This window comes from Paenarthrobacter sp. FR1, assembly GCF_051106045.1.
Classification (GTDB): Bacteria; Actinomycetota; Actinomycetes; order Actinomycetales; family Micrococcaceae; genus Arthrobacter; species Arthrobacter nitroguajacolicus_A.
This window is the reverse complement of the sequence record NZ_JBPFSF010000008.1, coordinates 54,946-111,014: the sequence shown is the minus strand read 5'-3', so window position 1 is coordinate 111,014 and position 56,069 is coordinate 54,946. Positions and strand designations below refer to the sequence as shown.

Annotated in this window: 55 protein-coding genes (2 of these 55 only partly in view); 17 read left to right on the top strand and 38 right to left on the bottom strand. The window is 63.7% G+C overall.

The annotated features are described in order from the left end of the window. Both pabB and ACR30Z_RS15985 read right to left on the bottom strand, forming a co-directional pair. Nucleotides 1–1,576, bottom strand: partial view of an aminodeoxychorismate synthase component I gene (pabB, locus tag ACR30Z_RS15990; protein WP_434373529.1) — the 5' portion only. It extends 503 nt beyond the left edge of the window; the window shows 1,576 of its 2,079 coding nt (coding positions 1–1,576); its start codon is at nt 1,574–1,576; its stop codon lies off the left edge, out of view. Further along, nucleotides 1,573–2,133 carry a low molecular weight protein-tyrosine-phosphatase gene (locus ACR30Z_RS15985; protein WP_144649217.1) on the bottom strand — a complete coding sequence of 187 codons (561 nt, stop codon included), beginning with the start codon at nt 2,131–2,133 and terminating at the stop codon, nt 1,573–1,575. Before ACR30Z_RS15985 ends, pabB begins: the two co-directional genes overlap by 4 nt. 241 nt (nt 2,134–2,374) lie before the next feature. Between ACR30Z_RS15985 and ACR30Z_RS15980 the strand changes: the two genes are divergently transcribed. Next, nucleotides 2,375–3,871 (top strand): M60 family metallopeptidase, encoded by a 1,497-nt coding sequence (locus ACR30Z_RS15980; RefSeq protein ID WP_144649218.1) that lies wholly within the window; start codon nt 2,375–2,377, stop codon nt 3,869–3,871. Between the two features lie 3 nt (nt 3,872–3,874). Here the strand turns inward: ACR30Z_RS15980 and ACR30Z_RS15975 are convergent, their stop codons facing one another. Further along, nucleotides 3,875–4,495 carry a TetR/AcrR family transcriptional regulator gene (locus ACR30Z_RS15975; protein WP_144649219.1) on the bottom strand — a complete coding sequence of 207 codons (621 nt, stop codon included), beginning with the start codon at nt 4,493–4,495 and terminating at the stop codon, nt 3,875–3,877. Nucleotides 4,496–4,594: 99 nt separating this feature from the next. Between ACR30Z_RS15975 and ACR30Z_RS15970 the strand changes: the two genes are divergently transcribed. Next, nucleotides 4,595–4,909, top strand: a complete 315-nt coding sequence (locus ACR30Z_RS15970; protein WP_434373526.1) for a hypothetical protein — start codon at nt 4,595–4,597, stop codon at nt 4,907–4,909. A gap of 78 nt (nt 4,910–4,987) precedes the next feature. On the opposite strand, the gene ACR30Z_RS15965 is transcribed toward ACR30Z_RS15970, so the two are convergent. Genes ACR30Z_RS15965 through ACR30Z_RS15955 form a run of 3 tightly spaced genes read right to left on the bottom strand, consistent with a single transcriptional unit; the run spans nt 4,988 to nt 8,393 of the window. Next, a complete protein-coding gene (locus ACR30Z_RS15965; RefSeq protein WP_434373524.1) occupies nt 4,988–5,944 on the bottom strand; it encodes a ribokinase in 957 nt (318 codons plus the stop codon). Further along, entirely contained in the window at nt 5,941–7,386 is a 1,446-nt protein-coding gene (locus ACR30Z_RS15960; RefSeq protein ID WP_434373522.1) for an MFS transporter, read from the bottom strand. Before ACR30Z_RS15960 ends, ACR30Z_RS15965 begins: the two co-directional genes overlap by 4 nt. Next, entirely contained in the window at nt 7,386–8,393 is a 1,008-nt protein-coding gene (locus ACR30Z_RS15955; protein WP_144649490.1) for a nucleoside hydrolase, read from the bottom strand. Before ACR30Z_RS15955 ends, ACR30Z_RS15960 begins: the two co-directional genes overlap by 1 nt. Before the next feature lie 189 nt (nt 8,394–8,582). Here ACR30Z_RS15955 and ACR30Z_RS15950 point away from each other — a divergent pair, with 189 nt between their 5' ends. Beyond that, the gene (locus tag ACR30Z_RS15950) at nt 8,583–9,617 is read left to right on the top strand and encodes a LacI family DNA-binding transcriptional regulator (protein ID WP_434373520.1); all 1,035 of its coding nucleotides are present in this window, start codon (nt 8,583–8,585) and stop codon (nt 9,615–9,617) included. Here ACR30Z_RS15950 and ACR30Z_RS15945 read toward each other — a convergent pair. Continuing rightward, the gene (locus ACR30Z_RS15945) at nt 9,614–9,967 is read right to left on the bottom strand and encodes a hypothetical protein (protein ID WP_434373518.1); all 354 of its coding nucleotides are present in this window, start codon (nt 9,965–9,967) and stop codon (nt 9,614–9,616) included. The two genes, ACR30Z_RS15950 and ACR30Z_RS15945, sit on opposite strands and share 4 nt — an antisense overlap. Nucleotides 9,968–9,989: 22 nt before the next feature. Further along, entirely contained in the window at nt 9,990–10,613 is a 624-nt protein-coding gene (locus ACR30Z_RS15940; protein ID WP_208759966.1) for a LysE family transporter, read from the bottom strand. Between the two features lie 188 nt (nt 10,614–10,801). On the opposite strand from ACR30Z_RS15940, the gene ACR30Z_RS15935 reads away from it, so the two are divergent. After that, nucleotides 10,802–11,857, top strand: coding sequence for a DNA polymerase IV (locus ACR30Z_RS15935; RefSeq protein ID WP_434373614.1), 1,056 nt, complete (start codon nt 10,802–10,804; stop codon nt 11,855–11,857). Nucleotides 11,858–11,886: 29 nt separating this feature from the next. On the opposite strand, the gene ACR30Z_RS15930 is transcribed toward ACR30Z_RS15935, so the two are convergent. From ACR30Z_RS15930 to ACR30Z_RS15910, 5 genes are all read right to left on the bottom strand, one after another. Beyond that, nucleotides 11,887–12,870 (bottom strand): aldo/keto reductase, encoded by a 984-nt coding sequence (locus ACR30Z_RS15930; RefSeq protein ID WP_434373515.1) that lies wholly within the window; start codon nt 12,868–12,870, stop codon nt 11,887–11,889. A gap of 18 nt (nt 12,871–12,888) precedes the next feature. Further along, on the bottom strand, nt 12,889–14,061 hold the full coding sequence (locus ACR30Z_RS15925; protein WP_434373513.1) for an RNA polymerase sigma factor: 1,173 nt from the start codon (nt 14,059–14,061) through the stop codon (nt 12,889–12,891). 45 nt (nt 14,062–14,106) lie between these two features. Further along, a complete protein-coding gene (locus ACR30Z_RS15920) occupies nt 14,107–14,466 on the bottom strand; it encodes a YciI family protein (protein ID WP_434373512.1) in 360 nt (119 codons plus the stop codon). 130 nt (nt 14,467–14,596) lie between these two features. After that, a complete protein-coding gene (locus ACR30Z_RS15915; RefSeq protein ID WP_434373511.1) occupies nt 14,597–15,412 on the bottom strand; it encodes a class I SAM-dependent methyltransferase in 816 nt (271 codons plus the stop codon). Nucleotides 15,413–15,441: 29 nt separating this feature from the next. Further along, a complete protein-coding gene (locus tag ACR30Z_RS15910) occupies nt 15,442–15,978 on the bottom strand; it encodes a MarR family winged helix-turn-helix transcriptional regulator (RefSeq protein ID WP_434373509.1) in 537 nt (178 codons plus the stop codon). Between the two features lie 165 nt (nt 15,979–16,143). Between ACR30Z_RS15910 and ACR30Z_RS15905 the strand changes: the two genes are divergently transcribed. Beyond that, the gene (locus ACR30Z_RS15905; protein WP_434373507.1) at nt 16,144–18,318 is read left to right on the top strand and encodes an MMPL family transporter; all 2,175 of its coding nucleotides are present in this window, start codon (nt 16,144–16,146) and stop codon (nt 18,316–18,318) included. A gap of 4 nt (nt 18,319–18,322) precedes the next feature. On the opposite strand, the gene ACR30Z_RS15900 is transcribed toward ACR30Z_RS15905, so the two are convergent. From ACR30Z_RS15900 to ACR30Z_RS15885, 4 genes are all read right to left on the bottom strand, one after another. Next, nucleotides 18,323–18,832, bottom strand: a complete 510-nt coding sequence (locus tag ACR30Z_RS15900; protein ID WP_434373505.1) for a GNAT family N-acetyltransferase — start codon at nt 18,830–18,832, stop codon at nt 18,323–18,325. Further along, the gene (locus ACR30Z_RS15895; protein WP_144649233.1) at nt 18,829–19,179 is read right to left on the bottom strand and encodes an ArsR/SmtB family transcription factor; all 351 of its coding nucleotides are present in this window, start codon (nt 19,177–19,179) and stop codon (nt 18,829–18,831) included. The genes ACR30Z_RS15900 and ACR30Z_RS15895 overlap by 4 nt, the downstream gene beginning before the upstream one ends. A gap of 285 nt (nt 19,180–19,464) precedes the next feature. After that, nucleotides 19,465–20,286 (bottom strand): hypothetical protein, encoded by an 822-nt coding sequence (locus ACR30Z_RS15890; protein ID WP_434373503.1) that lies wholly within the window; start codon nt 20,284–20,286, stop codon nt 19,465–19,467. A 30-nt stretch (nt 20,287–20,316) separates the two neighbouring features. After that, the gene (locus ACR30Z_RS15885) at nt 20,317–21,072 is read right to left on the bottom strand and encodes an aquaporin (protein WP_434373501.1); all 756 of its coding nucleotides are present in this window, start codon (nt 21,070–21,072) and stop codon (nt 20,317–20,319) included. 45 nt (nt 21,073–21,117) lie between these two features. On the opposite strand from ACR30Z_RS15885, the gene ACR30Z_RS15880 reads away from it, so the two are divergent. The 4 genes from ACR30Z_RS15880 to ACR30Z_RS15865 all read left to right on the top strand — a co-directional run bounded on the left by ACR30Z_RS15880 (nt 21,118) and on the right by ACR30Z_RS15865 (nt 24,758). Next, complete coding sequence (locus ACR30Z_RS15880; protein WP_434373499.1) at nt 21,118–21,792, top strand: helix-turn-helix domain-containing protein; 675 nt, start codon at nt 21,118–21,120, stop codon at nt 21,790–21,792. A 134-nt stretch (nt 21,793–21,926) separates the two neighbouring features. Beyond that, on the top strand, nt 21,927–22,349 hold the full coding sequence (locus tag ACR30Z_RS15875) for an arsenate reductase ArsC (RefSeq protein ID WP_144649242.1): 423 nt from the start codon (nt 21,927–21,929) through the stop codon (nt 22,347–22,349). 24 nt (nt 22,350–22,373) lie between these two features. Then, a complete protein-coding gene (gene trxB / locus ACR30Z_RS15870; protein WP_434373496.1) occupies nt 22,374–23,351 on the top strand; it encodes a thioredoxin-disulfide reductase in 978 nt (325 codons plus the stop codon). Between the two features lie 30 nt (nt 23,352–23,381). Then, nucleotides 23,382–24,758: an NAD(P)-binding domain-containing protein gene (locus ACR30Z_RS15865; RefSeq protein ID WP_434373494.1), complete on the top strand. Its 1,377-nt coding sequence runs from the start codon at nt 23,382–23,384 to the stop codon at nt 24,756–24,758. 21 nt (nt 24,759–24,779) lie between these two features. Here ACR30Z_RS15865 and ACR30Z_RS15860 read toward each other — a convergent pair whose 3' ends face one another. Together ACR30Z_RS15860 and ACR30Z_RS15855 are read right to left on the bottom strand one after the other, a co-directional pair. Beyond that, entirely contained in the window at nt 24,780–25,637 is an 858-nt protein-coding gene (locus ACR30Z_RS15860) for a prephenate dehydratase (RefSeq protein WP_434373492.1), read from the bottom strand. 144 nt (nt 25,638–25,781) lie between these two features. Next, the gene (locus tag ACR30Z_RS15855; protein ID WP_434373613.1) at nt 25,782–27,194 is read right to left on the bottom strand and encodes an aldehyde dehydrogenase family protein; all 1,413 of its coding nucleotides are present in this window, start codon (nt 27,192–27,194) and stop codon (nt 25,782–25,784) included. Between the two features lie 161 nt (nt 27,195–27,355). Here ACR30Z_RS15855 and ACR30Z_RS15850 point away from each other — a divergent pair, with 161 nt between their 5' ends. Then, a complete protein-coding gene (locus tag ACR30Z_RS15850; RefSeq protein ID WP_434373490.1) occupies nt 27,356–27,997 on the top strand; it encodes a LysE family translocator in 642 nt (213 codons plus the stop codon). A gap of 16 nt (nt 27,998–28,013) precedes the next feature. Here ACR30Z_RS15850 and ACR30Z_RS15845 read toward each other — a convergent pair whose 3' ends face one another. Further along, nucleotides 28,014–28,604, bottom strand: coding sequence for a TetR/AcrR family transcriptional regulator (locus ACR30Z_RS15845; protein WP_144649247.1), 591 nt, complete (start codon nt 28,602–28,604; stop codon nt 28,014–28,016). A gap of 123 nt (nt 28,605–28,727) precedes the next feature. Here ACR30Z_RS15845 and ACR30Z_RS15840 point away from each other — a divergent pair, with 123 nt between their 5' ends. Together ACR30Z_RS15840 and ACR30Z_RS15835 are read left to right on the top strand one after the other, a co-directional pair. Beyond that, nucleotides 28,728–30,671: a primary-amine oxidase gene (locus ACR30Z_RS15840; protein ID WP_434373488.1), complete on the top strand. Its 1,944-nt coding sequence runs from the start codon at nt 28,728–28,730 to the stop codon at nt 30,669–30,671. 8 nt (nt 30,672–30,679) lie between these two features. After that, nucleotides 30,680–31,117: a hypothetical protein gene (locus ACR30Z_RS15835; protein WP_434373486.1), complete on the top strand. Its 438-nt coding sequence runs from the start codon at nt 30,680–30,682 to the stop codon at nt 31,115–31,117. Nucleotides 31,118–31,347: 230 nt separating this feature from the next. On the opposite strand, the gene ACR30Z_RS15830 is transcribed toward ACR30Z_RS15835, so the two are convergent. Both ACR30Z_RS15830 and ACR30Z_RS15825 read right to left on the bottom strand, forming a co-directional pair. Continuing rightward, nucleotides 31,348–32,247: a sigma-70 family RNA polymerase sigma factor gene (locus ACR30Z_RS15830; protein WP_434373484.1), complete on the bottom strand. Its 900-nt coding sequence runs from the start codon at nt 32,245–32,247 to the stop codon at nt 31,348–31,350. A 17-nt stretch (nt 32,248–32,264) separates the two neighbouring features. Next, nucleotides 32,265–32,723 (bottom strand): carboxymuconolactone decarboxylase family protein, encoded by a 459-nt coding sequence (locus ACR30Z_RS15825; protein ID WP_434373482.1) that lies wholly within the window; start codon nt 32,721–32,723, stop codon nt 32,265–32,267. Between the two features lie 82 nt (nt 32,724–32,805). Between ACR30Z_RS15825 and ACR30Z_RS15820 the strand changes: the two genes are divergently transcribed. Then, on the top strand, nt 32,806–33,843 hold the full coding sequence (locus tag ACR30Z_RS15820; protein ID WP_434373480.1) for an alcohol dehydrogenase catalytic domain-containing protein: 1,038 nt from the start codon (nt 32,806–32,808) through the stop codon (nt 33,841–33,843). A gap of 6 nt (nt 33,844–33,849) precedes the next feature. Here ACR30Z_RS15820 and ACR30Z_RS15815 read toward each other — a convergent pair whose 3' ends face one another. The 3 genes from ACR30Z_RS15815 to ACR30Z_RS15805 all read right to left on the bottom strand — a co-directional run bounded on the left by ACR30Z_RS15815 (nt 33,850) and on the right by ACR30Z_RS15805 (nt 36,885). Continuing rightward, complete coding sequence (locus tag ACR30Z_RS15815) at nt 33,850–35,085, bottom strand: pyridoxal phosphate-dependent aminotransferase (RefSeq protein ID WP_144649253.1); 1,236 nt, start codon at nt 35,083–35,085, stop codon at nt 33,850–33,852. 48 nt (nt 35,086–35,133) lie between these two features. After that, nucleotides 35,134–35,796, bottom strand: coding sequence for a hypothetical protein (locus ACR30Z_RS15810; RefSeq protein ID WP_144649254.1), 663 nt, complete (start codon nt 35,794–35,796; stop codon nt 35,134–35,136). A 111-nt stretch (nt 35,797–35,907) separates the two neighbouring features. After that, on the bottom strand, nt 35,908–36,885 hold the full coding sequence (locus ACR30Z_RS15805) for a helix-turn-helix domain-containing protein (RefSeq protein WP_434373477.1): 978 nt from the start codon (nt 36,883–36,885) through the stop codon (nt 35,908–35,910). A gap of 200 nt (nt 36,886–37,085) precedes the next feature. Here ACR30Z_RS15805 and ACR30Z_RS15800 point away from each other — a divergent pair, with 200 nt between their 5' ends. Next, the gene (locus ACR30Z_RS15800; protein WP_434373475.1) at nt 37,086–38,612 is read left to right on the top strand and encodes a GMC family oxidoreductase; all 1,527 of its coding nucleotides are present in this window, start codon (nt 37,086–37,088) and stop codon (nt 38,610–38,612) included. A 25-nt stretch (nt 38,613–38,637) separates the two neighbouring features. On the opposite strand, the gene ACR30Z_RS15795 is transcribed toward ACR30Z_RS15800, so the two are convergent. After that, complete coding sequence (locus tag ACR30Z_RS15795; protein ID WP_434373473.1) at nt 38,638–40,230, bottom strand: alkaline phosphatase D family protein; 1,593 nt, start codon at nt 40,228–40,230, stop codon at nt 38,638–38,640. Nucleotides 40,231–40,363: 133 nt separating this feature from the next. On the opposite strand from ACR30Z_RS15795, the gene ACR30Z_RS15790 reads away from it, so the two are divergent. After that, nucleotides 40,364–40,774 (top strand): hypothetical protein, encoded by a 411-nt coding sequence (locus tag ACR30Z_RS15790; protein WP_244296600.1) that lies wholly within the window; start codon nt 40,364–40,366, stop codon nt 40,772–40,774. On the opposite strand, the gene ACR30Z_RS15785 is transcribed toward ACR30Z_RS15790, so the two are convergent. The 5 genes from ACR30Z_RS15785 to ACR30Z_RS15765 form a co-directional block, all read right to left on the bottom strand. After that, a complete protein-coding gene (locus ACR30Z_RS15785) occupies nt 40,756–43,185 on the bottom strand; it encodes an HAD-IC family P-type ATPase (RefSeq protein WP_144649257.1) in 2,430 nt (809 codons plus the stop codon). The two genes, ACR30Z_RS15790 and ACR30Z_RS15785, sit on opposite strands and share 19 nt — an antisense overlap. A gap of 79 nt (nt 43,186–43,264) precedes the next feature. Then, complete coding sequence (locus tag ACR30Z_RS15780; protein WP_434373471.1) at nt 43,265–44,278, bottom strand: hydroxyacid dehydrogenase; 1,014 nt, start codon at nt 44,276–44,278, stop codon at nt 43,265–43,267. Then, entirely contained in the window at nt 44,275–45,195 is a 921-nt protein-coding gene (locus ACR30Z_RS15775) for a carbohydrate ABC transporter permease (RefSeq protein WP_434373470.1), read from the bottom strand. The genes ACR30Z_RS15780 and ACR30Z_RS15775 overlap by 4 nt, the downstream gene beginning before the upstream one ends. After that, nucleotides 45,192–46,124: a carbohydrate ABC transporter permease gene (locus ACR30Z_RS15770; RefSeq protein ID WP_434373469.1), complete on the bottom strand. Its 933-nt coding sequence runs from the start codon at nt 46,122–46,124 to the stop codon at nt 45,192–45,194. Before ACR30Z_RS15770 ends, ACR30Z_RS15775 begins: the two co-directional genes overlap by 4 nt. A 69-nt stretch (nt 46,125–46,193) precedes the next feature. After that, complete coding sequence (locus ACR30Z_RS15765; RefSeq protein ID WP_434373468.1) at nt 46,194–47,510, bottom strand: ABC transporter substrate-binding protein; 1,317 nt, start codon at nt 47,508–47,510, stop codon at nt 46,194–46,196. Nucleotides 47,511–47,798: 288 nt separating this feature from the next. Between ACR30Z_RS15765 and ACR30Z_RS15760 the strand changes: the two genes are divergently transcribed. Both ACR30Z_RS15760 and ACR30Z_RS15755 read left to right on the top strand, forming a co-directional pair. Beyond that, nucleotides 47,799–49,820 (top strand): PQQ-binding-like beta-propeller repeat protein, encoded by a 2,022-nt coding sequence (locus ACR30Z_RS15760; protein WP_434373467.1) that lies wholly within the window; start codon nt 47,799–47,801, stop codon nt 49,818–49,820. Between the two features lie 129 nt (nt 49,821–49,949). After that, entirely contained in the window at nt 49,950–51,029 is a 1,080-nt protein-coding gene (locus ACR30Z_RS15755) for a substrate-binding domain-containing protein (protein ID WP_434373466.1), read from the top strand. 24 nt (nt 51,030–51,053) lie between these two features. Here ACR30Z_RS15755 and ACR30Z_RS15750 read toward each other — a convergent pair whose 3' ends face one another. The 7 genes from ACR30Z_RS15750 to ACR30Z_RS15720 all read right to left on the bottom strand — a co-directional run. Continuing rightward, on the bottom strand, nt 51,054–51,356 hold the full coding sequence (locus ACR30Z_RS15750; RefSeq protein ID WP_434373465.1) for a DUF4193 domain-containing protein: 303 nt from the start codon (nt 51,354–51,356) through the stop codon (nt 51,054–51,056). 139 nt (nt 51,357–51,495) lie between these two features. Next, nucleotides 51,496–51,756, bottom strand: coding sequence for a hypothetical protein (locus ACR30Z_RS15745; protein WP_434373464.1), 261 nt, complete (start codon nt 51,754–51,756; stop codon nt 51,496–51,498). A 58-nt stretch (nt 51,757–51,814) separates the two neighbouring features. Then, a complete protein-coding gene (locus ACR30Z_RS15740; RefSeq protein ID WP_434373463.1) occupies nt 51,815–52,663 on the bottom strand; it encodes a lysostaphin resistance A-like protein in 849 nt (282 codons plus the stop codon). 45 nt (nt 52,664–52,708) lie between these two features. Then, nucleotides 52,709–53,500: a glucosamine-6-phosphate deaminase gene (locus tag ACR30Z_RS15735; protein WP_434373462.1), complete on the bottom strand. Its 792-nt coding sequence runs from the start codon at nt 53,498–53,500 to the stop codon at nt 52,709–52,711. A gap of 33 nt (nt 53,501–53,533) precedes the next feature. Next, nucleotides 53,534–54,472, bottom strand: a complete 939-nt coding sequence (locus tag ACR30Z_RS15730; protein ID WP_434373461.1) for an ROK family protein — start codon at nt 54,470–54,472, stop codon at nt 53,534–53,536. Further along, nucleotides 54,469–55,392, bottom strand: coding sequence for a Gfo/Idh/MocA family protein (locus ACR30Z_RS15725; protein WP_434373460.1), 924 nt, complete (start codon nt 55,390–55,392; stop codon nt 54,469–54,471). The genes ACR30Z_RS15730 and ACR30Z_RS15725 overlap by 4 nt, the downstream gene beginning before the upstream one ends. After that, nucleotides 55,389–56,069, bottom strand: partial view of a carbohydrate ABC transporter permease gene (locus ACR30Z_RS15720; RefSeq protein WP_434373459.1) — the 3' portion only. 186 nt of this gene lie beyond the right edge of the window; only the last 681 of its 867 coding nucleotides appear in the window; its start codon lies off the right edge, out of view; its stop codon occupies nt 55,389–55,391. Before ACR30Z_RS15720 ends, ACR30Z_RS15725 begins: the two co-directional genes overlap by 4 nt.

Genomic DNA, 56,069 nt, shown 5'->3' with positions numbered 1-56,069 from the left:
ACGTCTCAAGGTCGTGCCTCAAGGCATCGTCCTCATGCGGATCAGCAGCCCGGCCCCGGGTTCCCTTGATCGGCTCGGCGCGCATACCGCCGTCGGACAGGATACGGAGGAAACGTTCGGGCGATGTGCTGGCCACCACAAGTTCGCCAAACCGGAGGTAACTGGCGAACGGAGCCGGGTTCCGGCGTCGAAGGGCCAGGTAGCTCTGCCATGGATCAAGGTCCCCGGCGGGCGCTTCGAGGGTAGTGGTCAGGCAGACCTCATAGGTGTTGCCTTCGCTGATCTGGTGCTGGGAGTCGGCGATCTTGCGCTTGTAGTCCGTTGCGGAATCCCTGCTGGCGAACTCGGGGGCAGCGGACGCCGGGACAGCGGACGCCGGGACAGCGGACGCTGGGACAGCGGCTGAAGCGGCACCGCCGCCTGCGTCAACGCCACCGGAAGCCCCGACGACGGCGGCGCGCGCCTCGCGGAGCCACGCATCGGCGTCGGGCGCGTCCAGAGCGAGCAGCCACACGGTGCGCTCACGGTGGTCCAGCACCACGGCCCGTCCAGCGAAGAGCAGGGCAGCGTCAGGGGTGTCGGACTGGACGTCGTTGCCGCCGGTTTCGCGCTTGAGTTCGTAGCCCAGGAAGCCGAGCCAGCCGAGCGTGAATTGACCGTCGTAGCCGCGAGGTGCGCGGACGGCCCGGCGGCCCCAGACGGAATCGAGCCAGCGGAAAAATGGCCCGGACGTGGTCACCGTGGCGGTGCCTGCGGTCACCTGGGTAGCCCCGGACCGGTGCAGAACCGACTGGCCGTACGCGCCGCCGTCGTCGGCCAGGATGCTGAAGCGGCTGCGGGCAGCGGCCTGGGACCTGCCGGCGACCACCGAGGCGTTGGAGGAATCGAGCCAGGCGGCGTTCGCCGAGCGGCCGTAGAGTGCCTCGAACAGCAGCGCCGCGTCAGGCGTTGCATCCAGACGCTCGGAGCGAAGCTGCAATCCGCGTCGTGCGCTGAGCTCGGGTGAGAGGATCGCCGCGAGCGGTGGCAGATACATGAGGGCCTGCAGGACATCGTCCGGCGCGCTTCCGTCGGCGAGGTTCCGGACGTGGACGTCTGCAGCGCTGACCACCGAATCAGCCTCAAGCCAGTCATCCTCTTGGGCGGCCCAGCTGTCCCAGTACGGTTCGTAGGTGCTCCCGTCGCGCGTCAAAGCACGACGACGGCGATCGTCGCCGGGGGACTCGACCCACACCACGGCGTCCAGCATGGATCGGGCTGCGTCCGCTGCCGCTCCCACGCCTTCAACGATGACGATCTCGGCGGGCAGCGTGACGTTGAGTCCGCCGTCGTAGTGCTTTTCCCAATCCCAGCTGGTCCATTCCGCGGCCAGGCCTTCGCTCAGCGGCTTGAGGACCGTGGCGACGTAGCGCTCAATGCCCGGCATGAGGCCATTCCAGCCAGGGTAGATGTCCTCCAGGTGGAAGAGCGAGACTTTGTGGTGCTGCCGTAACCGGGCCGCCAGTTCAACGGCCAGCGTGGTCTTGCCTGCGCCGGACCTGCCGTCAACAGCGATGATCACGGGTGCAGGGGTCATGACATAGAGGTTACCTGCTGGTGCTCCGGGGCTTTGGCGCTGTCCGCGGCCGCGATCGCTGCCTTGGCGTGCTGGACGATCCCTGGGATGGCGGCCTTGATCAGCGTCCAGGTGTTGTCGAAGTCTGTGTGGCCGCCGTACCAAGGGTCCTCGATGCCCAAATCAAGGGAGCTGCGGCCCGCCATGCGCGGGTCGAAACTACGGAACATCCGTACTTTCTCCAACGACGCGCGGTCTGGAGCGCCTTCCTGGAGCCAGCCGAAGTGGTCTACATCGAGCGCGAGGATAAGGTCCCTCTCGGCGAACCATTCACGCCTCCACTGTCGGGCGATGTGGTCCTCGGAAGCTATGTGCTGGGCCGTCAGGACGCGGGCGGCTCGGGGGTCAATGGGATGCCCCACCTCGTACCCTGTGGTGCCCGCAGAATCGACTGCTACCAGCTTGCCGAGCCCCTCCGCTTCAAAGGCTTCGGTGAGCATGAGTGCTGCCATGGGCGAGCGGCAGATGTTTCCAGTGCAGACCGTGATGATGCGGTATGGGCTCGACGTTGAGTACATGCTGCAAGCATGGGTGATAGCACCCCTCCTCGGCTAGGGGGCCACTACACATGAAAGTCATTTTTGGTGTCGAATCTGTCACATAGTCCGCTATTGCGGCAGTAAACGCTTTCTATTTTGCCGTTTTTAGCATCTCTCTTGGTCTTATTTGCGGGGAAGTCTTGCGTTAATCAATAGTAAGCGCTTTCATTTTAACCCGTGAGGCTGGTCACAGTGATTGGCCCGGACTAAAGGATGATCCATGAGTGAAAGCCATAGCACTGTCCCCAATTCACATAAAGTCCAAAGCGCGGCGCTGCTGTCCTTGGGGCAGGCCACCATCAGCAGGCGGGGCGCATTGGGCGCCCTGGCGGTTGTTGCTGGAGGCGTGATGGTGCCGTGGGCCGCCGCGCCCGCCACGGCCGACACCCGAACCAGTCAATCGCGCAGCCAGATCGTCACCGCGATGCCGGATGCGCACGGCGCTGAGGAGGACAGGCTCCAGATTTCCTTGTGCAACACCAACCTGCAATCCACGGGCTTTTACCTGCCCGCCGGAACGGCCCTCACCGTGACGGTCAAAGCCATGACAGCGCCGAACGCGGTGCTGGTGGTCGGAGCCCCCGACGCCGACGCCCGCCCGGAATTCAAGAAGCCGCGTGAGTATGCGCTGAAGAAGGGTAAGAACGTCATCACCGATGCCGGCGGAGGGGTGATCTATTACAAAGTGATGGGAACCAGCGGCTACGTGAATGCCACACTCGACGCCGTGGCGCAGCCCATGCCGTACTTCGTGTACGGACGAACCAGTGAACTCGAATTCCAGCGCCAGCTCGATGAACGGCCAACTCCGTTCGTGGAGCTGGTCAGTTCCCACGCCACGGTCACCGTGGAGCGCGCATCCGCCCTGCGGTACCGATCCGAGAATCACTCCGACTTGATGTTCACCTTCGAGGACCTGATCTCCATCGAGGACGTGACCAGTGGGTACGACGGTTCCAGCCCGCTCCATGCCCGCCAAGCCCACCCGTACCATTTGGTGGGGTACCCCTCGGCAATCGCCAACGTGGGAGCGTATGCCACCCACGGCCACACGTCCTATCCGCCGCCCATCCAGGATCGGCTCCTGACGGTGGAAGGGCTGCGCATGCGAGGATGGGGCGTCTATCACGAACTGGGTCACCAGCATCAACAGGTGACCTACAAGCCCACCTCCCTCACCGAGGTCACCGTGAACATCTACTCCCTCGCCGTGAATGCCAGTTTCGCCAAGAAATATGGTCAACAGCCCCGGCTGCACGTGCCGGATGGGACCACTGGCCTCACGCCGTGGGAGTCGGCAGTGCCGATGATCGGCAGTGAAGGCGTGGTGTACGGCACCACGTTCGACGGCATGGAGCGACTTGTGATGTTCGAACAGCTGCGCTTGGGCTTCAAGAACTTCTGGCCCACTATGCACAAGATCATCCGCGAAGAACGTCCTCCTAAGGGCGACTATTGGGATGAGGCCTACCGCCTGCGCAACTTCGTGGTCTGGGCGAGCAAAGCGGCCAAGGCGGACCTGAGCGACTTCTTCCTCAAGTGGGGCTTCGCGGTGGACGACGACGCCCGTGCCCAGATCGCAGCGGCAGGTCTCGTGCCGCCGTCGAGCGATCCCACGCTGATCCGTGATGAAGCGCAGCTCATGCTGGCCAAGCAGATCCAGGCGCAGAAGTCCCTCGCCGCGCGCTCGCAGTTCGACGAGGCCGGCGCCCAGTAGAAGCTAGGGGGTGGTCGCCGAAGCGTTGCTGACTTCTTGCGCTTCGGCGGCCAGCGCTGCGGCTGCCAGGTAAACGGTACGTACGACGGCGGCGCGTCGCCTTTCGGCCCGTCCCGGCTCGGCACCAGCCATCAATCCGTCGAGGGCGGGCAGTACCGGGGCGGCGTCGCAGAGGCTCACGATGGTGATGAGGAGATCGCCGGCATCTTCCCGTGAGATGCCGGGGAGAGCAGCAATGGTGCTGTTGACCTTCGATGCGCAGTTGGCCATTCGCTTCGGCAGGCCGACGACCTCCGTGCCCCGCTCCAGTCCTTCCCAGAACAGGAGGCGTGGTGCCGTGGCATCTTTCTGGTGATGGTCGAAGAGTCGGCCGGCATAGTCCGCCATGGCCTCGGGTCCGCTGCCTTCAATGGGAACCTCGTCCATGAGGGTGCTGAGGGCGGAGACGATGACGGCATCGAACAGCGCGTTCTTGTTGCCGAAGTATTGGTAGATCCGCTCCTTGTTGACGCCTGCTTCCGCCGCAATGCGGTCAATGCGGGCACCGGCCAGTCCACGCGTGCAGAACTCGGACGTGGCTGCCTGAAGCAGCAGTCCCTTGGTTCGCTCTGTGTCCCATGCCATAGGGTCATATTAGCAGTTTCCAACTAGCTGGTTGTAATTGTTCCCGGACGCGGTTATGGTGATTCCAAGCCAAAAGCAACCGTTTAGTTGGAGAATGCCATGACAGCCCAAGCAACGTCTGAAATCCCTGCTGAGTCCACCGCCGTGGCCCCGGCCCGCCCGAAGGTGCCGTCCGTTCACATGCGTGCCCTCATCACGTGGCTAGCGATCTTCCCCCTCGTTTCCCTGGGGATGCTGCTGCTCGGTCCCATCATGGAACCATGGCACCCCGTCCTGCGCGCACTCCTGCTGACGGCGCTGGTGGTCCCCGCGGCGGTCTACGTTGTGGTCCCTCGGCTCATGGCCGGCCACGGCGTCCTGAGTCGCAAGGTCGTGGAACGCGCTGCCCAACGCGCTGCCCGTAAGTCCGCTTAACCCAAGTAGGGGACAACACATGTTCAAATGAGGGCTCATGAGAACGTGTGCTTTCCCCTGCTTGGGTGCCGCGCTCGGTTAGGACGTCAGCGCAGCCTCGACTTCTTCGCGGCTCGCGTACGCGGCCTGCGTGCCCTTCTTCGTGGCAGCCAACGCTGCGGCCACCGAAGCAAACGCTGCGGCATCCGCAAGGGATTCACCTGCGGCCAGCCGCGCGGCCACGGCACCCGTAAAGGCGTCGCCGGCCCCGGTAGTATCCACGGCGTTGACGCGCGTCGGAGGGATGCGGGTGATTTGATCCTCGGCACCGCGGGCCAGTGAATCGAGCACCACGGAACCCTGGGAGCCGAGGGTCACCAGCACGCGCCGCAAACCCCGGTCGGCGAACTGGCTCCGGACCGGCTCCCAGGCTTCGGCCTCTGCGTCGGCGTCGGGAATGTCAGCCTCCGAGCCCAGGAACAGTGAAGCCTCGTGCGCGTTCACCAGCAGCACGTCGCTCAACCCGGCCAGAACCTCCGGCACCTCAGCGTAGGGCGAGAGGTTCAGCAAGACTGCAGCTCCGGCGTCGTGCCCTGCTTGCGCGGCGGCAATCACGGTATCGATCCCCACCTCCAGGCAGAGGCAGACCACAGCGGCGTCGGCGAAAGCAGCGACATCCACGTCGGAAGGCCTCAGCGTCCCGTTGGCCCCTGCCGAGATGATGATGCTGTTCTCGCCGCTCGCGTCCACGGAAATGACCGCTACGCCGGTGGAGGCATCGGAGCGCTGGACGCGGGAAACGTCCACCCCCGCGCTCGCCGTCGAGTCCAGGAGCATGGTGCCGTTGGGGTCGTTGCCCACGGCGCCGATCAGGCTGACCTGACCACCGAGCTTGCTGGCAGCCACCGCCTGGTTGGCGCTCTTGCCGCCGGGATTCACCGCGAAACCGTCGCCGTGGACCGTCTCACCGGGTTGCGGGAGGCGATCGCAGTAGATGGTGAGGTCGGCGTTGAGGGAGCCGACGACGACGATTCCCGCCTTGGGTGCGTTGGTCATGCGGTCACCTTCTCGTTGTCGGTCACTTCTGCGTCCACCGGCTTGGGGATTAGGAGCGAAGCGGCGAATGCTGCGAAGGTGATGGCGAGCCCCACCACCACAACGGTCAGGTAGGAGGCTTTGTCGTCATTCAGCGAGGCCGTGGCGACGAGGACCGCGGGAAGGACCAGGAAGCTGAGCCCGGCACCGAGGTTGAAGGCGCCGGCGTTCATGCCCGGCAGGAAGCCAGGGTTGCCCTGCGGCGAGAGGACCACGCCGAGTCCGTTCAGCATGATGTTGACGGTACCGGCGTACATGATGCCCAGCAAGGCCGTTCCCACAATCATCATGGGCAGGCTGTTGAGGCCGAAGAACGCGATGATGGCCAGTGCAACAAGGCTGCCCACCAAGCCGATACGCAGGACCTTGGTGTAGCCGAGGACCGGTGCAAGGCGGCCGCTGATCGGGCCGAAGAGCCAGCCCAGAAGCGCATACGGGGTGAGGATGATGAGGGACATCTCCGTGGGGCCAACGCCGAAGCCCGGATCCGCTGCTTGGACGTAGGCCGGAACGATGCCGTTGATGACCGCGAAGATACCGGTCATGGTGAGGGTGGTGGTCAGCAGCGGGGCCCACGTGGAGCGCTGGCGCAGGTGCATGGTTTCCACCATGGGCTGCTTGGCCCGCTTCTCAACAGTCCAGAAGGCAAAGAACGCGACGGCGGCAACCACCGTGAGTACGATCGCCAGGGTCAGGGTGCCGGCGTCGAAGGCCGTGGCCAGCTTGGAGCCTTCGTTCAGTGCCGTGAGCAGTGCGCCCACGGCGATCACGATGAAGAAGACACCCAGCCAGTCCATGGTGGTGCCGGCAGCGGGCCTGCTTTCGCCGGCCAGGATGGCGATGAGGACCGTGGCGACCAGCGCCAGGGCGACCATGAGCCAGAAGATGCTGCGGAAGCCGAAGTTTTCAGCGAAGTAACCGCCCACGAACGAGTCGACACCGGCCACGCCGCCGTTGACTGCGGTAATGAGGCCCATCAGGGTGCCGTATTTGCGCGGGTTGCTGACCGCGGAGCGAAGCATGATGAGACACAGGGGAACCGTGGGGCCGCTGACACCTTGGATGATGCGGCCCACGAAGAGCCACGTGACGTCTGGGGCCATGGCGGCGATGACGGAACCGACGGCCATGAGGAGCATCATGCCCACCAGGATCTTCTTGCGGCCAACGATGTCGCTCAGGCGCGGAAGGAAGAGCGAGAACAGGGCGGCAGCCGTGAAGAACCAGGTCTGGGAAAGGCCGATGGTGGCTTGATCCGTGTTGAGTTCGTTGCCCATGGTGACCAAGGCAGGGCTGAGCATGGAGGCGTTGAGCTGGAATGCCACGCAGGCTGCCAGCAGGGCAACCATCAGTGCGGTGACGTTGCCGCGGGAGGACTTGGTTTCAGATGCGAGCGACGACATTACTTGGCTTCTCCTGCCAGGATGGCCTCTGCGGTGGGGTTAGCGCCGGCGTCGAGCGTTGGTTCGCCAATCCTCACGATTGCGTCGGTGACCAGATCCCAGAACTTCTTGTGGTCCAGGTCAACAGCCACCGAGGTGTGGCAGTCCTCCGGCGCGGGCGCGCGGAAGTCGGCCACGGTCATGCCGAGGGTGAGCTTGCCCTGCAGTTCGATGTCTACGGGAACTTTGCGGGTGGTCATGACGGTGGGGTCGATCACGTAGGCCACGGCGCAGGGATCGTGGACCGGCGGGAAGTCGAAGCCCTGGGCGTCCTTGTAGGTCTTCTTGAAGAATTCCATCAGTTCCAGGACGAACTTGGCGGGCTTGGTGCCGATGGCCGCGATACGGTCCACTACCTCGTCGGTAGCCAGTGCTTGGTGCGTGAGGTCGAGGCCGACCATCACCACGGGCCACTTTTCATTGAAGACGATGTGTGCGGCTTCGGGGTCGATGATGATGTTGAACTCGGCCACGGCGCTCCAGTTGCCCACGTGGTAACCGCCACCCATGAGGACAACTTCCTTGACTCGCTCCACGATGCGGGGTTCCTTGCGGGCGGCCATGGCGATGTTGGTGAGGCCCGCCGTGGGAACCAAAGTGACGGTGCCCGGCTCGTGAGCCATGACAGTTTCAATGATGAGGTCGACGGCGTGGCGCGGGTCCAGTTCGATGGCGGACTCGGGCTGCTCCGGGCCGTCCATGCCGGAGTCGCCGTGGATGCTGGGGGCGGTTTCGATGGTGCGGACCAAGGGGCGGTCGCAGCCAGCGGCGAACGGAACGCCGGTGATGCCCGCAATCGTGGCGACGGAGAGGGCGTTCCGGGTGACCTTCTCGAGTGTCTGGTTGCCCACCACTGTGGTCACGGCGAGCAGGTCGATGTCCGGGTTGCCGTGCGCCAGCAGCAATGCCACTGCGTCGTCATGGCCAGGGTCGCAGTCAAGAATGATCTTCTTGCGTGCCGGTGTCATGGTGTTGGGATCCACGTTTCTCTCCACGTCATTGGGGCCTGCCTGGAACTTGCCCGGGGCAGGGCGCTAAGCATTCAGGGGAATTCTGGCACTGCTTGATGGGTTACGTCAAACGCTTAACGTAGATCGCGTCAAGCGCTTGATGTCATGTGGCGGGCCTGATCGGCGCAATCCCGCTACGATCGATGCATGGATACCCTGGATCGGCGCAACGCCCGCGCGCCCCGCGTCACCGCTGCGATGGTGGCCGCACGTGCCGGCGTTTCCACCGCGACGGTCTCCTTGGTGGCCAATGGCAAGACGCAGGGGCGGGTATCCGACGACAACGTCTCCCGTGTCCGCACCGCGATCGCCGAACTGGGCTACGTGGTGGACAGCATCGGCAGTTCACTGGCACGCGGCGTCAGCTCAATCGTCATCCTGGTCACCCCGGACGTGTCCAACCCGTTCTTCGCCAACGTGATCGCGGGTGTTAGGGAATCCTTGGGACCCGAGTACCAACTGTTGCTTTCAGTGACCGATGCCGGTGAGTCACCGCAGGCCGACGACGTCCGTAAATTGTTGGCGCTCCGTCCCGCCGGCCTGTTGGTGGGCGCTCCCAGCGGGCAATTTCTGGAAGATCTTTCCGCAGCCGGACCCTTGGTGTTGTTGGACGCGCCCGGGCTGGAGTCCTACGCGCCATCCGTGAACCTCGATGTGGCGCAAGGTGCCCGCGAGTTGGCCCGGCACCTGGCCGCGTCCGGGCACACGCATGCCGCTTACGTGGATGGCGTTACTGGGACCGCCACCTTCCAGTTGCGCCGGGAAGCCTTCCTGGAGGAGGCTTCCCGCTGCGGACTTTCGGTGGCTGACGGGCACGTCATCAGTACGTCCATCGACGTCGGTGCTGCTGCCGCCGCCTTCGCCGACGCTTGGCCGGACTGGCAGCGCGCAGGTGTGACCGCCGTCGTCTGCGGTACCGATACGCACGCCTATGGCGTGCTGCAGGAAGCGCGCGTGGCGGGTGTCCGCATCCCCGACGAGTTGGCTGTTGCTGGCTTCGACGACCTGCCATACTCCGCCACCAGCAACCCCAGCCTCACCACGGTGCACCTGCCGGCAACCCCGCTGGGACGCAAGGCGGGGGAGCAGCTGAAGGGTCTGATGGAGGGCCTTGCTTTGGACGAGCCCCACGTGACGCTGGAGAGCTCGTTGGTGGTTCGGGGATCTACGGCGCCGGTTTAGCGGGCCAGCGGGCGGAGTTGCTCTTCTGAGATGGGGTTCGTCACGGTGAAATAGACCTGAGGCGCCGTCATGTCTCCCCAGTCTTCCTTCTTCACCCGAACCGCGTCAGGCGTCACTTCGGCGATCCGAACACGCAGCCAAGCGCCGTCGTCGAGGAGTAATTCGTGGGGTTCGGCGAGGTAGCGCAGGCCGAGGTCATCGAGTGTTTCCTCGGCGGTGAACCAGTCCACGACATCTGTGCGTGGGCGTCCCAGCATGTCGATAGCGACAAATCCGTCGCTTACCGGCTTCATCCACCCCACGTGTTCGCCGTCGTCCGCACGTCGGTGCTCAATCCAGTCAGCTTCCATGACTTCGACGGTAGCACCGGGGTTAGTGGATGACCGCCAGCAGGATGCCGACCAGGACGAACAAGCAGCCGAAGACGCGGTTGAGGACCTTCTGGCCCTTTTGGTCATGGGTGAACCGTTGGAAGGACCGGGCTGCGAGGGCGAAGAAGAACCACATCACCATAATGTCGATGATGATGACCGTGGTGGTCAGCACCGCGTATTGCTGAAGCAGCGGCTGGTCCGGCCTGATGAACTGCGGCATGAAGGCCAGGAAGAAGACGATTGCCTTCGGGTTCAGCAGGTTCACCCAGATACCGCGCTGGAACATGGACAGGGCGGACTCGTTCTTCTTGTTCGCAACCTCTTCCTTGTCCAGATCAGGCTTGTGCAGGAACTGCCGGATGCCCAGGTACACCAAATAGGCCGCACCGGCGTAGCGGATGACGTTGAAGATCACCGGCGAGTTGGACACCAGCACGCCCACGCCCAAGGCGACGATCACGATGTGGATGACCAGGGCCACCTGTTGGCCGAGGATGCCCCAGATGGAGCGTCGGAAACCAGAATTGAGCGAGTTGCTCATGGTGAAAATTGCACCGGCGCCGGGAGTGAAACTGATCAGGGTGCCGGCGCCAACCAGGGCCAGCCAAAGTGAAAACTGCACCACCTCAGCTTATGCCGGTGAAGGGGGTGCCCCGGACGCGGGCCTTCACCACCCACTTTGACGGCGGGGGACAAGGAATGCACCCGGGATAGGTTGATTTCCCGGCCGGGGAAGTTCAAAGAAGGTGGTGAAGGTACAGCTCAGCGGGCCAGGTGAGGCACACTGGTGCCGTGAGCGGAATCCCGTGGGTGCTGCACGTCGATCTGGACCAGTTCATTGCCGCTGTCGAGATACTCCGGCGGCCCGAGCTTGCCGGAAAACCGGTCATAGTGGGCGGCAGGGGAGATCCCACCGAACGTGCTGTGGTGTCCACGGCGTCTTACGAAGCAAGGGCCTTCGGTGTTGGTTCAGGGATGCCGCTGCGCATCGCGGCGCGGAAAGTGCCGGACGCCATCATCCTGCCGGTCGACCAGGAAGCCTACCTTGCGGCTTCGGAAGTCGTGATGGCCACTCTCAGGGAGCAGCCCGGCGCCACTGTTCAGGTACTGGGGTGGGACGAAGCTTTTGTAGGCGTCGAGACAGAGGACGCAGAAGCCTATGCCAAGCAGATCCAGGCTGCCGTCCTCGAGCAGACGCAGTTGCACTGCAGCGTGGGCATCGGCGACACCTTGGTCCGGGCAAAGAACGCGACGGACTTCGGTAAACCAGCAGGCATCTTCCGGCTCACCAAAGAGAACTGGCTTGACGTCATGGGCCACAGGCCCACCAGGGAGTTGTGGGGCGTCGGGCCCAAAGTGTCCCAGCGGTTGGCGAAGCATGACATCACCACTGTTGCTGAGCTCGCGGCGGTGGATCCCCAGGAACTGGTCCCGGAATTCGGCCCCAAGATGGGCCCTTGGTATGCGCAATTAGGGCGCGGAGAAGGTTCCAGCGAAGTGGATGACACTCCCTGGGTGGCCCGCGCGCACGGCCGTGAGACAACGTTTCAGCAGGACCTGACCGAGGCCGGGCAAATCGAGAACGCTCTCAGGGAGCTGACCGCGCGCGTCCTGGAAGACGTCGCAGCGGAGGGGCGCCCGGTAATCGGGCTGACCCTCAAAGTCCGGTACGTGCCGTTCTTCACCAAGACGTATGCACGGAAGATCGCCGAGACCTTTGATCGCGAAGAGGTCTTGGCCCGGGTCCTTGACCTCACTGCCAAGATCGAGCCCGACCGCCCCATCCGGCTCCTGGGACTGCGCGCAGAAATGGCCATGCCGGAAGAGGCCCGGAAGGGTCACACGCCAACGCGAGGCGGTTGGTAGCAGGAGAACGCCCGACGCCGGCCTGCCGCCTACCAGCGCGGGTGAATCGCTGCGCGGAAGAAACGATCGTAGATGTCCCGGACTTCGTCGGCCAATCCAGCTCCGACGGCCTGCAGTTCCCCGGCTTCGGCGTTGGCACGTGCCTGGGACGCGGACCGGGCACCGGGGATCACCGCAGTGACCCCATCCTGGGCGATGACCCAGGCGAGGGCCGCTTGCACGGTGGTGACGCCGTCGGGCACCAAAGCGCTGAACTCCTGGGCGGCCTTGACGCCAGTGGCGAAGTCCACGCCGGAGAACGTCTCGCCGACGTCGAAGGAAGATCCATCGCGGTTGTAGTTCCGGTGGTCGTCGGCGGGAAACTCGGTGTCCTTCGTGTACTTTCCGGACAGCAAACCGGAGGCCAGGGGCACTCGCGCGATGATGCCTACGCCGGCTTCCTTCGCTGCCGGCAGCACCTCATCGAGGGGCTTGAGGCGGAAGGCGTTGAGGATGATCTGCACGGAGGCAGTGTTCCCGCGCTTGATGGCCTCGAGGGCCTCATCGGTCCGCTCGACGCTGACGCCGTAGTTGCGGATGGCTCCTTCGCTGACCAAGGTATCCAGTGCGTCGTAGACCTCCGAGTTGCTGTAGACGGCGGTGGGAGGGCAGTGCAGTTGGACGAGGTCCAGGGTGTCCTGCTGCAGGTTGCGGCGCGAGCGGTCGGTCCAGGCGCGGAAGTTGTCCAGCGTGTAGTTCTCCGGAACCTGGTCCACGCGGCGCCCCATTTTGGTGGCCACCGTGATGTCGAGGTCCGGATGGGCACGGAGGAAGCGACCGATGAATTCCTCGCTCCGCCCATCTCCGTAGACGTCGGCGGTGTCGAAGAAATTGACGCCGCCTTCTATTGAGGCATCCAGCACGGCAAAGGCGTCGTCTTCGGTGACGTCACCCCAGTCGGCGCCGAGTTGCCATGTGCCCAGGCCCACGGTGGAGACGGATCGGCCGGTCTTGCCAAGTATGCGCTGTTCCATGGGTTCGACTATAGGCGCTCATGTGGTGTCCAGCCCCGCCACTTTGCCCATCAAGTACCGCCGCTCCTGCAAACTGGCCGTCTTTTTCGCAGCGGCCAGGTACGCGGCGCGCGCCTCCACATACCGGCCCGCCATTTCCAGCAGGTGGCCCCGCACAACGTCCAAACGGTGTGACCGCGCGAGCGCGGAATCCAACCCGGCCAACAACTCCAGCCCGGCAGCAGGTCCGTGCACCATGGCGACAGCAACTGCCCGGTTCAGCGTCACCACAGGGCCGGGCGCGACGGCCTCAAGAACTGTGTACAGGGCCAGGATCTGCGGCCAATCGGTTTGGGCGTCAGACGCAGCTTCCGCATGCACGGCGGCAATCGCGGCCTGAAGTTGGTACGGCCCAGCCGCGCCACGTCCCAAGACGGAAGAGAGCAGCGCGATGCCCTCGTAGATCTGCCCTCGATTCCACAATCTTCGATCCTGCTCAGCCAGCGGCACCGGCATCCCGTCCGCCAGCGCCCGGGCGGCACGACGGGAATCCGTCAGCAGCATCAGCGCCAGCAGCCCGGCCGCCTCCAGCTCACGTGGCGCGGCAGCCACCACCATGCGCGTCAGTCGGATGGCCTCCGTGGTGAGGTCCTCTCGCTGCAAGGAGGGACCGGAGCTTGCTGCGTAGCCTTCGTTGAAGATCAGGTACAGGACGTGAAGTACGACGCCGAGCCTTGCCTTCTGCTCGGACGCTGGCGGCATGCTGAAGGTGGCTCCGGCCTTTTGGATTCCTTGCTTCGCGCGGCTGATGCGTTGGCCCATGGTCGCCTCGGGGACCAAGAAGGCAGAGGCGATTTCCGCCGTCGTGAGTCCTCCAACCGCGCGCAGCGTTAAAGCGAGTTGCGATGGTGCCGATAGTGCAGGGTGGCAGCAGAGGAACATGAGGGTAAGGGTGTCGTCTGTTTCCGGGACGGCGCTGTACTGAAACTCCATGGCCGCAACGCGTTCCTCCCGTGAGCGTCGGGCGCTTTCGCTTCGCCAGTAATCAACCAGCCGGCGGGACGCGACCGCCATCAGCCAGGCTTTCGGGTCGCGCGGTAACTCGGACGGCCACTGCAGGGCGGCTTCCAAAAGTGCTTCCTGGACGGCGTCCTCGCATGCATCAAATTGGCCGTGGGTGCGTGCCAGCACGCCGAGGACCTGCGGCGCCAAGGTGCGCAGCAGGTCCTCGATTCGTGTGCCCTCCGGGAATGCCAGTCAGACCTCCGGCGGAGCTTCCTGCACGGCGCGGAGCTCCACCACCTGCGCGTACTTCACGATGCTTGAACAGATCTCCACGGCGCGTTCCTCGCTGGCAACATCCACCACCCAGTACCCCACCAGCGACTCCTTGGACTCAGCGAAGGGACCATCAGTGGTGATGACGCCGTCCGGGGTCTGCTTCACCAGCTTTGCTGTGCTGCCATCGGCCAGGCCGGCATTGAAAACCATCTCGCCCGACTCTGTCAGGTCCTTGTCGATCTGGATCATGAACCCGATCATTTCCTGGATCCAGGCGGGGTCGGCGGTTTCCATCATGGCCTCGGCCGATCCGAACATCATGATCATGTATTTCATGTCAAACTCCTTGTGAGGGGGCTCCCTTTGTGGGCGCCTTCACCCATGGGTCGGAACTGCTGCGGCTTTTTCTACATGGTTCGGCAAACTTTTTTTGAGAAGCACGACGGCGGCCCGCCGCCTGGGCTGTTCAGGCGCGGGCAATGACCTCTCCGTTGGGAATGAGGAAGAAGCCGTCCTCGCTGGCTCCCCAGCGATGCCACCCCGCGGCGATCCGGGCGAGGTCGGCCTCGTTGGCGAAACCATACTCAAGGGCTTGCTCGGCGAAGGCTGAGTGCAGCACGCGTTCGCTCCATACCCGGGATTGCCAGGCGCGCTGCTGGGCGGTTGCGTAGAGCCAGTTGCTGCTGGTGGGCGCTACTTGCGTGAATCCTGCTTGCTGGGCCCAGGAAACCAGGCGGCGCCCGGCGTCGGGTTCTGCTCCGTTGCGGCGGGCGATCTTCTGGTACAGCTCCATCCAGTCGTCGAGCTCGGGAACCTCCGGGTACCAGCTCATGCCGTGGAAATCGGCGTCGCGCACAGCAACGATTGCGCCGGGCTTGGCGACGCGGCGCATCTCACGGAGTGCGGCCACGGGGTCGGTCAAATGCTGCAGGACCTGGTGGGCGTGGACGAGGTCGAAGGATTCATCCTCGAAGTCGAGATCGTAGATGTTGCCAGTCTGGAAGGTCACGTTGTCCACGCCACGCTCGGTGGCCAGTTCGGTTGCCTGAGCCACGATATCCGCGGACCGGTCCAGGCCGATCACCTGCGCCGGCGCCACCAGCCCCGCGAAATCGCAGGTGATGCTGCCAGGTCCGCACCCGACGTCGAGCACTGAGGTCCCGGCGGTGAGATGGGGAATCACAAACGCGGCCGAATTCTCGACCGTCCGTGAGGCGTGGGCCCGGACAACCGACTCGTGGTGCCCGTGGGTGTAGACATCTTCAGGCTGCTGCGCGTTCATAGGGAAACGCTACAACTTGGAAGGTGGAATTAGGTGGAACGCGTCCCGTCAGCTTGGGTCGCTTCCTCGCGTGCGGCGAGGGTGGCCTCCACCATGTCAGTCATGAACCGGGTGACGAGCTCCAGTTCCTCGGCACTGTAAGCGGCCATCGCCTTGCCCATGCGGATGGCGAGCGGCATGAACATGGCGCTGCCGTCCCGGTAGGCCTTGGGTGTCATGTGCAGTTGGACCTGGCGCCGGTCCGTACCGAGGCGCTCGCGGACCACGTGTCCGGAAGCGTGCAGCCGATCGACCAATGCCGTGGTGGCAGGGGAGCTAAGCCTGAGTTCGCTGCGGAGCACGCCTGGTGTCACCACCTTGCCCGCTGCGGAGTGGCGCATGATGACGGCGAGCGCGTTGAGATCCGTCCGGTGCATGTCATTCCGGCCGCCCGCGGCGTCCACGTAGTGGTTGGCTTCGAGGGTGAAGTTCTGGAGGAGCCGCACCAATTCCTGCGGAGCGGCGTTTTCGGGACGGCCTGTTTCAGGGTGGTTCGCCTTGGGGCGGGGGTTTGTTGGCTCCGACATGTCCGCCCTCCTGCCAGCGTTGTCTTGTGGTTACTGCCTTCCGGATATTACTCCCAGCGGTCCGGGAATCCGGCATCTGTACGGATCCGGCCTTGGATTAGTTCCATGATAGAGATAATCTATGGTGGAATAAAGCCCTCACACATCCACGGAGAAGAAGGACTCATGAACTCGGAGAAGGTACCGTTCTGGCTGCGCTGGCTGATACCCGTGGTGCTGGTCATCACCTGGCTGGGCATCGCGGGCGTCGGTGGCCCAACATTTGGGCGCCTGGAGGAAGTCTCCTCGAATGACCAGGCTTCCTTCCTCCCCGCTGGCGCCGAAGCCACTGAGGCGGGCGACTGGCAGGCCAAGTTCCGGGATTCCGACGAGATTCCGGCGGTGGTGGTCGTGGAGAACGACGCCGCCTTTACCCAGGCGCAGCTGGGCGAAGCAGCCCAGTTGAAAGCCGACATTGAGGCACTCAAGCTGGGGAGCGCCGTCGTCGGGCCCATCCCGTCCGAAGACGGCAAAGCCGTCCAGTTCATCGTTCCCATGGCGTCCTCCGATGAGCTGCGCGAGAAAGTCCAGGAGCTGCGGGACGTGGTCCAGCCCGGCGCCCCCGATGGCATGCAGGCGTTCGTGACGGGTCCCGCTGGCCTGACCGCCGACCTGGTCAATGCGTTCGGCGGCATCGACGGCATCCTGTTGCTGGTTGCCTTGGGTGCCGTGTTCGTGATCCTGCTGCTGGTTTACCGTTCGGTGGTGCTGCCTATCGCAGTGCTGTTCACCTCGGTGTTTGCTCTCTGCGCCGCCATTTTGCTGGTCTTTGGTATGGCCAAGATGGGCTGGATCCAGCTCAATGGCCAAAGCCAAGGCATCCTCTCCATCCTGGTCATTGGTGCGGCGACCGACTACGCGCTGCTGTACGTGGCGCGGTTCCGTGAGGCGCTGACCCACACCACCAACCGCACCCAGGCCGTTCTCACCGCCTGGAAGGCGTCGTTCGAACCGATCCTCGCCTCAGGTGCGACCGTGATCATCGCCCTGCTCTGCCTGCTTTTCTCCGACCTGAACTCCAACAAGGCGCTCGGTCCCGTCGCGGCTGCTGGCATCCTCTGCTCGCTGTTCGCCGCGCTCACGCTTCTGCCCGCGCTGATGGCGTTACTGGGCCGCGCCGCCTTCTGGCCGTTCCGCCCCAAGCTGCTGCCCGACGACGAACGCGAACCCGAGATTGTTACTGGACTTGAGGGGCAAAAGGGTCTGTGGCGCGCCACGGGTCGCCTGGTCTCCAAGCGGCCCCGGGTTGTGTGGGTCGCTTCCGTCCTGCTGCTGTTGGTGGCGTCCACCGGCATCCTGCAGTTGAAGGCCAACGGCGTCCCGCAAACGGATGTCATCTTGTCCCAATCGGACGCCGTTGACGGCCAGGACGCGCTGGCGCGCCACTTTGACGCCGGCAGCGGCAGCCCCGCCGTCGTGGTCGCCTCCCAAGGTGCCGCGCAGCAGGTCCTGGACAAGGTCAAAGCGGCCGACGGCGTGGGTGAGGCCCACCTGCTGGCTGAAGGGAATGTACCCATCACCGGCGCTCCGGGCACTCCTGCTGATCCGGCAGTCCGCGACGGCAGGGTCCTGATTAACGCGACGCTGAACTCGGCGGCTGACTCGATCGAGGCAGAGGAAGCAGTGAAGTCGCTGCGGGAGGCAGTACGTGACGTGGATTCCGCGGCGTTGGTGGGTGGAGTGACGGCCACTGCGCTGGACACGAACACCACTGCGCAGCGCGACTTGGTGGTCATCATCCCGATTGTGCTGGTGGTCATCCTGTTCATCCTGATGCTCCTGCTGCGATCGGTGGTGGCTCCGGTACTGCTGGTGTTGTCCGTGGTCCTGTCCTATGGGGCAGCGATGGGTGTCTCAGCGTGGGTGTTCAACGGGGTCTTCGGATTCTCCGGGGCTGACGCCACCGTGCCGCTGTTCGGATTCGTGTTCCTGGTGGCGCTCGGTGTTGATTACAACATCTTCCTCATGAGCCGTGTGCGGGAAGAATCCTTGAAGCACGGGACACGTCCGGGAATCCTCCGCGGGTTGGCTGTCACCGGCGGCGTCATCACCTCCGCAGGCGTGGTGCTTGCCGCCACGTTCGCTGCCTTGGGCGTCATCCCCATCATGTTCCTGGTGCAGCTGGCGTTCATTGTGGCGTTCGGCGTGCTGCTGGATACCGTCTTGGTGCGCTCCCTACTGGTCCCAGCGCTCGCCTACGACATCGGCAGCAAGATCTGGTGGCCGGGGAAGCTGGCGCGTGAGTCGTCCACCGGCTCGGTCGGGCCGCGCGAGGAGGAAGAGGCCTCAGTGGGGCGGTAGGCCGTCAATCAATGATGGGCGAGCGGCGCTCCAGCAGCAGGGTGTCGCGCCACTGTCCGGCGGCGGGTCCGATGCTCACGCGAGCAATACGGTCCCGCCGCCCGACGATTGCGAAGCCGTGGGCCCGGTGCAACCGGATGCTGGCCTCGTTTTCGGGGAAAATGCTGGACTGGATGGTCCAAATTCCCTTCTTCTCGGTAGAGGCAGCGAGGGCTTTCAGGAGCCGGGCGCCGATGCCTTGTCCTCGCGCTGCACCGGCAACGTAGATGGAATGCTCAACCACGCCCGCGTAGGCCGGACGCGACGAAACCGGGGAGACGGCAGTCCAGCCCAGGATACGGCCTGTTTCGTCGACCGCCACCAGACGATGGTCCGGCAGCCTGGAGTTGTTGAAGGCATCCCATTCCGGGGCTTTTGTCTCGAAGGTGGCGTAGCCGGTGTCGATGCCTTCCTGGAAGATCTCCCTCACGGCCGGCCAATCCCCAGGCCGCATGCCCCTGAGCGACACCGTCACAGCTTGGCCAGGATGGCGGCTACATCATCCAGGGCTCCGGGAACCAAGGAGTAGTAGGCCCACGTTCCGCGCTTCTCCCGGTGCAGCAGCCCTGCGTCAACAAGGATTTTCAGGTGGTGCGACACGGTGGGCTGGCCCAGTCCCAGAGGTTCCGTGAGGTCGCAGACACACGATTCGCCGGAGGGTTCCGCCTTGACGATGGAGAGGAGCCGTAGCCGGTTGGGATCAGCGAGGGCCTTGAAAACCAAAGCCTTCCGCTTTGCTGCTTCGGCACCCAAGGCCGGCCTGCCCGTCGGGGTGCAGCGGTCCGGGGGCGTGGCGGGCTCGAGGGTGGGCAGTGCGGTCATGTATTTATTATGCCCGAACATTGACATTCATCAATATATCTCAGCGTGCTACGCGGTGAGCGAGGGAACACCCAGCCCACTGCAGATATCGGCGGGGCCGGGATGACGGCTACTCGTCCGTCTACGACGCACGCGGTGAGGAAAGGAATGAAGTTCCCGAAGGTCCTGATATTGGGATCGTCGTAAAGTGGTTTCCCGTTCTGGTCCTTGCCTGATCCCGGGACGGAGGTGCGCTCGGACAGTTCGCCCGGGGGCTGGGAGACGAAACCGTCGGGCACAGCCGGGTCAACGGCGCTCCGTGGGTACCTCACCCTGCTTTTGCTTCTGATTCAGTTCGTCCTGCGAGCGCCGTACGGTTCTAACTTTTCGTTTCGGCAAAGCCTGCCCGTTGAACGGTGGTCTGGGTTCGCCAACCTTGGGGCCACTCCAGTGCCGCCCACCCAGCAAGATGCCGGCGAGGGTGCCGTACGCCCACGCAAACGGAAGGGCCTGCTGCCCGGTATTGCCGCCCACGAAAATCAGTAGCAAGAACTCCACGGGTATCACCAAAAGGAGCACGTTCCTGGTCCGAAGCGATGGTGGAAAGCGGAACAAAGCCCATCCAGCTATCAAGGCGCCCGCTAACACGGCGCCGACTGGCGCCGTCGGCGTTTGAGGGGAGAGGTGGGCGATGCCAATTCCCATCAGGACGACAGCGCAGGCAGCGTTGATCAACGCAAGGTGCCAGCCGCCTGTGAATCCCTCGCCGTTGCGTTCACGCTTCCGGCGAACTTCGGAGCCGGGGCGCTTCCCTGACCATGTGTACCCACCGGCGATTGCTCCTGCGATGAACCCCAGGAGCCATGCGGCGGCTACCGGGACTCCCAGCTGGTCCTGTATCGATAGCAAAGAGTAGAGGATCAGGAGTACAGCGAAGTGCATGACTGTGGACGCGCGAGCCGAGCGCGATACTACGCGGAAAAGAAGGAACGCGTAGACGACTGCCAGGGCAAAGAACAGCGATGCCGCAAGCAATACGCTGTGGGCCATCCACACAAAGACAGCCGTGATGACCGCGATCAATCCGCCGTAAAAGATTTGCGCGGACCACTGGTTCAACTTCCTCACTTACCCTTTACCCCCGGGTATAAGGGTAGGTCACGCATGCTTGTCCGTAGCGCGGGGCGCGACGACGTCGTCAGCGGCCCGTGAGCCCGCGGAGACCTGTGAGCCCATGGGGAAAAGTAGCAGCAGAAGGCCGAGCCCAAGGGCCGCGCCCATCAGTTGGGCCAGGAAAAAACCCGGAGTGGAGCTGGGGGCGATTCCAGCGAACGTGTCGCTGAAGATTCGTCCCACGGTCACGGCCGGGTTCGCGAAGGACGTCGAGGACGTGAACCAATACGCCGCACCGATGTAGGCGCCGACGGCAGGGGCAGCCAGAGCGCCCCGCCTGGTGGCAGCAAGGGAGAAGACCAGGAGAACCAGTCCGGCTGTTGCCACAACTTCACCCAACAGGTGGCCGGGGGTGGCGCGTTCCTTGCCGGAGATCGAGGTTCCAACCTCAAACATGGTATTCGCTAGCACACTGCCGCCGATTGCCCCAGCAGTCTGCGCCACAACATATGTGCAAAGTTCCGTCGGCGAGAGTCCACTGCCGTTCCGCCTCCCCAGGACCCAGTCAACCAGTGAGATGACCGGGTTGAAGTGGGCCCCGCTGACTGGTCCGAAGATCACTATGAGGACCGTCAAGCCCAGCACGGTGGCGGTGCTGTTCTGCAGCAATTGCAGGCCGACGTCATTCGGGGAGAGTTGCTGCGCTGCAATGCCGGAGCCGACAACGATGGCAACCAGCAGGCAGGTGCCCAAGGCTTCGGCGAGCGCGCGACGCCACAGGAGAGGCGGGTGTGAAGTCATGCCAATAGCTTGACCGATGAAACTACTTCAGTCAAAATTGAATCAATGACTATTGAGCAAAACTCCAGCCTTTTGGAGAGGGCTGCCAAATATGCGGCCCTCGCCGATCCCGCGCGTCTGCGCATCGTGGACCTGCTGACCCTGGGAGACCTGTCCCCCACGGAGTTGCAGTCAGAGTTGGGCATGCCTGCAAATCTGCTGTCTCACCACCTGCGGTCCATGGAGGATGCGGGGCTCGCGGTCCGGCATCGCTCGGAGGCTGACAAGCGGCGTAGCTACGTTCGACTGGCGCCCGGTGCGCTGGAAGGCCTTATTCCGGGGCACCAGCACGGCGCGCGTCGGGTCCTGTTTGTGTGCACACGCAACAGCGCTCGCTCGCAACTGGCAACTGCGTTGTGGCGAACAGCCAGTGACATCCCGTCGGCGTCGGCCGGAACCCATCCCGCAGAACGTGTAGCGCCGGGGGCTGTGGACGTTGCATTCCGCCATGGCCTGGACCTTGGGGGTTCCAAGCCCCAGCGGCTGGACCAGGTAGCGCGTGATGAAGATCTGGTGATTACCGTCTGCGATAACGCCCATGAGGAACTGCCGGGGTTGCGTGGCATCCACTGGTCCATTCCGGACCCGGTGCGCCTCGACAATGAGAAAGCATTCGAGGATGCCTTCGCCGACATCTCGCGCCGCGTCAACGACTTGGCCCCCAGGTTGCTTGCAGCGTAGTCCCTCAAAAATCGAATATTGACAATCATCAATTTATTGACCGATACTCAATGCATCGATAGATATCAATATCATCGCGGCATTGGTGCGGAACGACCCCAACCAGACCAACCCACTCGATACAGGAGAACCCCGTGAGCACCGAAACCGCCAAGAAACCGTCCGTTCTCTTTGTCTGCGTTCACAATGCGGGGCGCTCGCAGATGGCCGCGGCTTTCCTCACCACCCTTGCCCAAGGAGCCATCGAGGTCCGCTCCGCCGGTTCTCAGCCGGCCGACAAGGTTAACCCGGCTGCCGTCGAGGCGATGTCCGAACTCGGCATCGACATGTCCGCGGAAATCCCCAAGGTTCTCACCACTGAGGCGGTTAAGGAATCGGACGTGGTCATCACCATGGGCTGCGGTGACGAATGCCCGTACTTCCCCGGCAAGCGCTACGAGGACTGGGTTCTTGAGGACCCTGCCGGGCAGGGTGTGGACGCTGTCCGGCCGATCCGCGACGATATCAAGACCCGCATCGAGGCTCTGATCGCGTCACTGATCCCCGCCGCCAAGTAACCACGACTACCAGGAGCGACTCTCGTGAGCAACGAACAACTCATCATCATCGGGTCCGGTCCTGCCGGCTACACGGCGGCCATTTATGCCGCCCGCGCGGGCTTGAACCCCTTGGTTCTGGCCGGTTCCGTCACCGCTGGTGGCGCCCTGATGAACACCACGGATGTGGAAAATTTCCCCGGGTTCCCCGGTGGTATTCAAGGCCCCGAGCTCATGGACGGTCTCCAGGAACAGGCAGAAAAGTTCGGCGCCCGCATAGTCTTCGACGACGTCACTGAGGTTGATCTCAAGGGTCACCTGAAGCGTGTTGTCACCGGAGCCGGTGAGACCCACGAGGCAACTGCCGTTATTCTCGCCACTGGCTCGGCCTACAAAGAGCTGGGCCTGCCGGAAGAGAAGAAGCTGAGTGGTCACGGAGTGTCCTGGTGCGCCACGTGCGATGGTTTCTTCTTCCGCGAGCAGGACATCATTGTTGTCGGCGGCGGCGACTCAGCCATGGAAGAAGCCACCTTCCTCACGCGCTTTGGTAAGTCCGTCACGGTAGTGGTCCGGAAGGGAGAATTGCGGGCTTCCCGGATCATGGCCCAGCGCGCCAAGGACAATCCCAAGATCACGTTTGCCTGGAATTCCGCTATTACGGCCATCCACGGGGACACCAAGGTCACGGGCGTGACGCTCAAGGACACGCGAACCGGTGAGACCCGTGAGCAGGCTGCAACCGGAATCTTCGTAGCCATCGGTCACCTGCCGCGGACCGAACTGGTTGAAGGACAGGTGGACCTCGACGCCGAGGGCTACATCAAGGTGGATTCACCCACCACCTGCACCAATCTCTCCGGCGTTTTCGCGTGCGGCGACGCCGTGGATCACCGCTACCGACAAGCCATCACAGCGGCCGGCACTGGATGTTCGGCGGCACTGGACGCCGAGCGCTACCTTGCCGCCTTGGACGACGCTGACAGCATCGCCACGGCACTGGTCGAAGAGCCCACGCACTTCTGAGCAAATCCCCTACGGAGGTACGAGTAACCCATGGATGAGAACCTTCCTGTCGCCGTAATCGGCGCCGGCCCTATCGGTTTGGCTGCAGCGGCCCACCTGCTCGAGCGAGGCCTGGTGCCGATGATTTTTGAGGCCGGGCCCTCAGCGGGCGCCGCCATTGAGCAGTGGCGGCACATCCGCTTGTTCTCCCCGTGGCGGTTCAATCTCGACGCAGCGGCAGTACGGTTGCTGGAGCCCACGGGCTGGGAGTCGCCTCGGCTGACCGCCCTGCCATATGGCGGAGAACTCGTCGACAACTACCTGGCACCGTTGGCTGCGACCCCGGAGATCGCCGCCCGGCTCCAGACAGGATCCAAGGTCGTGGCGGTCACCCGTAAGGGCATGGACAAAACCCACGTGCGTGACCGCGATGCTACCCCCTTCACCGTGCGCGTTGAACACACTTCGGGGGAGGTGCGCGACTACACCGTGTCAGCAGTCATCGACGCCTCTGGCACGTGGTCCACGCGCAATCCGTTGGGAACTTCGGGGTTGCCGGCCATTGGTGAGGACCGTGCGGCGGTCCGGATCTCCTCGCCGCTGCCGGATGTTTCCGGCCGCGACCGAGGCTCCTTCGCCGGACGGCGCGTCCTGGTAGTCGGAGCGGGCCACTCTGCAGCCAACACCCTGATCAACCTCGCTGACCTGGCAAAGGAAGAGCCGGAGACAGGCATTCTTTGGGCGGTGCGGGGAGCCTCAGCAGAGAAGGTGTACGGCGGCGGCGATGCCGATGGATTACCGGCGCGTGGACAGCTTGGCGCTCGACTTCGCCGCTTGGTGGAGTCGGGCAGGATCGAGTTGCACACGAGCTTCGGTATCAGTTCGTTCACTGATTCGGAGCACGGCTTGACAGTAACGTCAGGCGATGGACGCGCCCTGGTGACGGACGTCGTCGTGCCTTGTACGGGGTTCCGCCCTGATCTGGACATGCTCCGGGAACTGCGCCTGAACCTGGACCCTGCTGTTGAAGCGCCCACGGAGCTGGGGCCGCTCATTGACCCCGAGTTCCATTCCTGCGGGACCGTCCCACCACACGGCGCCAAGGTACTCGCCCACCCGGAGAAAGACTTCTACATCGTTGGCATGAAGTCCTACGGACGCGCTCCAACGTTCTTGCTGGCCACCGGTTATGAGCAGGTTCGCTCTGTAGTTGCTGCACTGGCTGGAGATCAGGTGGCGGCTGACACGGTGCACCTGGAGCTACCGGAAACCGGTGTCTGCTCATCCGACGCTGGTACCAGTTGCGACGTTCCTGCCGCCTCATCTGCGACTGAAGAGATCAAGGAGGCCAGCGGCTGCTGCGGCACCCCTGAACCTGTATTGATCGGTATCCCCACCGGGCTGGCCCACGGCCGTTCCGGCGGATAACTGCCTCGACCAAGGGCTGAGTCAGGCGCTGACGGTATTTCGCTCGCGGTACCCGTCAGCGGCGTAAACACCGAGGACCCGGACCTCAGTGGTGAAGAACTCCAACTCTTCCAATGCCCGGCGGAGCCGGGCATCCTCCGGGTGCCCTTCGACGTCCGAGAGGAACATGGTGGCAGCGAACTCGTCGCCCACCATGTAGCTCTCCAAGCGGGTCATATTGAGGCCGTTGGTCGCGAAGCCGCCCAGTGCCTTGTAAAGGGCTGAAGGAACGTTGCGGACGCGGAACACGAAGCTGGTGATCGCGGGACCCGGTAGTTCTGCCTTCGTGGGGAGCTCGCGTTCACGGGCCAAAACAACAAAACGGGTGGTGTTGGTGGGGTCATCTTCGACGCCGGAGGCCAAGACGTCCAGCCCGTACAGTTGGGCGGCGAGCGGCGGAGCGAGAGACAGCTTTCGGGGATCGTTCCAATCCCTGACTTCACGGGCTGATCCCGCTGTGTCGCCAGCAATAACAGGCTTGAGCCCGGCTTCGCGGATGATCCTGCGGCACTGACCCAGCGCATGGATGTGGCTGTGGACCTCTGTTGCGCCTTCGATGGTGCTGCCCGGAATCCCCAGGAGGTCGAAGCGGATGGGCAGGAAGTACTCGCCCACGATCTGAAGCTTGGACTGGGGCAGAAGGACGTGGATGTCGGCCACTCGTCCGGCGATGGAGTTCTCAATCGGGATCATGGCCAGATCGACTTCGCCCGAGGCTACCAATTCAAAGGCGTCCTCAAAGCTCGCGCACGGAACGCTTTCGAGTTCGGGGAACATTTCCTTGCACGCGAGATCCGAATTGGCTCCCGGCTCACCTTGGTACGCAATCTTCTGGGGCATGGTGCTCATAGTTACACGCCGAACCCTCGGCAACCCAACCGCGTCCACCCTGTGGCTGGAAAGCCAACTGACTGGCATTAGTGGTTGGAATGAGGACTCATAGCAACCACTAATGCCAGTCAGTTGGGGGGGAAACAAAAAGTGCTAGCCGTTGATGATCTGCGGGACGCCGAGTGCCTTGAGGCCTTCGGCGCCGAATTCCAGGCCGTAGCCGGACTGCTTCGCGCCACCGAACGGGATGCGCGGGTCCACGGCGCCGTGCTTGTTGATCCACACGGTGCCGGCCTGGATCCGTGAGGCGACTTCCCGTGCGGCACCCACGTCGGAGGACCACACCGAGGCGCCCAGGCCGACGTCGAGCGCGTTCGCCTTGGCCACCGCCTCGTCAACGGTGCTGTACTTGATGATCGGCAGTGCGGGTCCGAACTGTTCTTCGGCCACCAGCGGGTTGTCGTTGTCGATGTCCGCCACCAGCGTGGTGGGGTAGAAGTTGCCGGGCTGCTCGGCGTCCGGGTTGCCGCCGATCAGCACGCGGGCACCCGAAGCCTTAGCGGCGTCCACGAGTCGGGCCACGATGTCGTACTGCTGCCTGTTCTGCAGCGGGCCCAGAACGTTGTTCTCATCCAGGCCGTTACCCATGGGCATTGCAGCAGCAACAGCAGTGAGCTCTGAACACACGGCGTCGTACTGCGACTCGTGGACGTACAGGCGCTTCAGGGCGGCGCAGGTCTGGCCGGTGTTGATGAACGCCCCCCAGAACAGGCCCTCGGCGATGGCCTTGGGGTCGGAGTCCGGCAGGACGATACCGGCGTCATTGCCACCGAGTTCCAATGTGAGCCGCTTGACGGTATCGGCCGACGAACGGATGATCGCCTTGCCCGTGGCGGTGGAGCCAGTGAACATGACCTTGCCAATGGCGTCGTGCGAGGCCAGCGCTTCGCCGACCTCGCGGCCGCCGGAGACCACGGACAGCAGACCTTCGGGCAGCTCTTCGTTGATGATCGAAGCCAGTGCCAGTACGGACAACGGAGTGTATTCGGACGGCTTGACCACCACGGCGTTGCCCATGCGCAGGGCCGGGGCGATCTGCCAGACCGTGATCATCATGGGCCAGTTCCACGGCCCAATGGCACCCACGACGCCGATGGGCCGGTAGTGCAGCTCGGCACGGGTTTCGCCGTCGTCCACCACAGTCTCGGGATCCAGAGGCGTGGCGGCGGTGGCGCGGAGCCAAGCGGCGCAGGCACCGACTTCGAAGCGCGCGTTCGGGCCGTTCAGCGGCTTGCCTTGCTCGCGGGAGAGCAGCTGGGCGAGTTCTTCAGCGGAACGTTCGACGGCGTCGGCGGCCTTCATGAGTGCAGCGGACCTGGCGTCGTGGCCCAAGGCAGCCCACGCAGGTTGCGCGGAAGCGGCGGCGGTGATGGCGGCTTCGAGGTCCTCGACGGTGTGAACTGGTGCTTCGCCAACAGCCTCGCCCGTCGCCGGGTCAAGGATGGTGCGGCTGTTCTGGCCGGGGGCTGGGGTGATCGAGGCCAGCAGGGCGTCGTAAGTCTCCATTGGTACTCCGCTCGGGTAGTAAGTCTTGGCGGCCAGTAAGGCGCGCGGCGATATTCCCAGTGTGGTCGGCGTCACGCGGCTGGGCCTTGTCTATGCACGAACAGCCCTTGACGGGAAGTGAACGCTTTCAGTTACGACGGTCCTGCTTGATAATCGACCTTGTGACTCTTGCTTCCCTCGCAGCCTTCGCTGGCCTCTGCCTGGTCCTGTCCGTAACGCCCGGACCGGACACGTTCCTTGTCCTGCGCATCGCGTTGAACCGTCCCAGTGCCGGTATTGCGGCTGCCGCGGGATCTGCCGTGGGCGCCATTGCTTGGGCTGGACTGGTGGGCGTTGGACTCGCCGCCATCTTGGAGCAGTCCGCGGAATTGTTCCGCTGGGTCAAGATTGCAGGCGGCCTGTACCTGCTGTATCTGGGGGTGTCGTCGTTCATCAAATCCCGCAAGGCGGCCAAGTCAGCTGCCGGCGGTGAGGGCGCCAATGAGCCACTTCCGTACAGCCGACTCTCGGCCTTGGGCGCCGGAGCCTTGTCCACCCTCCTCAATCCGAAGGTTGGCCTCTTTTACCTGGCCGTGGTCCCTCAGTTCATCCCGCACGGCGGCGACACCATGGGCACCTCGCTCATTCTGGGCGTGGTGGTGGCCGTCATCGCCTTCGCGTATCTCTCGATTATCGCCGTGGTGGCGTTCAAAGCGATGCGATGGCTCAAGCGGCCCAAGGTGGGCACCGTCGTCGAGCGTGTCAGCAGCGGCGTGATTGCCGGGCTGGGCGTCGGCGTGGTGGCATCGGGCGCCACGAGCTAATGGCGCCGCCTGCTGCCTACGGCGCCAGCAGTGCCAGGTAATTGTCCAACTGCCCCTCGAGGTCCAGCGAGAAGTGCTCGTTGGGGGACAGCGCGGCCACGATCTGTGCGCCCAGCATCATGTTGAGCAGGTGATCGGCGACGGCGGCGTCCCCGATGGGGGTGGCGATCTCACCGGCCGCCCGGGCTGCTGCGCAGTGGGCCGTGATGGTGGTGTGCCACTGGCTCATGGACTCGCTGTGGAGGGCGGCCATGTCGGCGTCGTTGAGTGCCTTCTGCCAGAACGGGATCACGATGCGGGCTTCGTTGACGCGTTCCTCATCCAGGGGCAGGACTTCGGCGCAGAATGCGCGGAGGGCCGCCACCCCTGAGAGTCCGTCGGTTATGGTGGCGATGCGTTGGTTGGTGCGGTTGAAGACGTGCCCGAAAGCCGACGTCAGCAGCAGGTCCTTGGTGGGGAAGTAGGGCTTGAGGGCGCCGTTGGCGAAGCCAGCTTCCTCGGCTATCTCCCGCATGGTGGCGCCTTCCATGCCGAGCCTTGCGATGATCCGCCACGTTGCATCCACCAGTTCGAGGCGTCGTTGATCGTGGTCCACAATCTTTGGCACTGGCTGGGCTCCCGGAAAAATAATTGGCGGAAAGGTCTTGTGACCCATCTTACGTTTTGGTTATTCTCTACACCTATAGAAAATAAACCCCGACCCATCATAGGTCCCGGACAAGAGGCAGCCATGACGCCCACAGCAACTGAGACAGCCACCCAGTACCGCCTGGCCACGGGCACCGAGATCTCCGAGGTCCAGGCAATCCTGCAGGCCGCCGGACACCTCGGTTCCGAAAAGCGGATCGCCTACCTGGGGTTGGTGGATCCTTCCCGTGGGCAGGCAGAGGCAGACCGCCGATTCCGGGTGTTCATCCACGACATCTCCGGCGGAGCACCCACGGACGTCCTGGTTTCGGTGACCCGCGGCGAAATCCTCACTGCCAAGGAACTGGACACCAAGGTCTCCGGCGAACTCCCCGTGCTGGAGGAAGAGTTTGAGGTAGTGGAAACGCTCCTCGCCACAGATGAACGCTGGCTGGCAGCCCTCGCCGCCCGGAACCTGGACGTGGAAAAGGTCCGCGTCGCTCCGTTGTCCGCCGGCGTCTTTGAATACGACGACGAACGCGGCCGTCGCATCCTCCGCGGCCTGGCCTTCGTACAGGACTTCCCCGAGGACAGCGCCTGGGCCCACCCGGTGGATGGTTTGGTGGCGTACGTGGACGTGGTCAACAAGGAAGTCACCCAGGTCATCGACCTCGGCGCCATGCCCATCCCTGCAGAACACGGAAACTACACGGATCCTGAACTGACCGGCCCGCTCCGGGAAACCCAGAAACCCATCAGCATCACCCAGCCCGAAGGTCCAAGCTTCACCGTCACGGGCGGCAACCATGTCGAGTGGGAAAAGTGGAGCGTGGACGTCGGCTTCGATGTCCGCGAAGGAGTTGTCCTCCACAACCTTGCCTTTCAGGACGGCGAGAAGAAGCGGCCCATCATCAACCGCGCCTCCATCGCCGAGATGGTGGTTCCCTACGGCGACCCTTCGCCTATCCGGTCGTGGCAGAACTACTTCGATACCGGCGAATACCTGGTGGGCCAGTACGCCAACTCGCTGGAACTCGGTTGCGACTGCCTGGGTGACATCACCTACCTCAGCCCGGTCATCAGTGACGCCTTCGGCAACCCCCGCGAGATCCGCAACGGCATCTGCATGCACGAGGAAGACTGGGGCATCCTGTCCAAGCACTCCGACCTCTGGACCGGCATCAACTACACCCGCCGCAACCGCCGCCTGGTGATCTCCTTCTTCACCACCATCGGCAACTACGACTACGGCTTCTACTGGTACCTCTACCTGGACGGCACCATCGAGTTCGAAGCCAAAGCCACCGGCGTCGTGTTCACCAGTGCCTTCCCGGAAGGCGGCTCGGACAACATTTCCCAGCTGGCCCCCGGCCTCGGCGCACCGTTCCATCAGCACCTCTTCAGCGCCCGCCTGGACATGGCCATCGACGGTTTCACCAACCGCGTGGAGGAAGAAGACGTGATCCGCCAGGCCATGGGCGAAGGCAACGAGCGCGGCAACGCGTTCTCCCGGAAGCGCACGCTCCTGACCAAAGAATCCCAGGCCGTCCGCGAAGCCGATGCCCGCAGTGGCCGTACCTGGATCATCTCCAACCCGGAGTCCAAGAACCGTCTCGGTGAACCGGTCGGCTACAAGCTCCACTCCGAGAACCAGCCCACGCTGCTGGCCGATCCCGGCTCCTCCATCGCCAAGCGCGCGGCCTTCGCCACCAAGGACGTATGGGTCACCCGCTACGCCGACGAGGAGCGCTACCCGACGGGCGACTTCGTGAACCAGCACTCAGGCGGCGCCGGCCTCCCGGCCTACGTTGCCCAGGACCGTGACATCGACGGCCAGGACATCGTCCTCTGGCACACCTTCGGCCTCACGCACTTCCCGCGCGTGGAGGACTGGCCCATCATGCCTGTGGACACCGTTGGCTTCAAGCTCCGACCGGAAGGCTTCTTCGACCGCAGCCCTGTCCTGGATGTGCCGGCCAACACCTCAGGCTCAAGCTGCCACAGCGCAGCCGGTGATTCCGGCGAACCCGCCGGGCACTGCCACTAACCGGGACCATGACAACCACTGCAGGGCGGGTCCGTTCACGCGGGCCCGTCCTCCATCCCCGCTTCTGTGCAGCGCTGACAGCGGTCTCCTGCGCCGTGCATCTCTGGCTCGCGGCTTCGGGACACCACGACGCCTGGCTGGGCATCCTCATGATCGGCCTGGCCGCTGTCTGCATTCCGTGCACAGTCCACATCTGGCGGCACAGCAGGGTGGGCGCGCTCCATCAAGTGACCATCTCCGCCGTCGCCATGGTGGGACTACACGCCGTCCTACTGCTGGGAGCGGGCGGTTCCGGACACGCGCACGGTGGGGGACCGGCGTCGAACGCTGTTGCTTCATACGGCGCCGCGCAACTGTTGCTGGTCATCGGGCTGGAAATCACGACGGCGTTGCTCGCCGCGACGCTGGTGGCGCGCCTCCGGCATCGAACGGCTGTAGCGTCCTGACCCTCTTTGCGGCCAGAAGCACGGAACCCCAACCCTAAAAAGCTGATTCTCCGCCGCCCTAGGGTAAAAGAAGGTCGGGAAGCAACAGACTCACGAAAATTCGGCAGGAGCATTGAGTTCCAGATCGGAGCAGCATCCGCGTGCTTCACCGCTGTCACCGCGTTCGGGCTGGCGGCTGGCGTTCGGCTGTTGCCGCGACGGACCGCAGCATGGTGAAATCGTGAGCCGGGCTACGTAAGCTGCGAAAGCCGCGTCAGCTTGTCCGGATTGGACAGTTGCCGGAGCCCGCGGATGCTCCCGTCGGGACCCGCATCCACTTCGAGAACGTCGGAACGGCCGTGGTGCCTGAGCACCAAAGCCGCTCCGCCGTTGATCCCAATGACCCATGCCCGGACAGGCTCCACGGGATCGAAAACAACCGCTTTGCCCAGGATGCCCGCAAAAAAGCGTGCGATCCTCGCCGACCCGAACAAGGGGTTCATGGCGCTCTTGACCTTGCCGCCGCCGTCGGCCCACAGCACCGCGTCCCGGTGGAGCATCGCCACAACCGTGCCGATCTCGCCCTGTTCGATGGCTTGCACGAGCTTCTCCAGGACGGCACGGTCCTTGGCCCGGGGTGCGGGCGCATTGGGGTCGATGTCCAGGCGGCGTTCGGCACGCGAAATCATCTGGCGCACGGCAGCGGGTGTCTTGTCCAGGATGGCCGCGATTTCCGGAGCGGGCATCCCGAAGGCTCGGTGCAGTACCAGCGCTGCCCGGGCCTCCGGTGCCAGCTGCTCCGCCAGGTGCAACAGGGTCAAGGACAACAATTCCCGGTTGGCCACGGTCTCCTCGGGCAATTGAGCGTTGTCCACAGGCTCGGGCAACCACGGCCCTGCATAGTCCTCCCGCGCCGCAGCGAGCTGGCGCACCCGGTCGATGGAGCGGCGCACGCACACCGTCGTCAGCCACGCCGGCCACGAGTCCACGCGGCCCGAGGCGGTGTTCCGTTCCTGGCGCACCGCCTCGATCGCCACCTCGGAGACCACGTCTTCGACGTGGCCGAAGTCGCCCAGCATCCGGTACGCAATCCCCAACAGGCGGTTCCGTTCGCTTTGCCACGCCGTAGTGGCGGAGACTGCAAGGGTCATGCTGCCCACGTTACCTTTCAGACCAGCGGATTCTTCTCATCCACCGGCGGCTCCATCTGTGTGCTGATGGCAATCCGGTTCCACACGTTGATGGTGGAGATCGCCAGGATCAGGCCACCCATCTGGCTGTCGTCGAAATGGGTGGCGGCGGCGTTCCAGATCTCGTCCGTCACCGTTTCCGGCCCCAGTTGGGTCAAGGCGTCGGTCAGGGCGAGCCCAGCCTGCTCACGGGCATCGAAGAACACCTTGGAGTGCTGCCAGGCTGCCACCGCGTGCAGTTTCCGGTCCGGGATACCGCGCTTCCTGCCGTCCGTTGCGTGCATGTCCACGCAGAATCCGCAGCCGTTGAGGATGGAGGCGCGGAGCTTGATCAGCTCGTACAGATCGGGATCGACCGACGTGCGGGCGTAACCTTCCAGGCCAATGACGGCAGCGTAGCCGAGTTTGTTGCTGCGGCCGATGTTGATGCGGGTCATGCTGACTTCCCTTCAGAGTTGGTGCTTACATGAGGAATGTCGGAAGGGGCGCCGGAAGTGTGACAGTTGTTAGAGTCAATCCGTGCGCGCAGTAGTTTTCGACGAAGTCCGGACCCAGCCCGATGTCAGGGAGGTCGCCAAGCCGGTAGCCCCCGTCGGTGGTGTGGTGGTGAAAGTCCTGGCCACAGGCATGTGCCGCAGCGACTGGCACGCCTGGGCCGGCCACGATGACATTGAGATGCCCCACGTTCCGGGCCACGAGCTCGCCGGCGTGATCGACTCTGTCGGGGAAGGCGTCCAGCGCTGGAAGGTCGGCGATCGCGTCACCGTCCCCTTCGTTTGCGGTTGCGGCGCCTGTGAATGGTGCCTGGCCGGCGACGCGCAGGTCTGCCCCGAGCAGCAGCAGCCCGGGTTCACCCACTGGGGATCATTCGCCGAATACGTCGCCTTGCACGCCGCCGACAGCAACCTGGTTGCCATCCCGGAGAGCATCGAATTTACGACGGCGGCAAGCCTCGGCTGCCGCTTCGCCACGGCATACCGTGCCCTGGCAGCCCGTGCCAAGGTGAAAGCCGGCGAATGGGTGACCGTGGTGGGCGCGGGCGGTGTTGGGCTGAGTGCTGTGATGATCGCCAAAGCCATGGGAGCCAAGGTCATTGCCGTGGATCGGAACCCGGACGCCCTGGCCGTGGCCGCACGCTTGGGCGCCGACCACACCGTCCTTGCCGACGGCTCGGACATCCCCGCCGCGGTCAACGTCCTCTCCGGCGGAGGCAGCCACGTGGCGGTTGACGCCGTCGGAAGTGAACAAACCTGTGCCGACGCAATCCTCAGCCTTCGCAGGCGGGGACGGCACGTCCAAATCGGCCTGTTGCCTTCCATTGACGGCAACCCGCAGGTGCCCATGGCCCGCGTGATCGGCTGGGAGCTGGATTTGCTGGGCAGCCATGGCATGGCCGCGGTGGACTACCCGGGAATGATGGCGCTCATTGAACAGGGTGCGCTTCAGCCGCAGCTGCTGATCGAACGCACTATCGGGCTGGGAGACGCTGCTGCACTGTTGCCCGGCTTCGACAAGTCCAACCCGGCAGGCATGACCATGGTGGACCCGGCGCTGTAAGTACCCCTAGTTGGGGGCATCAGTGGGGCGGTTCCGGTACGCGGCCAGGAAATGGTCGATCCGGCGGACGGCTTCCTCGATGTCCTCCACCGCCGGCAGGATCACGAACCGGAAGTGGTCCGGGGTGGGCCAGTTGAAGGCGGTGCCGTGCGAGACCAGGATCTTCTGTTCCTGGAGGAGTTGAAGGACGAACTTCTCGTCGCTCTCAATGGGGTAGATCTCGGGATCCAGCCGCGGGAACAGGTACATCGCACCGGCTGCAGGGACACAGGAAACACCGGGGATGGCCGTCAACAGCTTCCACGCCAGATCCCGTTGCTCCCGGAGGCGGCCGCCGGGGCGGATCAGTGCCTCGATGCTCTGGTAACCGCCAAGGCAGGTTTGAATGGCGTGCTGCGCAGGAACATTGGCGCACAGGCGGAGCGAGGCCAGCAGTTCCAATGACTCCCGGTAGGCTGCCGTCGCCGCCAAGGGCCCGGTCACAGCCACCCATCCCGCCCTGTACCCGGGCATCCGGTAAGCCTTGGACAACCCGCTGAAGGTCAAGACGCAGACGTCGTCGGCCACGCCGGCAGTGTGGATGTGCGGGGCATCGACGTAGCGGATTTTCTCGTAGATCTCATCCGAGAACAGGACGAGGTCATGCTTCCTGGCCAACGCCGCGAACTGCTCCAGGATGTGCCGGGGGTAAACGGCGCCTGTGGGGTTGTTCGGGTTGATGATCACGATGCCCTTGGTGCGCGGGGTGATCTTGGCTTCGACATCCGACATGTCCGGCCACCAGTTCTCTTCCTCGTTGCACAGATAGTGCACCGGGTTGCCGCCGGTGAGCGTCACGGCAGCTGTCCACAAGGGGTAGTCGGGTGCGGGGATGAGGATCTCGTCGCCGTTCTCCATGAACGCTTGCAGGGTCATGGAGATGAGTTCGCTGACGCCGTTGCCAATGAAGACATCTTCGACGCCGATGTTCATCAGTCCGCGGGTCTGGTAGTACTGCGAGATGGCGGTCCGGGCGGAAAAGATGCCCTTGGAATCGCTGTAGCCCTGCGCGCCACGAAGATGATGGATCATATCCACCACCACGGACTCCGGCGCCTCCAACCCGAACGGCGCTGTATCGCCGAGGTTCATCTTGAGGATGCGGTGCCCCTCGGCTTCCATGGCCTTGGCGGCTTGGAGGATGGGCCCACGGAGTTCGTAGCGGACGTTCTGGAGTTTGCTGGAGTGCTGCATCGGACGCATGGTTGATCTTTTCATGGCACTGGCCCGGGCAGGCAACCGGTCCAGATATCAGACCCAGCGAATGATGACTGGAAGGCTGCTGGTCCGCGTCGACATTTCCCGTTCGGTACCGTCCACCGCAACCGCGAAGTGCTGGAGGTCATCAGGGGAGGCCAGGACCTCGAAGTGCCCGGTGGCATCGCTGACCACGGCCGTGGCTGATGAATGGGCGTGGATGTAGGCATCGGGGATGCCCTTGTTGTGGGCGTCCACCAGCCGCCCACGGATTCGCCGGCCCGCTCCGGCCTTGCCGATCACGGGTTCCCGGGCGCGGGGTTCACTGGGTTCTTCGAACGGGAGCGCCACCGGAATGCGGACCAGGAATCCGAGCCCTTGCCGGATGGCGCCGGAGTACTCCTCGGGCCGGAACTCGCCGTTGGATACCACTGAATACTGACTGTGGATTTCAACGGCCAGCAGCAACTGCTCCATGTTGTCCAGTTGTTCCGGGCCGTGGCACTCCACAGCCACCCTCAGCTCGAGATCAAGGACAGGACCCTCCCGCCGCGACCTACCCACGCGATTGAGCGTGACTGCGCGGACGGTGACCGGAGCGTCCGGTGGGGGAACGCCGGCAGTGGGGGACCCGTCGTCGAACCTGACATGCTGGGGAGCGACGGCGTTGGAAAGTACCCCCAGAAGGTCGGACAGCGACGAATGCACATGGCCCACGGCAGAACCCCAGCCGGACAAAGATCCACAACTTCAACTGGAACTAGGCTACTCCCGCAAATCCCCGTAGTCACTGGGATGAGGGGGTAACTCCAATCGATCGGGCACCCTTCACGCCGGCCGGTAGGAGTATCGGTACTCCGACGGTGAGTAGCCGAAGGCACTCTTGAAGGCACGGGAGAAGCTGGAGGCGTCGGTGAAGCCCCAATGCATTCCGACGGCGGACACCGGCCGCATCTGCAGGCGGGGGTCCACGAGGTCGGTCCGGCACTTCTCCAACCGCTGCCGGCGCAGCCAGGCGCTCACGGTGTCGTTGCGCTCTTCGAACAGCTTCTGGAGGTATCGGACGGAGACGTTGTGGGCGGCGGCGATGTCACTGACGGTCAGTTCCGGGTCGCCCAGGCGCGCCACGACGAACGCTTCGATCCGTTCCATGAGCGCGAGTCGCTCCTGGGATAACGGCGACGACGGCGGCACCCGCTCGGCAAAGACAGCGGAGACCAGGTTCATCAAGGCATCCGAAACGGTAGCGGCCTCGGCAACGGACCCTTCGTGCAACTGCTTGGCAACTGCGCCGAGCAGCGCCGATGTCAGCGAGCCCAGTCCTTGGCGTCCGGACACCCTCGATGCCGTGAGCGTGGCGATGCTTTTGCGGTTCAGGTGGAGGGCTTCCGGTGGGAACATGACCACCATCATCCGGAAGGCGTCGTCGAAATAGAGATCGTAGGGGCGTGTGGTGTCGTAGATGGCGAAGTCCCCGGGGGTGAGCGCGGCTTCGCGTCCGTCCTGGGCCACCACCGAGTAACCCCGCAACTGTAGGCCAAGTTTGACCAGTCCGGGATCGTTGGCCTGAATCTCCTTCCGGCCCCGGCTGACATGGCTCGCCGTCCCCGAGACCGCGCTGAGGAACACCGGGCCGACTGTCTGGTTGATGAGTCCGCCGTCGAACTGTTCCGGCTCACGGGCCGCCACGGAGAGCGGCACGAACGCGCTGTTGACCGCTTGGTTCCAGGCATCAAAGCGATCGGTCCTGGCGAGGGCCGTGGTGCTGAATTCTTCTCGTGGTTGCTTGGCGATGGCACCGGTCACGTCGGCTCTCCTTTGAAATGACGCTGCGGAACTTGGTGGCGGCCTCCTTAGTGTCCCACGATTGCGGGCTGCGCCGTGATCCGGATCACAAGCGTGCGGATGGTGCGCAGTGCTGTGCGCGCCGGGTCAAGATTCTCGACGGCGGCCCGCGGCAGACTGCTGGAGAAGCTCACTTTCATGCCCGTTCAAGGAGGAACCCCATGGCTGAAAACCCAACCCACAGCGCTGACTATGTAGTAGTAGGTGCAGGCTCGGCAGGCAGCGTTGTTGTGCGGCGCTTGCTCGACGCCGGACACACGGTCCACGTTGTCGAGGCCGGATCCGTGGACACCGATCCCAACATCCACAGCCCGCAAGGGTGGCCGCTGCTGCTGACCGGAGCCAACGACTGGGCAGTGATGACTACGCCGCAGAAGCACGCCCATAACCGCAGCCTCTACTGGCCACGCGGCAGGGTCCTCGGCGGCAGCAGCTCCCTCAACGGCATGATCTACATCCGCGGCCACAAGAATGACTACGACTCTTGGGCAGCCAACGGGGCGGAGGGTTGGTCCTGGGACGAGGTCCTGCCGTTGTTCAAGAAGTCCGAAGACCACCAGGACGGTGCCAGTGAATTCCACGGCAAGGGCGGGCCGCTCCACGTTGAACGGATCGCCGAGCGGCACCCGGTTGCCCAAGCTTTCGTAGACGCTGCCAAGGCGCTGGGCCACACGGAAACGGAAGACTTCAACGGCATCCAGATGACCGGCGTCGGGTTCAACCACACCACCACCAAGGACGGCAAGCGTGCCAGCGCGTGGCAGAGCTTTGTGGCTCCTGTGCTGGAAGACCCCGGCCTCAAGGTCACCACTGACGCGTTGGTGACGCGGATAGTCGTCGACGGCGGACGGGCCACCGGCGTCGAATATCAACTCGACGGTGAGGTGCTTCGTGCCGAAGCGGGCGCTGAGGTGATCATCAGCGCAGGCGCCATTGGCTCCCCGAAGATCCTGCTGCTCTCCGGCATCGGTCCGTCAGTGCAGCTACGGGCGCTGGGGATTGATTCGGTGGTGGACCTGGCCGGGGTGGGCGAGAACCTCCACGACCACCTGCTGGCGGGCAACATCTACGAGGCAAAGCAACCGTTGGTGGCCGGCCGGCACAACCTGTTGGAAAGCCAGCTCTACGCCCACAGCAACCAGACGGACGAAGAAGCGCCGGACCTGCAGCCGCTGTTCCTTCACCTTCCCTACCCCACCGACGGCGGCGCTGCGCCCGAACAGGGCTACACCATCGCCCCCGGGATTGTTCGACCCCGCTCACGAGGCACACTGCGGTTGGCCTCGGCGGACCCGGCTGCGGCGCCGTTGGTGGATCCGAACATCCTGGCCGACGAGTACGACGTTGAGGCCTTGGTGGACGCGATCATCCTGTGCCGTGAAATCGGCCGGCAGGAGGCCTTTGCACCCTTTCGAAAGGACGAGTTCACGCCTGGTCCGGGCGTTCAGACCCGCGACCAGGTGCGCGAGTTCGCCCGTCAAGTGGCCGGGACCTATCACCACCAGGTTGGCACCTGCAAAATGGGCGTGGACGATCTCTCGGTGGTGGATCCGCAGCTCCGCGTCCGGGGAATCGAGGGGCTCCGTGTGGCGGACGCGTCCATTATTCCGTTCGTGCCGAGCGGCAACACCAATGCCCCGTCCATCATGATCGGTGAGAAGGCCGCGGAGCTGATTCTCGGCGGCTAGGCCAAACAGGGGACAGCACGGGGATTCAGGTGAGGCCTGGGACGCCGTCGTTGATGGTGAAGGACTTCTTGGTGCGGACCGGGGCGCCCGGCGTGGTGACGTAGTCCAGCACGCGGAAGTCCGCGGTCAGGGCGTCCTTGGTGATGCGCGTGTTCACGTACCCGCGGTTGTCGTTGTAGAACTTCAAGTGCGGGTTCCACGCCATGGTGGGATCAGTAGTGGAGCCACTGCCATCGCCTGTGGACGTAATGGACGAGCACACCAGTTCGGAGCCCACCACCCGGGACTCCGGGTCCTTGTAGTCCACCTTGAGGTCTGTCGCCCAGTGGCGGTGAACGTCGCCGGTCAGTACGACGGCGTTGCGCACCTTCGCGTCCACCCAGCCCTGGGTGATGCGGCGGCGGGAGGCGGCATAACCGTCCCAGCCATCCATGGAGACGTCGTCGATCCCTGGCGCCTTGTCGCGGTCCCGTTCGGCGAAGAACACCTGCTGGCCCAGGATGTCCCAGCGCTGCGTGGAGTTCTTGAAGCCGTCCAGCAACCATCTTTCCTGCTCGGCGCCGGTGATGGTGCGGTTTTCGTCCAGGCGCTCGGCAACGTTCTTCCGCCAGCCGTCACCTGCGAGCTGGTCGTCCCGGTACTGGCGGGTGTCCATCATGTGGAAATTGGCCAGCTGGCCCCATTGGATGGTGCGGTAGATCTTCATGTCGAAACCGGCAGGAATAGATGACGGGCGCAGCGGCATGTTCTCGTAGTAGGCCTGGAATGCAGCTGCACGGCGTTGCCGGAAGTGCTCAGTGGTGTCGTTCTGTTGGCCCGCGTCCGTGTTCTCCGGAATGTCATCGGCCCAGTTGTTGTCTACCTCGTGGTCATCCCACACCACCAGCCACGGTGCGATTGCGTGCGCAGCCTGCAGCTCGGCGTCGGCCTTGTACTGTGCGTGGCGCTGCCGGTAGCCGGCGAGGCTGACGGTTTCCGGTCCCTCATGGTCGCGGGGGTTGCCACCGCCGATCACGTAGCTGTCCTTCTTGTATTCGTAGAGGTAGTCGCCGAGGTGCAGCACCAGGTCCGGGTGGTCTTCAGCCAGCCGCTTGTAGGCGGTGAAGTACCCGTGTTCGTACTGGGCACAGCTGGCGAACGCCATGGCCAGGGCGGCGGGGGTCTCACCGGGGGCGGGACTGGTCAGGGTGCGGCCAACTTCGCTCACGTGCCGTCCGGTGCGGAAACGGTAAAAGTATTCCCGGCCCGGCCTGAGGCCCCTCAGTTCGACGTGAACCGAGTGGGCTGCTTCGATCCTGGCATGTTCGACGCCGCGGGCTACCACCCGGCGCATCGCAGGGTCTTCCGCTACTTCCCAGGCGACGGCGACGTTGCGGGAGGGCATGCCACCCAGGCCGTCTTCGGCCACGGGGTTCACGGCAAGCCGGGTCCAGATGACGAAGCCGTCGGGCCACGGTTCGCCCGACGCGATGCCCAGGGTGAACGGATCGGTGCGGAGCCCGGCGTCGTCCGCTGTCGAAACCGCGACGGCGGTGCCTGGCAGGGCGGCGGATACACCTGCGACGAGTCCAGCCCCGAGGCCGGCTGAGATGAGGGACCTGCGTGAAATGTTTTCCATTCATCCGACCCTAGGAGGCTCGGGTTGACTCGGTTCAAGGGTGGTGTGAATCAGTGGTTAACTGTGTGACAAAAGTTGTTATCCCGGGCTGACTTGCAGCTCGCTCGGAGCAGTGCTCGTCTATGCTCAGTTCATGACGACGGGGGAGAGCCCTAAGCGGCCTGGTGCGGTGACGTTTTCAGTGGTGCTGATGTACATCGGTGGCATCGCTCAAATCATTCTGGGGATCCTGACCATATTCCTGCGCTACACACCGGAGGCCCAGTCCGGTGGCATCGCCCTGCCCATCACGTTGCTCGGGGCAGGGATGATCCTGTTCGGTTTGTTGGTGATCGGGCTGGCCTCCGGAGTGGCTCGGGGGAGCGAGGCTGCTCGCCGTGGCGCTACAGCGGTCATGGTGCTCGGATTGGCTTTTGCCGTGCTGGATTTGATCATCGCGGCAGACGGAGATTGGTCGGCTGTGATTTCCCAGTCCATCGCAACGGTGGCCGTGGTGGTTCCGCTGTGGGTGGGCCGTGGACGGCGCTACTTCGAGACGCGTTGATGCAAGGCTTCCTGGGCATCCCGGTACGCCACACGGCGGTGGACGAACCGGACAATCTCGATCAGCGCGATGCAGGCCGCTGATGTTCCGAGGATCAGCAGAGCAGTAGGCAGCGTCGGATCCGTGAACTGCAGGAAGTCCCGGGCGATCGGCACGGAATAAACGAGGATGAGCCCCACCATCATGGCCCCGATGACCAGCCCCTTGAAACGGGTGACAGGACGCGACAACACCACCAGGATCCAGATACCGATGATCGCCAGGATGAGGGTGGACCCGGTCCTGATCTCGGCCTCGGGTATCTGCAGGTTCGCGGCAAGGCGGGCATATGACGCCAACCCCAGCGTGACGGCCACACCCGCCGGCACGGCGAACGTGAGTGATCTCCGAAGGAATCCCGGAATATAGCGCTGGGCGTTGGGCAGCAAGGCCAGGAAGAACGCCGGAATGCCGATGGTCAGGCCGTCCGTCACGCTCAGCTGCCGGGGAAGGAAGGGGAACGGCAGCAGGAGGATGCCGAAGGAAATGGCAAGGAACGTCGCATACGCGGTCTTTGTCAGGAACAGCATGGAAACGCGCTCGATGTTGGCGATCACCTGGCGGCCCTCCGCCACCACGGATGGCAGGTGGGAGAACTTTCCGTCCAGGAGCACCAGCCGCGCCACAGCCTTCGTCGCCGCGGCGCCGGAATTCATGGCGACACCGATATCGGCTTCCTTGATGGCCAAGGCATCGTTGACCCCGTCCCCGGTCATGGCCACGGTACGCCCGGCAGCCTTCAGCGCCACCACGATCCGCTTCTTTTGGTCGGGGGTCACCCGGCCGAAGACCACGTTGTTGTTGATAACGTCCAGAAACTCATCGTCCCCTTCAGGCAGCTCGCGGGCATCGAAGCCGTGGGGTGCGTCGAGGCCAACTTCGCGGGCGATCGCGGCCACCGTTTGTGGGTTGTCGCCCGAGATGATCCGGACATCCACATCCTGTGCGGCGAAGTAACTCAACGTCTCGGCAGCGTCGGGACGGATGTTCTCTTTGAAGGTCAGGAGAACCACGGGGACGGCATCAGCCGGAACGGTTTCGTCATCCGTGGGGGTGCCGTGGGCCAGGACCAGTGTCCGTCGGCCGGTGGTCGCCAACTCCGCGGCCTGGGTGGCGAGCTGTTGAAGCACGGGATCGGTGGAATGCCGTGCCGGGAACACCATTTCGGGACCGCCCAGGATCCACATTCCATCGTCGAACACCACGGCGCTCCACTTGCGGGCGGAGGAGAAAGGCACGCGGTCAAGCGGGAGGCCGGGAGGCTCGTTGAAGTGCCCGGCGAGACTGCGGGCCGTGGCGTTGGCATCCTTCTGCACCCCGTACCAGGAGAGCACGGACTCCCATCCGGGGCGGGCGGTCAGGGGATGCGCGGCGTCGAAAACGATGTCGCCCTGGGTGAGCGTGCCGGTCTTGTCGAGGCAGATGATGTCCACCCGCGCCAGGCCCTCAACCGCAGGCAGCTCCTGCACCAGCACCTGCTGGCGGGCCAGCTTCACTGCGCCAACGGCGAAGGTAATGCTGGTCATGAGCACCAGCCCCAGCGGGACCATGGCGACGACGGCGGCGATAGTCGCCGTCGCTGCGTCCCGCCACGCTCCACTCGCCGAAGCTTCGGCCCACCCGCCCTGGGCCAGCATCTGCGCGTTGAGAACCAACAACGCCACCGGCCCAACGAACCATGTGACCCATTTCAGGACGCGGTCAATCGAGGAGCGGAGTTCCGACGCCACCAGCGAGAACCGCTTGGCTTCAGCGGCGAGTGAGTTCGCGAAGGAGTCCGCACCCACCCGGTCCACAACGGCGGTGCCTTCGCCGGCCACCACTACTGAGCCGGACAGGACACGGTCGCCTTCGCTCTTCTCCACGGCATCGGATTCGCCCGTGAGCATGGACTCATCCACTTGCAGTCCCTTTGATGCGGCCACCAGCCCGTCCGCGGGAACCTGATCGCCGGCCCTCAGCACAAGCGTGTCGTCCAACACCACATCGTCCAAGGAGATTTCCGCCTCTGACCCCTCACGCAACACCCGCGCGTGTGGGGCGTTCAGCAGCGCCAGACGGTCCAAGGCACGTTTGGCCCGGTACTCCTGGACGCTGCCGATCACAGCGTTGGCGATGGCGCTGAAGCCGAACAAGGCATCCTGCCAGCGGCCAATCGCGAAAAGGACGATGAAGCAGGCCAGGATGATGCCATTGAACAGGGTGAGGACATTGGCACGGACGATGCTCCAGACGCTGCGGCTGGTGTCCTGGACAAAGGCGTTGGTTTGTCCGGCGGCCACCCGCTCAGCGACTTCGGCAGTGCTGAGTCCCTGCACCGAGGACCCCACTACACGGACGCCTACCCCTGTCAGGTCTTTATCGTTTGGCACTCATGCCCCCATTGTTGAGCCGGTGGAGCGATGGGAATGAGTATGCCAGCCGCGGGGCCTAAAGTCGCCGTCGTCAGTGTTATGCCGTGAAGGCCAGGTCCTTCGCGTGGAGCCTGTGGAGGAGTGGTTCGCCCCGCGAGATCCGTGCGGCTTCCTCAATGGTGCTGACCGCCATGCGCTCGAGTTCCATGCCCAGTGAACCCGCCAGGTGCGGCGTGAGCAGCACATTGGGATGCGTATAGAAACCCGAATCCGCAGGGAGCACCCAAGGAGTGGTGACGTCCAGAACCGCGTACAGATCGCCCTGTTCGATGCGCCGGAGCAAAGCGTCCTGATCCACCAGTTCACCCCGTGCGGTGTTGATGAAGGTGGCTCCAGGCTTGAACCTGGCCACCAGACCTTGGTGAATCAGGTTGCGGGTGGAGGGGAGCGACGGCGCATGGAGGCTGACGACGTCGCAGCTGGCAACCAGCTCCTCCAAGGAGACGCGTTCGACGCCGAGCTCGGCTGCCGCTGCCTCGTCAAGGAAGGGGTCGGAGACGGCGACCTCAACGTCGTAGGACTTCAGGAGGCGGATGACGTGCTTGCCGATCCTTGACGCTCCGATGATGCCCACGCGCTTGCCGAAGTTGCCCATGTCCGGAAACACCTGGTCCGGTTCTATTTCGTTCTTCTCCGAGTGCAGTTTCCGGGCTATTTGCAGGACGCGTTTGTTGGCCAGCAGGATCATGGCCACCGTGTATTCAGCCACGGGGATGGAGTTGGCATCGGCAGCCGTGCTGATTTCAATGCCCCTGTCCCAGCATTCATCGCCCACATGGTGCTTGACCGTGCCGCCCGCGTGGAGGACGTGGGTCAAACGCGGGGCGGCGGCCAATGCTGCAGCATCCAGCCTCGGGCAGCTCCAGCCGGTGATGAGGATGTCCGTTGCGGCAAGGAGCTCCAGCGAACGGGGTGAGGTGAACTCTTCCATCGGTTCCGGGCTCAGCAGCCGCAGCCCCGGCGCCAGGGAGTCCAGCCGACGCTGGGGAAAGACACGGGATACGACGCCGGGACCCATGGCGAGTGCGACGTTCAGTTGGGCTGTGGTCACTTGACGCTCCCTGCGGTGAGGCCGGACTTCCAGAAGCGCTGCAGCATGATGAAGGCCACCAGCAGCGGAATGATGGACAACAGGGAACCCGTGATCACCATGGGCGTGAATTCGGGCTGCGGTACCGAGTAGCCCTGCCAGATCGAGATGCCCACGCTGACGGGCAGCAGTTGCTGGTCCTGGAGCATCACCAGCGGGAGCATGAAGTTGTTCCAGACGCCAACGAACTGGAACAGGGCGATGGTGATGTAGCCGGGCATCATCATGGGAAGCCCCAGGGAGAAGAAGGACCGGATGGGTCCGGCTCCGTCCATACGTGCTGCTTCGAGGGTTTCGGCCGGGACGTAACTGGCCGAGTAGACCCGTGCCAAGTACACGCCGAACGGGTTGCACAAGACCGGGATGAGAACGGCCCAGATGGTGTTGGTCATGCCCACCAGTGAGGCGAGAAGATACATGGGGAGTACGGTGGCCGTGTTGGGAATCAGGACGCCAACCAGGACGAAACCGAACAGTGAGTCCTTCCAGGAGAACTGGAACTTGTCGAACGCATACCCCGCCATGACCGAGATCAGGCTGCCGAGGACAGCGCCAACGCCGGCGTACATCACGGAGTTGCCCAGCCAGCGGAAGAACAGGCCACCGTCCTGCTTGGCTACGTTGGCGATGTTCTCGAACAGGGAAAAGTTTCCCAACGCATAAGCGCTGGTGCCATAAAGGTCTGCCGCGTTCTTGGTGGAAGCGAACACCAGCCACAGGACCGGGACCACCATGTAGGCGGAACCAATGATCAAGAGTCCGTTGACCGTGAGCTTGCTGGCAAAGCCGCCGCCGCGGTTGGAGCGGGATCCGGTGCGCCGGGGAGCTTGCTTGGAAGGAGCAGTGTTGCGGGGGCGGGAGAGTGTTGAGGTACTCATGATTTGTTCATCCTGGAACTAATGCGGGTGACGGCCAGGGACAGGATTGCGGCCAATCCGGCGATGATGATGGAGGCCGCCGCGGCCTGGTTGAGGTTGTGGCGGATGAAGGCCGCGTCATAGGCCCAGAGGTTGGGAACCCATGTACTGGTGACTGATGCTGTGGCCTTGGAGATGATGGACGGTTCCGTGAACAACTGCAGAGTGCCGATGATGGTGAACAGCATGATGACGCTCAGTGCCGGAAGGATCAGTGGGAACTTGATGCTGAAGGCGGCGCGGATCTCGCCCGCCCCGTCCACGCGGGCGGCTTCCAGGATTTCCCGGGGCACGGCCTGCAAAGCGGTGAACAGGATGATGACGTTGTAGCCGGTCCACTCCCACACACCGATATTCACGATGGACGGGAGGACCATGTGCGCATCCAGGAAGTTGATCTGGATCCCGCCGCCCTGAAGCGCCTGGACCAGCGGGCTGATGCCCGGGGTGTAGAGGTAAGCCCAAATGAGGGCGGCAATGACGCCGGGAACTGCGTGTGGAAGGAAAACCAGGAGCTGGAACAGTTTGCGCGCCTTGGCCACGGTTGCATCCAGGAGGAGGGCAAAGACCACTGCGCCGCCCACCATGCAGGGAATGTAGATCAGGCAGTACAGCCCCAGACGGGCGATGCCTTCCACGAACGTTTCGGACTGGAAGACCTGAACGTAGTTCTCAAGTCCGACAAAGACAGTCTTGGCTTCCCCGAAGCCCAGTCCGGACTTCTGCTGCGAGTGGAAACTCAGCACCAGCGAGTAGATCACCGGTGCGATCATGGCGATCGCGAAGACCGCGAAGAAGGGGACCAGGAACAGTGCGGCAGTCCGTCCGCCGGTTCCCGCCAGTGCGCGGCCGCGGCGGCGCATTGTGGTGGTGAGGGCCTGGGTGGCCATGGGATTCTCCTAGCTGGGAGGGGGCCTCCGGAAGAGGCCCCCTCCCTGTGGGGCTACTCGGTGACGGAGCTACTCTTTGACGGACAAGCCGGCCTGCTTCAGGCTTGCCACGGTGGCGTCCTGTGCAGTATCGACGGCGTCATGGATGGTGCCGCCGGTGGTCAGCTTGCCGTAGGCGTCCTTCAGCGCTGTGTTGGTGATGTCCCAGTTGGGACCCCACTGCCAGCCCGGGGTGATGGTGCCGTAGGCCTTGGTGAAGACCTCGTAGATGTCGTTGCCGAAGTAGCTGGCGTCATAGGCCTTCTGGGCTACGGGCGTCAGGCCAGGGAAGGCAAGGAACGCCGAGCCGGTGTTGCCGCGCGCCTTGATGGCTTCCTGGTTGGTTGTGAGGAACTCGACGAACTTGGCGGCCGCGGCCGGGTTCTTGCTGCTCTTGGTCACGTTGAAGCTGGATCCGCCATAGAAGGCGCCGGACTCGTTGCCCCACGTCGGCAATTCTGCAGCGATCCACTGCCCCTTCTGGCCGCTGGCTTCAGTCCGCTTCTGGATGCCCGTGGCGCTCCAGTTCGCCCCAACCACACCAACAACCGTGCTGTTGGCCAGATCCAGGCTCCACTCGTCGCTGTAAGCCTGGGTAACCTTGACGATCTTCTGGTCGATCAGTTTCTGCCAGTAGCTGGCGACCTTCTGGGTGGCTTCGTCATTGACTCCCACCTTCCAGCTGTCGCCTTCGGTGCCGAACCACTTGGCACCCGCCTGCCACGCCAAACCGGCGCTCGCCGCTACCTCGTTGGGGTTGAAGCTGGCCAGGTAAGAATCAGGCGCTACGGCCTTGAGCTTCTTGCCGGCCTCTTCGAATTCATCCCAGGTTTTGGGGACCTCGACGCCGGCCTTCGCCAGCATGTCTTTGCGGTACCACATGAGCATGGGGGCTGCGTCGTACGGAAGTGCGTAGGTCTTCTCACCGAACTGGACCAAAGCCTTGGTCTCGTCCGTGAGCTTGTCCACGGTTTCGGCCTTGTTGATCAGGTCATCGAGTGGGATCACCTGGCTGTTGCTGACGAACTGGGGCAGTTGCGGGTATTCGATGGTGGCTACGTCCGGGCCATTGCCTGCCGTGATGGCGGTGGAGAGCTTTGCGTAGCCACCGTTGGCCCCGTTGGGAATGGTTTCGAAGCTGACCTTGATCTTGTCCTGGCTGGCGTTGAACGCTTCAGCCACTTTGTCCATGCCGGCCAAGGAGGACCAGAAGGTGATGGATCCCGAGGGATCTTCCGTGGGCGGGGGAGTAGCAGAAGAGGTGCTGGGGCCCGAGCCACAGGCCGCGAGCAGCAGGGTGCTGGCGGCCAGGCCTGCCACCCCTGCAAATAGGTGACGACGCTTCATGGTGTTCTCCTTTGAAGACTTGGATGCGAAGAGAGGACATGTGGTTGGGGCCACACGGCGATGAATCCATGTAATCCGCAAGTTCGAACATCTTCAACGTTTCAAACAAATTCAAACATCAAGATGAAAGCGCAATGCCGAGATGGCAAGCAAATCTCTCTATGGCGCCGAATGATCTTTGTTTGAACGAACAGAAATGCTGGACCATGTATGCTGCGCGCTGCTATGAATTCTGGACACCCGAACGGCGACTACTGAAAAAGTCACTATCTAAGAACAGGGATTCCAATGGAGAAATCGAACATCAGCAGGCGGGCAGTCCTCCAGGTCGGAGGTGCGGCGTCCCTCGCCGCAGCCATCGGGCTGGCTGCCGGCCAACCGGCGTCGGCGTCCGCCCTTCTGGCGTCCAAGCCCAAGGCGACTGAAATCCTGGACCTTGGTCCCGCCGTCGTACAGTTCTCGCTGATGAGCGGGCTGCTGGTGGGCGACACGCTCTACATCGGTTCGAGGAACCTGGACCCGGTGCGCATCGTGGCGTTCCACGTCCCCACCGGCAAAGTCACCGGTCAGACCGAGCTCAGCAACGGACATTCCATCCAAACTCTGGCCGCCGACGCCACGGGTCGGTACCTGTACGCAGGCGTGCTGCAAAAGGACGTCGGAACCAAGCCCAATCTGTTCCAGTGGGACCTGTCGACGCCCGGCACTGCGGCGAGGGCGCTTGGCCATATCGGAGACCGGGATGTCAGGGACATCAGCGTGGCCCCGAATGGCCGCGTCTATGTGGTGGGCGGCGGAAGCCCCACGGCACCGGCGCTTTGGGAGTACGACCCCGCCACAGGCCAGATCATCAACCTGGGCATTCCGGACCCGGGAGCCACCCTCGCCCGCGCGGTTGCGGCCACCGATTCCGCAATCTTCTTTGGAGCGGGCAGCACTCTCAACGGGGGCAGCGGCGCTAGCCGGGCCTGCCTGTTCGCCTATGACCGCGCCGCCAAGACGTTCAAGAACGTCACTCCGGCCGAAATGCTGAAGGATCCCAGCATCCGGGACCTCGGAATTGTTGGCGACAAGCTGCTGGTGAGCTCTGCGGGGTCCGTGGAGAACTCCAAGGTGGCGGCCCTTAGCGTGGCGAACCCGGCCTCGTATGTGGTGGCGACGTCCGAGGGCAAGACGGCCAAGAACTTCGTAGCCGTGGGCGACAAGGTCTACTTCGCGAACGAGTCGGGATTGCTGGCCTACAGTCTTTCTTCCAACGCGATCTCTGCCATGCCATATCAAGGTCCGTCATTGGGAGAAATCTGGGGTGTCGATACCCGGGACGGCAAGCTTTCGGTGACTTCAGGCTACGGTTTCGTGGCTGAGATCGACCCCCTCAGCGGGGCCACCAAGACCACGGATCTTGGCGAAGCGGGCGCGCCTTCGGACCCTCAAACGGTGATGGGTATCGCCGCCGGTGCGGGTTATGTCTATGTGGGCGGCAACGGTGTCATTTCCCGGCGTAATCTGCGGAATGGCCAAGTGAGCAACCTGACTGCCCCGGGCGAAGCGAAAGATGCAGTAGTGGTGAACGGTGCCTTGTACACCGGACAGTACAGCGGCCAAGGCATCTGGAGTTACGATCCGAGGAGCGGCAAGCCGATTGCACAAGTGGCCGACTTCCCCAAGGAGCAAAACCGGCCTCTGGATGTCTGCTGGGACGAGTACAACAGGCTGGTCCTCGTGGCCGCGCAAGCGGACACCGAGGGCGGCGGTTCGCTGTGGACGTATGACCCACGCACCGCAAAGAAGGGCTTCTTCCTCAACCCGATTGACAACGTGCAGTTGCTCCGGGCGGTGGCATCCCACGACGGCGTTGCCTATTTGGGCGGCGGCAATCCAGGGCTCGATGGCGTAGGAACCGTGGTGGCATTCAACCCTGTGGCAGGTAAGGAATTGTGGCGACTGGATGCCGGGGAAGGGGCGGGCATCGCGGCCCTCGCCGTACAGGGCAAGTACCTCTACGGCCTGACCCGCAAAGGTGGCCTTTTTGTCATCGACCTACCCAAACGCAAGCTGGTTCACCGCTCGGATATCAGCACAGTCAGTCACGGCTTTGCCGCCTTGGTCACCAATCGTGGTGCGGTGTACGGCGTCTCGAACACGCACGTCTTCCGCTTCGACCCGAAGACTTTCGAGGTCGCCACCGTGGTGGCTGATATCGACGGCGGCTGGTACAGCGGCGCGCACATCAACAACGACGAGGACGGCTACCTTTACACGATGCGTGGGCGGAACCTCGTACGGATCAACGACCACCCCCGGCGGTAGTGGCTGACGTTGCGGGGCCCGCTCTGCGTGCTCTGGCGAGTCTTTTACGCGCAGAGCAGGCCCCGCAACGTTGTTTGTATTCGGTCACTTATGCTTGTTTGAACATTGGGATTCCGGAAGAGGATTGGCATGCTCAGCGGGGAACGCCACGAGAAGATACTCCGTGAGTTGGAGCTGCGCGGGACCCTCACCGTTAACGAATTTGCCGAAAAGAGCGGCCAGTCCACCATGACCATCCGCCGGGACCTGACCCAGCTTGCGGCTCAAGGTCTCCTGCGACGGGTCCACGGTGGCGCGGTCCGGATGGTGGTGGAACGGCCCGGTGACACGGTCCACAGAAGGCCGCGCCAGCCGCTGGCTACCTTGGGACTCATCGTTCCCACCACCGGTTACTACTTCCCTGAGGTCATCCGTGGCGCTGAAGCCGCAGCCAGGGCGTTGAATGCCAGGCTCATCCTCGGCGTCAGCAATTACTCGGCAGAGGACGAATTCCGGCAGCTCCAACGCATGGTGGCCAACTCCGTGGATGGAATACTCCTGGCAACCGCCGGCACCCTCGAACCCGGTTCGCCGACGTTTGAATTGCTTTCCGGACTGCGCATCCCCGTGGTCCTCGTTGAACGGTCAAGCCGGGTGTTCGAGTCAGTGATGTCCGATCACAGCTACGGCGCCGAGCTGGCGATCGAACACCTTGCTTCCTTAGGCCACCGCAGGATCGGGCTGGCCATTGCCACCAGTCCCACGGCTCCTTGGCTCCGTGAAAGCCATGAGCGCATGGTGGCCAAGTTGGGCCTGGAAACTGACGCTCCCATCATGGAATATGTCCGCTCAGTTGTAGGTGCAGGCAACAACCAAAAGGAGTTCGCGAAATTCCTGAAAGATTGCCGGCGTACTGATACCCGCGCTGCCCTGGTCCTTCCCGATGAGGAAGCCATCACGCTGATAAACCTTGCCGAGGAGTCCGGCGTCGACGTTCCGGAGGACCTGGCGATCGTCGCCTACGACGACGAAGTGGCCGACCTCGCCCCGGTGCCCCTGACGTCCATCGCCCCGCCAAAACGCGACGTCGGATACGCGGCGGTCACTATGTGCATGGAACGCCTCGCGGGAAAGACGGGCTCTGCCGTGTCGCCTGCACTCCGCCGCGTGAGCCTGGCGCCCAAGCTGATCATCCGGGAGTCAACGGTGATAGGGGAGGACGAGGAGTAGGGCAGGTCAAGGTGAGGGTTGGTCTCAGCCCTCGCATTCGACGCAGTATGCGTGACCGTTGCTTTCACGAGCCAACTGGGACCTGTGCCGCACCAGGAAACAGGAATAGCAGGTGAACTCGTCCTTGGCCTGGGGAATTACTTGGACGATCAGCTCTTCGGAGACAATCTCTCCGCCTGGCGTTAGGCCCTCATCCAGCGCGTCCGCTTCGTCCAGTTCGCTGACCACGCTGCGGGCATCCGGCGCGTTGGCAGACTGCAAAGCTTCCAAGGACCGGTCTTGGGATTCCTTGACGTCGGAACGGACTTCGTCATAGTCGGTTGCCACTTTGTTGATTCTCATCTCTGACGTTGCTGGTGATGTTCACTCTTAACGACACTGGAACGCTCGTCTCAACGCACTTGTTCCCGATGCCCCAATGTCCCAACATTCCGGTGCAGCCAGCCGAAGCTTGCCGCCCCGCCCGTCACTCCCGCCACGGCGTGAGCCGCGGCCACCACCCCGGGACGTTGCGGCGGTAGTTGAGGTACTGCCCGCCGTAGGTCTCGGTGAGCGTGGGTTCCTCGTAGCCCTTCACGAACGCGACCACGGTGGCGAGGGTAACCACGGCGTAGATCACCAGGGGTTCTCCAAGGGTGCGGTGGCCCTCGTCTACGAACGCGCGGGAGACCCGGTCACCCGTGTCGACATCAGCCAGGAGTGACGGCGCACTAAGTACCGCCAACACAACAGAAGCGTTCGACGGCGGGTGCGCACCCGCCGTCGAACGCTACTGTTTTCCTGTTCTAAAGACTCGCCGGCACCGCGAGCGGTGCGCGTTGAGCCCGTCCCCGCACAACGATCAAGGCAACGACTGCGATCAGGATGTAGATCATGTTGGCCGGGCCGGCCAGCTGCAAGAGTGGGCTTTGCGGTCCCGCAGCCGCCTGGTCAATGCCGCCAGTGGACAGGAAGAGCGTGGGGTCGTACAGAGCATGCAGAATCATGGGCCAGATCAAATTGCCCGTGACCCGCAGGGTCAGGTACATGCAGATACCGAAGCCGAACGTAAACACCACGGTCACCAACACGGTGACGATCGGCATGCCTGACAGGGCATTTGCAGAGTGCAGCAGTGCAAAGACCAGGGAGGACAGCACCATGACCACCCACTCGGACTTCCCCGAATCCCGGAGCATCTTCACTACGATGCCGCGCGTCAGGATTTCCTCGGCAAAGCCGATCAGCAGGCCGGTGAGCAGCGTAATGACGACGACGGATGCCTCGTAGCTGCTGTAATTGATGCCCAGGAAGCGCAACACAATGGCGGCCACCAGGAAGAAAGGCGCCGCCCACATCCACCAACTCCCCTTGACCGGCTGCGGTGCGAAGAGCGGCTTGAACCAGCCTACGGAGTACACGAACGCAGCCAGGGCCACGCTGCCAATAATGAGCGAAAGCGTGAGGCCGATGAAGACGCTCTGGGGTGTCCGGAAGATGTCCTCTGCTACTACCTGGTCTCCAGCAATGGGCCCGATCAGCAGGCCAGCGCCAAGGTAGATCGCCATATAGAGCACTGCCAGCAGGATGGCCCGCCACCAGCCGCCCTTGTTCCAGAATGCTTTCCAACGTGACGGATGGACGGCCTGGTCCATGTAGTGCCCCCTTTTCTTGCGCATCCGGGAGCGGCATGCCCCCGATTAGAAATCTACTTCATGCAGTTCCTGCGCCGACCGCCAGGCGTGCCGGTAGTACTCGGCATGTGCCAAGCCCGCCGCAGCTGCTTCGTCGATGATCACCGTGGCCCGTGGATGCTGCTGGATCACAGAGCCGGGCACGGCGGATGAGACCGGCCCTTCCAACGCAGCGGCAACGGCGTCCGCCTTGTTTGCTCCGAAGGCCAGCAGGACCAAGTGCCCGGCCCGGAGTATGGTTCCCAGGCCCTGGGTGACGCAGTGGGTGGGGACCTCCTCGGGCGAGGCGAAGAACCTGGCGTTATCCTTGCGTGTTTGTTCGGCCAGAGCCTTGATCCGGGTGGTGGAAGCCAGGGAGGAGCCCGGTTCATTGAAACCCACATGCCCGTTGGACCCGATGCCTAGTATCTGGAGGTCGATGCCTCCGGCCTCGGCGATCATGGCTTCATATTCTGCTCCGGCCTGGGTGATGTCAGGGCCGGTGCCCCTCGGAGTGAACACGTGATCCGGGTTCAATCCCAGGGGCTTCACTACTTCGCGGGTGATCACGGAGCGGTAGCTCTCCGGGTGCTCCGCCGGGACGCCCAGGTACTCGTCCAAGGCGAAGCCCCTTACTCCGGAGACGTCGATGGCCCCCTCCGCGACTACGGAAGCCAGCGCAGCGTACGTGGTCAGCGGTGTTGAACCTGTGGCCAGCCCCAGCACGGTGGCGGGGTTGGCCGTGATCTGCTGCACGAAGATGGATGCAGCGACGCTTCCGGCCTCGATGGGATCTCGGACAATGATGATTTCTGCCATGGGTCTTCCTTTGAGTAACGGGTAAGGGCGCTGCTAATCGGCGGCGATCGCCGCACCGACAGAGCCGATGGGGAGCCCCGGCGGGACCAACTGGAGGCGATCGCCAAGGGCAAGACCGGAAAGGAAAGGCGAGGGAACGCTGAACCGGGCAAGCTCCCGCTGGATACCGCTGAGAAGTGGCTGTCCAAGGGCGTTCAAGCCGCCGCCAATGTAGATGGAAGCGGGGTCGTAGGTCAGTCCGAGGATTCGGATTGCTGTGGCAGCACCTTCGAAGAACCGCTGCTGCACAGCTCGGGCGAGGGGATCGCCGTCGAGCACTGCCTCAAAAAGTGAGACGGCCGGCCACTGGCCGGGACTTTTCCACTGACGGGCAATGCCCGACCCCGAAGCGACGAGCTCCAGGCAGCCCTTTTGGCCGCAGGGACATTCCTCGCCCTGCATTCCGAGGGGGAGGTGCCCGATTTCACCCGCGGCCCCAGATGCGCCCCGGACCACAACACCGTTGCCGACATATCCCGCGGCCAACCCGGTGCCGAGATTCAGGTAGGCGCTGGAGCCGGAGGCGCCGCCGTCGGACAGCAAATAGTGGGCTCCGATGGCGGCGGCGTTGACGTCGTTCTCCACCGCGACCGGCAGTCCCTGCTCTGCCTCCATCAGGCTGCCGAGGTCCAAACCGGCAACGCCAACATTGACGGCATTGGCGACGTACCCGGTCTCCGTATTAACCGTTCCGGGAATTCCGATGCCCAGTCCGGACACAGTGCAGTTCGCCAGGGTTTCAGCGCCGCGCAGCTCTTCGAGGACGCCGAAGAGCGAGCTGAGCAGCGCTTCATTCCCGAACCCGGTGGGACGGCGGACGGTGTGCAGGACGTTGCAGTCCTGATCGATGGCTACCGCTTCAATCTTGGTGCCGCCGATATCGACGCCGATCCTCACGGTTCTGGTCAACGTGCGGGTTGCTGTCTGGATCATGAGTTTCTTCCTACGGACACGGGGAGTCCCGCTTCGAGGCTTCGGTTGGCGGCTTCCACGATCGCGACGATGCTGAGGATCTCCCGCAGGGGTACGTTCGGGGTCCCGCTGCGGATGGATTTCACGATCCCCTCCAAGAGGCCAACCAGCATGGGAGGGCCGGCTTCGATCGAGAACTCCGCGCAGCCGTTATCGGATTCGATGCGTCCAGTAGTGAACGGACTCCAGTCGGCTTCTCCCTTCAAGGCGACCACGCGTCCGTCACTCCACCGCACTGTCACCGCGGTGGCGGTGCCGTCGGAACCGTGCCTCCCGGCGTCGACCGTTACTGCCCCCGGGCCGGCACCAAGCGCGGCCACTGCCAGGTCAATCAAATGCACGCCGTACCAGGCCAGGCCCGGATGACCGGGCTGGGTAGGCAGTGGTCCGTCCAGGGATACGGACTGACACGGCCCTCCAGCCAGGGCCCCTTGGAATTCCGGCGTGAACCGTTTGGGGGACCCAGCCAGGACCAAAGCGCCGGAGGCGTGCGCTTGGGCGAGCATGGTGCGGGCCTCAGCCAGGGTGGGAGCGAAGCGCGTGTCCACGTAGATTGGCTTGCCGAACCGCACCACGCGCTGGAAGTAGCGCGGGTGCGTCCGTGCATCGGAAGACACGATGAGCAGCGCGTCGCAGGCCTCGGCCACGGCCTCGGGTGAATCGCACATGACGACGCCGAGCCCGCTCACTTCTTCGGCGAAGTCATCGATCCGTTCGCGGCTCAGCGGAAAGTCCGACGCCGGTTCGCCCTTCCACGCGTGCGTCACCATGCCGCCGGGGACCACACCGTCGACACCATTCCCGAAGAGCCGGGTAAACGACGGCGCGTGCGGGGAGTCGACGCCAATAAGGCCGAAACGGATGGGCGCATCGGAGGTCATCCCTTTACCCCGCTGTGCGTGATGCTGGCGACGATGTGCTTTTGCAGGAGGGCGAAGATCACCAGGCAGGGGATGAAACTAACCAGTGTTGCGGCCATGACGTTGGACGTGGACGCGGTCTCGGTGTTCAGTGTCGCCAAGCCCACGGTGAGTGTCCGTGCGGCGTCCGACTGGCCCACAACCAGCGGCCAGAGGAGGTCGTTCCAATGCCAGAGGAAGACGAAGATCGCCAGGGTTGCCAGGACGGGACGGATCAGCGGAAGCACAATCTGCCAGAAGGTCCGCCATTCGCCGGCACCGTCGATGCGGGCGGCGTCGAACAGTTCCTCCGGCATGTCCCGCACGAACTGCCGGATGAGGAAGATCGCCTGGGCGTTGGCCAGAGTAGGCAGGATCAGGCCCCACAGGGTGTTCACCCCGCCCATCTTGGAGATGAGGATGAACGTAGGAATGAGGGTGGCCTGGACTGGCACCATCATGGTGGCGATGATGGCCCACAGCAACGCGTTCCGTCCCGGGAACCGCTTGCGGGCCAATGCGTAGGCTGCCATTGATGCCGTGAGGAGGACAACCACCACAGAGACGGCTGAGTACAGGAATGAGTTCCACAGCCAGAGCGGGAATTCGCCCACGTTGAAGATGCGGACGATGTTGTCCAACGTCAGCGACGACGGTAA

Excerpts from the sequence above, each read along its gene's own strand:
- ACR30Z_RS15815 (WP_144649253.1), bottom strand. The coding sequence starts at position 35,085 with ATGCGTCCGATGCAGCACTCCAGCAAACTCCAGAACGTCCGCTACGAA.
- ACR30Z_RS15950 (WP_434373520.1), top strand. The coding sequence starts at position 8,583 with ATGGATACCCTGGATCGGCGCAACGCCCGCGCGCCCCGCGTCACCGCT.
- ACR30Z_RS15725 (WP_434373460.1), bottom strand. The coding sequence starts at position 55,392 with ATGACCTCCGATGCGCCCATCCGTTTCGGCCTTATTGGCGTCGACTCC.
- ACR30Z_RS15795 (WP_434373473.1), bottom strand. The coding sequence starts at position 40,230 with ATGGAAAACATTTCACGCAGGTCCCTCATCTCAGCCGGCCTCGGGGCT.
- ACR30Z_RS15945 (WP_434373518.1), bottom strand. The coding sequence starts at position 9,967 with ATGGAAGCTGACTGGATTGAGCACCGACGTGCGGACGACGGCGAACAC.
- ACR30Z_RS15730 (WP_434373461.1), bottom strand. The coding sequence starts at position 54,472 with ATGATCCAGACAGCAACCCGCACGTTGACCAGAACCGTGAGGATCGGC.
- ACR30Z_RS15915 (WP_434373511.1), bottom strand. The coding sequence starts at position 15,412 with ATGAACGCGCAGCAGCCTGAAGATGTCTACACCCACGGGCACCACGAG.
- ACR30Z_RS15735 (WP_434373462.1), bottom strand. The coding sequence starts at position 53,500 with ATGGCAGAAATCATCATTGTCCGAGATCCCATCGAGGCCGGAAGCGTC.
- ACR30Z_RS15910 (WP_434373509.1), bottom strand. The coding sequence starts at position 15,978 with ATGTCGGAGCCAACAAACCCCCGCCCCAAGGCGAACCACCCTGAAACA.
- ACR30Z_RS15880 (WP_434373499.1), top strand. The coding sequence starts at position 21,118 with ATGACTATTGAGCAAAACTCCAGCCTTTTGGAGAGGGCTGCCAAATAT.
- ACR30Z_RS15830 (WP_434373484.1), bottom strand. The coding sequence starts at position 32,247 with ATGACCCTTGCAGTCTCCGCCACTACGGCGTGGCAAAGCGAACGGAAC.
- ACR30Z_RS15970 (WP_434373526.1), top strand. The coding sequence starts at position 4,595 with ATGACAGCCCAAGCAACGTCTGAAATCCCTGCTGAGTCCACCGCCGTG.
- ACR30Z_RS15965 (WP_434373524.1), bottom strand. The coding sequence starts at position 5,944 with ATGACCAACGCACCCAAGGCGGGAATCGTCGTCGTCGGCTCCCTCAAC.
- ACR30Z_RS15840 (WP_434373488.1), top strand. The coding sequence starts at position 28,728 with ATGACGCCCACAGCAACTGAGACAGCCACCCAGTACCGCCTGGCCACG.
- ACR30Z_RS15930 (WP_434373515.1), bottom strand. The coding sequence starts at position 12,870 with ATGGAACAGCGCATACTTGGCAAGACCGGCCGATCCGTCTCCACCGTG.
- ACR30Z_RS15825 (WP_434373482.1), bottom strand. The coding sequence starts at position 32,723 with ATGACCCGCATCAACATCGGCCGCAGCAACAAACTCGGCTACGCTGCC.
- ACR30Z_RS15960 (WP_434373522.1), bottom strand. The coding sequence starts at position 7,386 with ATGTCGTCGCTCGCATCTGAAACCAAGTCCTCCCGCGGCAACGTCACC.
- ACR30Z_RS15740 (WP_434373463.1), bottom strand. The coding sequence starts at position 52,663 with ATGGACCAGGCCGTCCATCCGTCACGTTGGAAAGCATTCTGGAACAAG.
- ACR30Z_RS15955 (WP_144649490.1), bottom strand. The coding sequence starts at position 8,393 with ATGACACCGGCACGCAAGAAGATCATTCTTGACTGCGACCCTGGCCAT.
- ACR30Z_RS15920 (WP_434373512.1), bottom strand. The coding sequence starts at position 14,466 with ATGAAATACATGATCATGATGTTCGGATCGGCCGAGGCCATGATGGAA.
- ACR30Z_RS15835 (WP_434373486.1), top strand. The coding sequence starts at position 30,680 with ATGACAACCACTGCAGGGCGGGTCCGTTCACGCGGGCCCGTCCTCCAT.
- ACR30Z_RS15760 (WP_434373467.1), top strand. The coding sequence starts at position 47,799 with ATGGAGAAATCGAACATCAGCAGGCGGGCAGTCCTCCAGGTCGGAGGT.
- ACR30Z_RS15755 (WP_434373466.1), top strand. The coding sequence starts at position 49,950 with ATGCTCAGCGGGGAACGCCACGAGAAGATACTCCGTGAGTTGGAGCTG.
- ACR30Z_RS15860 (WP_434373492.1), bottom strand. The coding sequence starts at position 25,637 with ATGCCCCAGAAGATTGCGTACCAAGGTGAGCCGGGAGCCAATTCGGAT.
- ACR30Z_RS15885 (WP_434373501.1), bottom strand. The coding sequence starts at position 21,072 with ATGACTTCACACCCGCCTCTCCTGTGGCGTCGCGCGCTCGCCGAAGCC.
- ACR30Z_RS15855 (WP_434373613.1), bottom strand. The coding sequence starts at position 27,194 with ATGGAGACTTACGACGCCCTGCTGGCCTCGATCACCCCAGCCCCCGGC.
- ACR30Z_RS15905 (WP_434373507.1), top strand. The coding sequence starts at position 16,144 with ATGAACTCGGAGAAGGTACCGTTCTGGCTGCGCTGGCTGATACCCGTG.
- ACR30Z_RS15770 (WP_434373469.1), bottom strand. The coding sequence starts at position 46,124 with ATGGCCACCCAGGCCCTCACCACCACAATGCGCCGCCGCGGCCGCGCA.
- ACR30Z_RS15765 (WP_434373468.1), bottom strand. The coding sequence starts at position 47,510 with ATGAAGCGTCGTCACCTATTTGCAGGGGTGGCAGGCCTGGCCGCCAGC.
- ACR30Z_RS15975 (WP_144649219.1), bottom strand. The coding sequence starts at position 4,495 with ATGGCATGGGACACAGAGCGAACCAAGGGACTGCTGCTTCAGGCAGCC.
- ACR30Z_RS15775 (WP_434373470.1), bottom strand. The coding sequence starts at position 45,195 with ATGAGTACCTCAACACTCTCCCGCCCCCGCAACACTGCTCCTTCCAAG.
- ACR30Z_RS15985 (WP_144649217.1), bottom strand. The coding sequence starts at position 2,133 with ATGTACTCAACGTCGAGCCCATACCGCATCATCACGGTCTGCACTGGA.
- ACR30Z_RS15800 (WP_434373475.1), top strand. The coding sequence starts at position 37,086 with ATGGCTGAAAACCCAACCCACAGCGCTGACTATGTAGTAGTAGGTGCA.
- ACR30Z_RS15895 (WP_144649233.1), bottom strand. The coding sequence starts at position 19,179 with ATGACCGCACTGCCCACCCTCGAGCCCGCCACGCCCCCGGACCGCTGC.
- ACR30Z_RS15790 (WP_244296600.1), top strand. The coding sequence starts at position 40,364 with ATGACGACGGGGGAGAGCCCTAAGCGGCCTGGTGCGGTGACGTTTTCA.
- ACR30Z_RS15865 (WP_434373494.1), top strand. The coding sequence starts at position 23,382 with ATGGATGAGAACCTTCCTGTCGCCGTAATCGGCGCCGGCCCTATCGGT.
- ACR30Z_RS15980 (WP_144649218.1), top strand. The coding sequence starts at position 2,375 with ATGAGTGAAAGCCATAGCACTGTCCCCAATTCACATAAAGTCCAAAGC.